The sequence below is a fragment of the Methylophilus sp. Leaf416 genome, from assembly GCF_001424665.1.
In the GTDB taxonomy this organism is placed as follows: Bacteria; Pseudomonadota; Gammaproteobacteria; order Burkholderiales; family Methylophilaceae; genus Methylophilus.
Genome location: NZ_LMQS01000005.1, coordinates 1 through 57,671, shown reverse-complemented (window position 1 = coordinate 57,671; position 57,671 = coordinate 1). Strand labels below are relative to the sequence as shown.

47 protein-coding genes and 4 tRNA genes (1 of these 51 running past the window's edge) are annotated in these 57,671 nt (G+C 49.4%); 15 read left to right on the top strand and 36 right to left on the bottom strand.

Going from position 1 to position 57,671, the window contains the following annotated elements; all coding sequences use genetic code 11:
- On the bottom strand, positions 1-258 hold the 5' portion of the coding sequence (fliF, locus tag ASG34_RS12410; RefSeq protein WP_055831010.1) for a flagellar basal-body MS-ring/collar protein FliF. Its footprint begins 1,449 nt before the window's first position; only the first 258 of its 1,707 coding nucleotides appear in the window; its start codon is at positions 256-258; the stop codon falls past the left edge of the window.
- Positions 259-506: 248 nt separating this feature from the next.
- On the opposite strand from fliF, the gene fliE reads away from it, so the two are divergent.
- A complete protein-coding gene (fliE, locus tag ASG34_RS12405) occupies positions 507-878 on the top strand; it encodes a flagellar hook-basal body complex protein FliE (RefSeq protein WP_055831008.1) in 372 nt (123 codons plus the stop codon).
- Between the two features lie 63 nt (positions 879-941).
- On the opposite strand, the gene ASG34_RS12400 is transcribed toward fliE, so the two are convergent.
- The 7 genes from ASG34_RS12400 to ASG34_RS12370 form a co-directional block, all read right to left on the bottom strand.
- The gene (locus ASG34_RS12400) at positions 942-1,232 is read right to left on the bottom strand and encodes an EscU/YscU/HrcU family type III secretion system export apparatus switch protein (protein ID WP_055831444.1); all 291 of its coding nucleotides are present in this window, start codon (positions 1,230-1,232) and stop codon (positions 942-944) included.
- A 1-nt stretch (position 1,233) separates the two neighbouring features.
- A complete protein-coding gene (gene fliK / locus ASG34_RS12395) occupies positions 1,234-2,361 on the bottom strand; it encodes a flagellar hook-length control protein FliK (protein WP_055831006.1) in 1,128 nt (375 codons plus the stop codon).
- Entirely contained in the window at positions 2,362-2,694 is a 333-nt protein-coding gene (locus tag ASG34_RS12390) for a flagellar protein FliT (protein ID WP_055831004.1), read from the bottom strand.
- 4 nt (positions 2,695-2,698) lie between these two features.
- Positions 2,699-3,199, bottom strand: coding sequence for a flagellar export chaperone FliS (gene fliS / locus ASG34_RS12385; RefSeq protein ID WP_055831001.1), 501 nt, complete (start codon positions 3,197-3,199; stop codon positions 2,699-2,701).
- A 32-nt stretch (positions 3,200-3,231) separates the two neighbouring features.
- The gene (fliD, locus tag ASG34_RS12380) at positions 3,232-4,926 is read right to left on the bottom strand and encodes a flagellar filament capping protein FliD (RefSeq protein ID WP_055830999.1); all 1,695 of its coding nucleotides are present in this window, start codon (positions 4,924-4,926) and stop codon (positions 3,232-3,234) included.
- Between the two features lie 34 nt (positions 4,927-4,960).
- A complete protein-coding gene (locus ASG34_RS12375) occupies positions 4,961-5,302 on the bottom strand; it encodes a flagellar protein FlaG (protein WP_088178548.1) in 342 nt (113 codons plus the stop codon).
- Between the two features lie 70 nt (positions 5,303-5,372).
- Positions 5,373-6,170, bottom strand: coding sequence for a flagellin N-terminal helical domain-containing protein (locus ASG34_RS12370; RefSeq protein WP_055830996.1), 798 nt, complete (start codon positions 6,168-6,170; stop codon positions 5,373-5,375).
- 511 nt (positions 6,171-6,681) lie between these two features.
- On the opposite strand from ASG34_RS12370, the gene aepX reads away from it, so the two are divergent.
- Genes aepX through ASG34_RS12340 form a run of 6 tightly spaced genes read left to right on the top strand, consistent with a single transcriptional unit; the run spans position 6,682 to position 12,646 of the window.
- Complete coding sequence (aepX, locus tag ASG34_RS12365; RefSeq protein ID WP_055830994.1) at positions 6,682-7,980, top strand: phosphoenolpyruvate mutase; 1,299 nt, start codon at positions 6,682-6,684, stop codon at positions 7,978-7,980.
- Positions 7,981-7,997: 17 nt separating this feature from the next.
- On the top strand, positions 7,998-9,158 hold the full coding sequence (gene aepY / locus ASG34_RS12360; RefSeq protein WP_055830992.1) for a phosphonopyruvate decarboxylase: 1,161 nt from the start codon (positions 7,998-8,000) through the stop codon (positions 9,156-9,158).
- The gene (locus ASG34_RS12355) at positions 9,151-10,143 is read left to right on the top strand and encodes a hypothetical protein (RefSeq protein ID WP_055830990.1); all 993 of its coding nucleotides are present in this window, start codon (positions 9,151-9,153) and stop codon (positions 10,141-10,143) included. The genes aepY and ASG34_RS12355 overlap by 8 nt, the downstream gene beginning before the upstream one ends.
- Positions 10,140-10,550, top strand: coding sequence for an adenylyltransferase/cytidyltransferase family protein (locus ASG34_RS12350; protein WP_235559799.1), 411 nt, complete (start codon positions 10,140-10,142; stop codon positions 10,548-10,550). Before ASG34_RS12355 ends, ASG34_RS12350 begins: the two co-directional genes overlap by 4 nt.
- Positions 10,547-11,245 (top strand): class I SAM-dependent methyltransferase, encoded by a 699-nt coding sequence (locus ASG34_RS12345; RefSeq protein WP_055830988.1) that lies wholly within the window; start codon positions 10,547-10,549, stop codon positions 11,243-11,245. Before ASG34_RS12350 ends, ASG34_RS12345 begins: the two co-directional genes overlap by 4 nt.
- Positions 11,246-11,254: 9 nt before the next feature.
- On the top strand, positions 11,255-12,646 hold the full coding sequence (locus tag ASG34_RS12340) for a tetratricopeptide repeat protein (protein ID WP_055830986.1): 1,392 nt from the start codon (positions 11,255-11,257) through the stop codon (positions 12,644-12,646).
- Positions 12,647-13,550: 904 nt separating this feature from the next.
- Here ASG34_RS12340 and ASG34_RS12335 read toward each other — a convergent pair.
- From ASG34_RS12335 to ASG34_RS12275, 13 genes are all read right to left on the bottom strand, one after another.
- Positions 13,551-21,053 carry an O-linked N-acetylglucosamine transferase family protein gene (locus ASG34_RS12335; RefSeq protein ID WP_235559798.1) on the bottom strand — a complete coding sequence of 2,501 codons (7,503 nt, stop codon included), beginning with the start codon at positions 21,051-21,053 and terminating at the stop codon, positions 13,551-13,553.
- Positions 21,054-21,415: 362 nt separating this feature from the next.
- Positions 21,416-21,619, bottom strand: a complete 204-nt coding sequence (locus ASG34_RS14190; protein ID WP_255352322.1) for a helix-turn-helix domain-containing protein — start codon at positions 21,617-21,619, stop codon at positions 21,416-21,418.
- Positions 21,620-21,858: 239 nt separating this feature from the next.
- Positions 21,859-22,818 carry a YihY/virulence factor BrkB family protein gene (locus ASG34_RS12325; protein WP_235559796.1) on the bottom strand — a complete coding sequence of 320 codons (960 nt, stop codon included), beginning with the start codon at positions 22,816-22,818 and terminating at the stop codon, positions 21,859-21,861.
- Positions 22,819-23,121: 303 nt separating this feature from the next.
- On the bottom strand, positions 23,122-23,493 hold the full coding sequence (locus ASG34_RS12320) for a hypothetical protein (protein WP_055830981.1): 372 nt from the start codon (positions 23,491-23,493) through the stop codon (positions 23,122-23,124).
- Positions 23,494-23,676: 183 nt separating this feature from the next.
- Positions 23,677-24,063 carry a hypothetical protein gene (locus ASG34_RS12315; RefSeq protein ID WP_156376487.1) on the bottom strand — a complete coding sequence of 129 codons (387 nt, stop codon included), beginning with the start codon at positions 24,061-24,063 and terminating at the stop codon, positions 23,677-23,679.
- Between the two features lie 238 nt (positions 24,064-24,301).
- Positions 24,302-24,388 (bottom strand) — tRNA-Leu (locus ASG34_RS12310).
- A 79-nt stretch (positions 24,389-24,467) separates the two neighbouring features.
- Positions 24,468-24,543: transfer RNA gene (locus ASG34_RS12305), tRNA-Gly, on the bottom strand.
- Between the two features lie 5 nt (positions 24,544-24,548).
- Positions 24,549-24,622, bottom strand: a tRNA-Cys gene (locus tag ASG34_RS12300).
- 61 nt (positions 24,623-24,683) lie between these two features.
- Positions 24,684-24,759, bottom strand: a tRNA-Gly gene (locus tag ASG34_RS12295).
- 107 nt (positions 24,760-24,866) lie between these two features.
- Complete coding sequence (gene pgsA / locus ASG34_RS12290; protein WP_082488080.1) at positions 24,867-25,448, bottom strand: CDP-diacylglycerol--glycerol-3-phosphate 3-phosphatidyltransferase; 582 nt, start codon at positions 25,446-25,448, stop codon at positions 24,867-24,869.
- Positions 25,449-25,484: 36 nt separating this feature from the next.
- On the bottom strand, positions 25,485-27,284 hold the full coding sequence (gene uvrC, locus ASG34_RS12285) for an excinuclease ABC subunit UvrC (RefSeq protein WP_055830978.1): 1,800 nt from the start codon (positions 27,282-27,284) through the stop codon (positions 25,485-25,487).
- A gap of 52 nt (positions 27,285-27,336) precedes the next feature.
- Positions 27,337-27,516 (bottom strand): tautomerase family protein, encoded by a 180-nt coding sequence (locus tag ASG34_RS12280; RefSeq protein WP_055830975.1) that lies wholly within the window; start codon positions 27,514-27,516, stop codon positions 27,337-27,339.
- Between the two features lie 29 nt (positions 27,517-27,545).
- A complete protein-coding gene (locus ASG34_RS12275; RefSeq protein ID WP_082504906.1) occupies positions 27,546-28,262 on the bottom strand; it encodes a cation diffusion facilitator family transporter in 717 nt (238 codons plus the stop codon).
- Between the two features lie 102 nt (positions 28,263-28,364).
- Here ASG34_RS12275 and ASG34_RS12270 point away from each other — a divergent pair, with 102 nt between their 5' ends.
- On the top strand, positions 28,365-29,204 hold the full coding sequence (locus ASG34_RS12270) for a 23S rRNA (adenine(2030)-N(6))-methyltransferase RlmJ (RefSeq protein ID WP_055830974.1): 840 nt from the start codon (positions 28,365-28,367) through the stop codon (positions 29,202-29,204).
- Between the two features lie 4 nt (positions 29,205-29,208).
- Here ASG34_RS12270 and ASG34_RS12265 read toward each other — a convergent pair whose 3' ends face one another.
- The gene (locus tag ASG34_RS12265; RefSeq protein WP_055831435.1) at positions 29,209-30,324 is read right to left on the bottom strand and encodes a DUF2914 domain-containing protein; all 1,116 of its coding nucleotides are present in this window, start codon (positions 30,322-30,324) and stop codon (positions 29,209-29,211) included.
- A 197-nt stretch (positions 30,325-30,521) separates the two neighbouring features.
- On the opposite strand from ASG34_RS12265, the gene ASG34_RS12260 reads away from it, so the two are divergent.
- A complete protein-coding gene (locus ASG34_RS12260; protein WP_235559795.1) occupies positions 30,522-32,750 on the top strand; it encodes an ATP-binding protein in 2,229 nt (742 codons plus the stop codon).
- A 42-nt stretch (positions 32,751-32,792) separates the two neighbouring features.
- On the opposite strand, the gene ASG34_RS12255 is transcribed toward ASG34_RS12260, so the two are convergent.
- From ASG34_RS12255 to ASG34_RS12195, 13 genes are all read right to left on the bottom strand, one after another.
- Positions 32,793-33,767 carry a crotonase/enoyl-CoA hydratase family protein gene (locus ASG34_RS12255; protein ID WP_082504904.1) on the bottom strand — a complete coding sequence of 325 codons (975 nt, stop codon included), beginning with the start codon at positions 33,765-33,767 and terminating at the stop codon, positions 32,793-32,795.
- 196 nt (positions 33,768-33,963) lie between these two features.
- On the bottom strand, positions 33,964-36,543 hold the full coding sequence (acnB, locus tag ASG34_RS12250; RefSeq protein WP_055830970.1) for a bifunctional aconitate hydratase 2/2-methylisocitrate dehydratase: 2,580 nt from the start codon (positions 36,541-36,543) through the stop codon (positions 33,964-33,966).
- 174 nt (positions 36,544-36,717) lie between these two features.
- On the bottom strand, positions 36,718-36,996 hold the full coding sequence (locus tag ASG34_RS12245) for a hypothetical protein (protein ID WP_229007125.1): 279 nt from the start codon (positions 36,994-36,996) through the stop codon (positions 36,718-36,720).
- A gap of 146 nt (positions 36,997-37,142) precedes the next feature.
- Positions 37,143-38,648 carry a fumarate hydratase gene (locus ASG34_RS12240; RefSeq protein ID WP_055830965.1) on the bottom strand — a complete coding sequence of 502 codons (1,506 nt, stop codon included), beginning with the start codon at positions 38,646-38,648 and terminating at the stop codon, positions 37,143-37,145.
- 39 nt (positions 38,649-38,687) lie between these two features.
- Positions 38,688-40,337, bottom strand: coding sequence for an acyl-CoA synthetase (locus ASG34_RS12235; protein ID WP_055830963.1), 1,650 nt, complete (start codon positions 40,335-40,337; stop codon positions 38,688-38,690).
- Positions 40,338-40,550: 213 nt separating this feature from the next.
- A complete protein-coding gene (locus ASG34_RS12230) occupies positions 40,551-41,681 on the bottom strand; it encodes an HpcH/HpaI aldolase/citrate lyase family protein (RefSeq protein WP_055830961.1) in 1,131 nt (376 codons plus the stop codon).
- Entirely contained in the window at positions 41,678-41,980 is a 303-nt protein-coding gene (locus tag ASG34_RS12225; protein ID WP_055830959.1) for an FAD assembly factor SdhE, read from the bottom strand. Before ASG34_RS12225 ends, ASG34_RS12230 begins: the two co-directional genes overlap by 4 nt.
- Before the next feature lie 9 nt (positions 41,981-41,989).
- Entirely contained in the window at positions 41,990-42,736 is a 747-nt protein-coding gene (locus tag ASG34_RS12220; protein WP_055830957.1) for a succinate dehydrogenase iron-sulfur subunit, read from the bottom strand.
- A gap of 1 nt (position 42,737) precedes the next feature.
- On the bottom strand, positions 42,738-44,507 hold the full coding sequence (gene sdhA / locus ASG34_RS12215; protein ID WP_055830955.1) for a succinate dehydrogenase flavoprotein subunit: 1,770 nt from the start codon (positions 44,505-44,507) through the stop codon (positions 42,738-42,740).
- 26 nt (positions 44,508-44,533) lie between these two features.
- Positions 44,534-44,887, bottom strand: coding sequence for a succinate dehydrogenase, hydrophobic membrane anchor protein (gene sdhD / locus ASG34_RS12210; protein WP_055830953.1), 354 nt, complete (start codon positions 44,885-44,887; stop codon positions 44,534-44,536).
- Positions 44,888-44,923: 36 nt separating this feature from the next.
- Complete coding sequence (gene sdhC / locus ASG34_RS12205; protein ID WP_055830952.1) at positions 44,924-45,316, bottom strand: succinate dehydrogenase, cytochrome b556 subunit; 393 nt, start codon at positions 45,314-45,316, stop codon at positions 44,924-44,926.
- A 7-nt stretch (positions 45,317-45,323) separates the two neighbouring features.
- Positions 45,324-46,526 (bottom strand): malic enzyme-like NAD(P)-binding protein, encoded by a 1,203-nt coding sequence (locus ASG34_RS12200; RefSeq protein WP_055830950.1) that lies wholly within the window; start codon positions 46,524-46,526, stop codon positions 45,324-45,326.
- 132 nt (positions 46,527-46,658) lie between these two features.
- Complete coding sequence (locus ASG34_RS12195; protein WP_055831433.1) at positions 46,659-47,393, bottom strand: GntR family transcriptional regulator; 735 nt, start codon at positions 47,391-47,393, stop codon at positions 46,659-46,661.
- A 201-nt stretch (positions 47,394-47,594) separates the two neighbouring features.
- Here ASG34_RS12195 and ASG34_RS12190 point away from each other — a divergent pair, with 201 nt between their 5' ends.
- From ASG34_RS12190 to ASG34_RS12165, 6 genes are all read left to right on the top strand, one after another.
- The gene (locus ASG34_RS12190) at positions 47,595-48,476 is read left to right on the top strand and encodes an HpcH/HpaI aldolase/citrate lyase family protein (protein ID WP_200934482.1); all 882 of its coding nucleotides are present in this window, start codon (positions 47,595-47,597) and stop codon (positions 48,474-48,476) included.
- A gap of 37 nt (positions 48,477-48,513) precedes the next feature.
- Positions 48,514-49,572: a MaoC family dehydratase gene (locus tag ASG34_RS12185; protein WP_055830948.1), complete on the top strand. Its 1,059-nt coding sequence runs from the start codon at positions 48,514-48,516 to the stop codon at positions 49,570-49,572.
- Between the two features lie 2 nt (positions 49,573-49,574).
- On the top strand, positions 49,575-50,573 hold the full coding sequence (locus ASG34_RS12180) for an HpcH/HpaI aldolase/citrate lyase family protein (RefSeq protein ID WP_055830946.1): 999 nt from the start codon (positions 49,575-49,577) through the stop codon (positions 50,571-50,573).
- A 25-nt stretch (positions 50,574-50,598) separates the two neighbouring features.
- Positions 50,599-51,477 (top strand): methylisocitrate lyase, encoded by an 879-nt coding sequence (prpB, locus tag ASG34_RS12175; protein ID WP_055830944.1) that lies wholly within the window; start codon positions 50,599-50,601, stop codon positions 51,475-51,477.
- Between the two features lie 18 nt (positions 51,478-51,495).
- On the top strand, positions 51,496-52,662 hold the full coding sequence (prpC, locus tag ASG34_RS12170; protein WP_055830941.1) for a bifunctional 2-methylcitrate synthase/citrate synthase: 1,167 nt from the start codon (positions 51,496-51,498) through the stop codon (positions 52,660-52,662).
- 144 nt (positions 52,663-52,806) lie between these two features.
- Positions 52,807-54,267, top strand: coding sequence for a bifunctional 2-methylcitrate dehydratase/aconitate hydratase (locus ASG34_RS12165; protein WP_055830939.1), 1,461 nt, complete (start codon positions 52,807-52,809; stop codon positions 54,265-54,267).
- Positions 54,268-54,407: 140 nt separating this feature from the next.
- Here the strand turns inward: ASG34_RS12165 and ASG34_RS12160 are convergent.
- Positions 54,408-57,671, bottom strand: a 3,264-nt coding sequence (locus ASG34_RS12160) for a beta strand repeat-containing protein (RefSeq protein WP_156376486.1), incomplete at its 5' end; no start/stop codon positions are given.

The following is a 57,671-nucleotide window of genomic DNA, read 5'->3' as shown; positions in this document are numbered from 1 at the left end:
GCCACCTTCAGAAAATTTGTATGGGATATTGAGCTTGTCGAGTTCAGCAACGATGGCACCGCCATCTTTATCGGCAAAATTGGAGAACAGGACACGGTAATCCGGTTTCTGGCTCCATAGCCAAAACACTACCATCACCGCAACCACGGCGGCAATTCCAGCTACTAGCAGCAATTTCTGGCCCATCTTACCGAATATATCCGGTGTCGCAGTGGTGGACTCTATTGTTGAAGCAAGCGTGGCATCAGCAGCAGCCATTTAAATCTCCATGTTGATCACCTGCACCAGACATAAGGTACTGCAGCAGGCATGTCTTAAATCTAAACAGAACACCATTACATTGGTATTCATACATGGGACACATTATGCGCCTCACCTGCAAATTCAAATTGGCAAATAAGACGGCTTAATATCGCCTATTTTTGAGAGCGACTCCAATAGCGCAATGCTAAAGTGACACCATCGACACAAGTGGGTTAACAACCCGATAATGAAAGGAGTCCAACATGAGCGTAGGCGGTATTGATGCTCAACGCATCTCGTCCATGCTGGCGCAATTGCGAGCAGCTGCGCAGAAACCCGAAGGGTTGGGTGCCAGCGCAACCCAGGCACTTAATACAGTACAGAAACCCACTGCGGCCAGCCCGACCAGCCAGGTCAGCTTTAGCGACGCCCTGAAATCCTCTTTGGATTCAGTTAACAATATGCAACTTCAGTCCGAAAAACTGGGACAGGATTTTGCCATGGGAAATGACAACGTCAGCCTGTCTGATGTCATGATTTCTGGGCAAAAAGCCAACATTGCATTCCAGGCTACCGTGCAGGTGCGTAACAAGCTGGTAAGTGCTTATCAAGACATGATGAATATGCAGGTGTAACTGGAATCGTCGTTATAACTGCCCAATAGCGACAGTTCCACCAGCATATTCAGCACCAACCCTTTACACCAGCGGCGCTTCCCGCACTTCACCCTGCTCTAACTGATATAACCATGCCAGAATCTCGGCAATCGCTTGGTATAACTGCGGTGGAATATGCGCATCCAGCTCCACCTGCATCAATAATCCCAACAATGCCTGCGATTCATGCACATAGACATCGTGCTCTTTTGCAATTGCGATAATCCGTTCAGCCAATAATCCCTTACCTTTTGCCACTACGCGGGGCGCGAGGTCGCCTGCTTCATAAGCCAGCGCCACTGCAGATTGGGTGTAGTGTTTATCCGGCTGCATATTATTGGCTGACTGCTTCATGTGTCTCGCTGGTAATCTGTAATGATTCCAGCGTTAGCCCGGCGGACTGAAGATTCATGGCTAGCTGACTACGCGTCGATTGCATAGTCGCCAGTATGTTGGCCTCCTGCGGTTGTACACGAATTGAAAAACGGCCATTCACCATGGTGATACGCACTGAGACTTCGCCCAGGCGCGGCAGTTGTAATTTCAGGTTACTTTGAATGGCGTTCAAGGTCGGGTCATCCGACGAATGGGCAGAAGACTCACGCTCGCTGATTTCCCATTGCATGCTTTGCCCTGGCCAGACTTCACCATGCCAGGCCAGTCGTTGCTGTTCCAGCACCTGGAGCTGTTGCGCCACCATTTCCGGCGGCACAAAATTTGGTTTGTTTTGTGGTTCCTGCAATAACTGATGCCATGGGCGGCTGCCTAGCGCGGCATCTTTCAAGTGGGATTCGTAAAACAGGCCTGAGCTATCCAGTGCATGCTTCAAGTCTTGTGCCAGCACTTGTGGCTTTTGCGGGCTATGGCTGACAATGGCTTGCGCCTGCAATGCACTCGCCTGTTGTTGAAACATGGGTGAGCTTAGCCAGCGTTGTAATTGCTGGGCAGGGTTACTTAAATCTACCTGGCTGGCAGTCTGGCCGGCCATGGCCCCTAATAACTGAGGCAAATTGTCCGTTGCATCTGACTGCGACGCGGTCAGCGACCCGGCCGTCACCAAGCTGGTGGCAGGCTGATCAGCACTTTTATTCTGTGTCTGTATTCCCCACCGCACCTGCGGATATACGCTTTGTGCATCTTTCCCAGTAGCTGCCTGACCCAAGTATTGCATTTGCAGGGCTTGCTGCTGGGCAAGATGTGCTGGTAGTTGCATCTGTACCACAGCCGGTTGCTGGTTAGGGAGTTGAACCTGGACTTTGAAATTGGCTAATTCGGAGCCATTGGCGGCATTGGATTCTTTTTGCAGGATCATCCCGGAGAACTGCATTCCCGGGCGCAAGCGGCTCCATAAAGGTGCTTCGGATTGTGCCCCTTCGACCGGCATGATAGAGGAGACGGCACGCAAGCTCTCTGTTTCCTGTGCAACGAAACGATTAGCGAGAACTTGCGGGATAGGAATCATCTATATGGCGTCCGGCGGTATGCGCGCATGCAGCTGCGCATCAAAAATCATATCGGTAATCCTGTGCATGACCGGGTACAGCAAATTACGTATCTCACCATCGTCAGCCAGGATCTTCTGCACCAGTTTCTGTTTGCGGCCATGCTCTTCCGGGCTTAATGTCTCGGACTGCAACCTCAGGTTTTGTTCCAGGGTTTTAATCACCTCAATTTTGAGCATATAAGATTGCTCGAGCTCGGTGACTTTCTCCCAGGCACTTTGCCTGGCGGCAATCAGCATCTGCTCCATGATTTTCGCAGAAGATTCATAGGTATCAATTAGTGCTTTTGACATACGCTTATACTCCGGCAACAACCAAACGATTTGAGTTTACGGCAGGAATGGACTGTGCCTTTTGGGAAACCAGTGCATTGAAAGGAGCGCCAGCCTGGGCTGTCTTTTGTACACCGGATTTTTCCAGGGATTCCCACGCAGTTTTCAACTCCATCAACAGTTGCTGTATTTCATTTACTTTTTTCGCATCGAGGTGCAGGCTGGCCTGCATCAGGCTACGGGTCATGTATTGGTACAACTGGTCCAGGTTGCTAGCAATCTGGCCACCGGCACGTTTGTCCAGGCTGGAGCGCAAGCCATTATCGATAATGGTCACGGCCTTGGTCAGGCATTCGCCTTTTTTCTCGATATTGCCTTGCTGGATTGCTTGCTGGGCATGAATGCACGCAGTAATAGCGCCTTCATAAAGCATCACAGTCAGCTTTAATGGGCTGGCATCCACCACGCCTGTTTCCAAGCCAACTTTTGCATAAGCATTGATACCTGATTGTTTTGTCCCAAACATAAAATTCTCCTGATTCCTAATTCTTGATGCTGTTAGCTTTTATTCAATGCAGCAATTTGCTGGCTAAGATATGAGCTTGTGCTTTGCATGCCAGACAGCAATGCATCCAGTTTTGCATATTGCGCCCTGTAACGAGCTTCAATGGCTGGCAGCTTGGCGCTCAAATCCGATGAACGTTTGTTCAATGCTTTAATCGATGTCTGGATACCTTCGGTTTTGGTGGTTACTGAACCAGTGCTGTCCAGCCAGCTACCTATCATGCTGCTTAATTCTCCGGCCAGGCCCTTGTTAAATGTGACTGTTCCACGTGCACCGGTGGTAGAACCATTAATAGCGACTTTCAAACCTTGTGCAGCGTTGTCAGCCGCGCCAATCAAACTGGCACCACTACCATAGGCAGTCACACCATTAATCATGCCGCTGGCATCCTGTGTACTGCTACCCAGGCTGGTCACATTGATGGCATAAGTACCAGTCTGTGTTTTGGCGGAGCTGCTGACATAAGTCACCTGAGGATCTGAAGTTTTTGCAGAGGGTGCGAATAACTTGGCTACATCACCCAGATTCGTGCTTAATGCGCTTGTCAGTTTCGCGGTATCCAGGGTTAACGTGCCATCTTTATAATCCGATTTCACACCGATATCGCCCAATGTACGGAAGGTAGTTGCCGTGGTTGAAGGGCGAGCCAGCATAGACTTCAGCTTCACCATGATGTCACGGGTGGTGGAGTCACCCAATAACGGACCATTGGAAGTAGAACCGCCTTCCACAAACTTGGTCAGGTCACGCAAAGTGGTATTTAATTTATTGTAGGCATCGACAAAATTCTGTACTGATGCCTGGATGGTGTCTGTATCTGTCGCTACTTCCAGGGTTGCACTGGTTGCAGTGATAGATTTCAGGTTTAAAGTCACCCCCTGGATAACGTCATTCAGGGTATTGCTTGATTTGCTGATGCTTAATCCATCCACGGTTAACAATGCATTTTGTGCAGCTACAAGCTGGGTCATGTTTTTACCGGTCCCGACTGCACCCATAGGATCATAGGCCAGCGCAGATAACCCTGTGCCATCCGTGCTGTTGTCATCGCTGTCGGTCACATCGATTTTCAGGCTGTTCACTGCGCCGGTATCTTTTGAAGTGATGACCAGACGGTTGCCACTGCCGTCATTTACAATCGAGGCTGATACAGACGCATTTTTCGCATTGATTGCATCCCGAATACCAGCCAGCGTATTGTTGGTGCTATCTATCGTAATACTGATCGCCTGTTTATCCGCATTGGCACTAAAACTTGCCGGAGTACCGTTTCCGCTATCCGCAGCGGTAAAAGTGCCGAACGAAATATTCAGGGTACCGGTGCCGATGATGTCTGTGGCATTGGCATAGGCAGAGGTAGCAATTTTTTGCGAAGCCGCCAGTTGCGTAACTGAAATATTGTAGTTTCCATTTGCCGCTGTACCGTCAGCCGTGGCTACGATACTGCTGCCATCAGAAACTTTGACTGATTGTGCCGTGAATTTGGCTGCAGTAGCCAGTTTATCCACTGCTGCCTGAAAAGCACTTAAACCACTATTCAGTTTACCGTAGGCAGAAAGCTTGCTGTTATAGGATGTAATCTGGGTCTGGATTTGAGTTAATGGCTGTTTCTCAATCGTCATCAATCCTGTCACAATCGAATCGATTGCTAAGCCGGATGCCCCGGTTGTGGATGTAATTGAAGCCATCTTTTATTCTCCAGACACTTTAAACAAAGTTACCCTAGACCGTTTGCCTGATCACCAGGCCACGCAGCTTATCCAGGGTTTTACTAATCGCAAGCACTTCTTCATTCGGGATCTGGCGTAATACCTTTTGCGTTTCGGTATCCACTACTTTCACCACAATGCGATCAGACTCATCATCAATTGAAAACTCAATGGTCTGCAATGCAGGGGCAACATACTCATTCAGTTTGTTGACTGCACCTGTCAAGGTTGCCTTGTCTAACACCTCAGCAGGTTTTTGCTCACCACTTCCATACTTCACCAACTTAAGACTGTTTACAGCAGCCAGTCCGCTTACCGGACGTCCGCCTACTCCATCTATAGATTGACTCATGATAATGCTCCTTCTGCTTAACCTAAATCCACAGAGACGGGTCTCTGTGGATGGGATTCAACTGGTTAGGGAATTAACCTCTTAACAGTGTCATCACTTGGTTAGGCAACTGGTTCGCCTGAGCCAACATTGCTGTACCAGCTTGTTGCAGGATCTGTGCACGTGTCATCTTCGCTGTTTCTGAAGCAAAGTCGGCATCCATGATACGAGACTTGGCAGCAGACATGTTCTCAGACGAAATTTGCAGGTTGCTGATCACAGATTCAAAACGGTTTTGGTAAGCACCCAATGTCGCACGGTTGGTGTTCACTGTATCCAGTGCCGCATCGATCGCTGTCAGTGCAGCAGAAGCAGAAGCTGCTGTAGACAGGGAACCAGACATACTTACCGCAGCTACAGAGCTAACGCTGATAGTGTCAGATGCATCTGCACCTACCTGGAACTGATAGCCCTGGCCTAAAGCTGGCTCACCGTTGAACTTGGTGGCAGTGCTCAAGCGGGTCAATTCTGAAGACAGTTGTGAGAATTCAGCATTCAGGTTTGCACGGTCACCAGAGCTATAAGAACCGTTAGCAGCCTGTACAGCCAGTTCACGCATACGTTGCAGAGCGTCTGTACCTTTAGACAAACCACCTTCAGCAGTTTGCAGGAAAGAAATCGCGTCGTTAGAGTTACGAACCGCTACATCCATACCGCGGATTTGTGCGTCCATACGTGTAGCAATTGCCAAGCCAGCAGCGTCATCTTTAGAACTGTTAATGCGCAGACCTGAAGACAAACGTTGAATCGATTGATTCATGCTTGATTGTGAAGCACTCAGGTTACGTTGTGCGTTTAAAGATGCAATGTTTGTGTTAATTACAGCAGCCATGTTATTTCTCCTTGAGAGTCGTATATCCAGTTAAGTGTCAAATCGTCGTATTACTATTACTTCAACGTTGATTCGCTTACTACTTACTAAATCTTGCTAATTCATCGTTGTTGTTTATGTTATCGACCGCTTACGAAATTTCTTTAATGTTGCATTTAAAATTTCTTTTTTACATCTTTACATCGGTCGAGCACTTGTTTCTGTTAACGACGGCTCTTCGAAGTTCTTTAGTCCTTATTTAAATTTAATGGTTATAAATTCAATTTGACCTATTTTAAATAAGGCCCGCCCAAACTCATTTGCGGAGTTAGCCGTGAATCACCTCTTAATTTATTTAACTAGCGGATGCGATATCTGCCTGAAAAGCAACCTTATATATAGATAAGGATTTAAAGGTGCTTTAAGGCGTTTTTCACACAATTAATTTCATACCCTGCACTTCATAATTCCTACAGATGTTCAGCTCGCCTTTCTGGCGGATGTGAACAAGGCATATATATAGGAGTGTTGCATGGCATCAGTTTATGTAGGTATGACGGTAGATATTCTGCATCACGGGCATATCAATATCATCGAGCAGGCAAGAAAGTACGGCGATGTCACGATTGGTTTATTGTCGGATGCGGCTGTGGCAGATCACAAACGCTTGCCCTACCTGACTTATGATCAACGTAAATCTATCGTTGAGAATATCCGTGGTGTGGTCAATGTCGTGCCACAGGACGAATGGGACTACGCACCCAACCTGCTGAAACACAAACCTGACATCATGGTGCATGGCGATGACTGGCTGGATGGCCCATTACTGCCTTATCGTGAACGCGCCCGCGCAGCACTGGCTGAATATGGCGGCCATCTCATTGAGATTCCTTACACCCGCGGCATCTCATCCAACGAGATGCTGGGCCAGATACAAACACTGGGAACCACGCCCGATATCCGCCGCCGTACCTTAAAAAGATTACTGGCCGCCAAACCGATTTCCCGCTTTATCGAAGCACATAACCCGATCTCGGCCCTCATTGCAGAGCATGCGATTGCCCAACGCAATGGCAAAAACTGCCAGTTCGATGGTTTCTGGTCCAGCTCACTGACTGACTCCACTGCGCGCGGCAAACCGGATATTGAAGCACTGGAGATCAACAGCCGTTTATCCAATATCAACGATATTTTCGATGTCACCACCAAACCATTGGTGATGGACGCTGATACCGGCGGCAAGCTGGAGCACTTTGAACTCAATGTGCGCAGCATGGAACGCCTTGGTATTTCCGCCACCATCATTGAAGACAAAATAGGCTTAAAAAAGAATTCTCTGTTTGGCAATGAGGTTGCGCAATTGCAGGATGACATTCAACCCTTCTGCGACAAGATCGCCGCCGGCCGTGCCGCCCGTGTCAGTGATGACTTTATGGTGATTGCGCGTATCGAAAGCCTGATCCTGGAAAAAGGTATGGAAGACGCCGTCAAACGTGCACAAGCTTATGTCGGTGCAGGCGTGGACGGCATCATGATACACAGCCGCCAGAAATCGCCGGACGAAGTATTCGAGTTTGCCAAAATCTTTAAATCCGAATTCCCGACGACACCATTGGTGTGTGTACCTACCAGTTACTGCACGGTGACCGAAGAAGAACTGGCCGCCCGTGGATTCAACCTGGTGATTTATGCCAACCACATGATGCGCGCAGCTTATCCGGCTATGCAGCGTACGGCCATGGAAATTCTCAAAAATGGGCGGACCGCAGAAGTCGAATCCGAACTGATGTCGATCAACGACGTGTTGTCACTGATCCCTGGTACCAAATAATAAAAGGAGCATCCACCATGATAGAAGCTGGTGCATTTCTTGAGGCGCTGCAACTGGCAGGCGTGCAGTTTTTTACCGGTGTGCCTGATTCCTTATTAAAGGAGTTATGCGCCTGTTTTTCTGATCGTCTTCCGGAACACAAACATGTGATTGCCGCCAATGAAGGGGGTGCTACTGGTCTGGCCATGGGGCATTATCTTGCCACTGGCAGTCCTGCACTGGTCTATATGCAAAATTCCGGTCTAGGCAATGTGGTGAACCCTGTCGCTTCCCTGGCTGACCCGCAGATTTATGGTATCCCCATGCTGATGGTGATTGGCTGGCGTGGTGAAATGCAGCAGGATGGTACGCAGATCCATGATGAACCGCAGCACGTCAAGCAAGGCCAGATCACGCTTGAGCAATTGGAAATCATGGGTATTCCGTTTGAAATTTTCCAGACTGATCTTAGTTGCGCATTGACACAAACCCGCCGGCTGCTATCCCTGGCAAAACGCCGGTCAGGCCCGGTGGCTTTGGTGGTGCGCAAACAATGCTTTGCGCCTTACAAACCAAAATCGGCCAACAAACCAGCGGGCAAAGATGCTTTACTGCCTAGCCGTGAGGATATGCTGACGCGTATCGTCAGCCTGCTTTCCAATGATGTCGCCGTGGTTTCCACGACTGGCATGGCATCGCGCGAGCTATTTGAATTCAGGCATGCAAACAATAGCGGTCATGCACGAGATTTTTTAACCGTAGGCGGCATGGGGCATGCTTCACAAATTGCCTGCGGCATCGCGTTGGCACAGCCGGACCGGCAAGTGGTTTGCCTGGATGGAGATGGTGCCCTGCTGATGCATATGGGCAGCCTGACATTGAGCGCACAACAACACAACCTGGTACATATCGTCTTTAACAATGGTGCGCATGATTCTGTTGGCGGCCAGCCTACCGTGGCCGCACAATTGAATCTTTCCAGCATTGCCAAAGCAGCCGGTTACCAGTGGGTCATCCGGGTCAGCTCGAACAGCCAGCTCAGTGAGGCATTACAGTATGCCTTGAGCCTGGGCCAAAGCTGCTTTATCGAAGTGCTGTGCCGACGTGGAGCACGCGCTGATTTAGGTCGCCCTACCCGTACACCGGCACAGAACAAACAAGACTTTATGCAATTTTTGGAAGAGGTCGCGTATGCCTGACCAGTCGCCAACTCTATTGGCGCATATCACGCAGAAAAATAGCGCCAAAGCCTTGTTTACTGCTGGGCCAGCCAGTTTGCTGGAAGAAAACCTGCTCGGCTTGCGGCCGTGTTTTGGCCGTGGCGATACAGATTACCAGCAGGTAGAACAGGCTGTCCTCGATGCATTAAAAAGCATGACAGGTCATGCCCAGATCGCCCGCCTGCAAGGCTCTGCCAGCCTGGCGCTGGAAATCGCCTCACTGAATTTCCTGTTCGGCAAAGTGCTGGTGATAGACAGCGGCTACTATGCCCAACGCCTGGCAAGTTTTGCCGAAGCAGCCCAGCGTCTGGGCCATGTGCGTACGGTTACCGTGGTCAACTGGCTGGATATTGCAGATATTGCTGGACAATATGACTGGGTCGTCGCCTGCTACACCGAAACCAGCATAGGCCTGAAACTACCCATGAATGAATTACGTGTGCTGGCAAACCGCGTAGATGCACAACTTTTCCTGGATGCGACCGCCTCTATCGGCCTGGAAGCCGACCACGACCAGGCGGATGTGATTGCCTATAGTTCCTGCAAAGGACTGTTTGGCCTGACCGGTGCTGCATTCATTGCATTTAACCAGTTGCCGACCAATAGCGTGGACGGGTTTTACCTGAACCTGCATACGCATCTGGAGCGGCGCATGACCGGCCCTTACCATGCAATTGCTTCATTATATGAAGTGTTGCCCAAGCATAATGATTTACGCGAGGCCGTATTTATTAATAAAACGGCCATGCTGCAAAAATTTTCAGGCTATGCCACCCATCCGGCGAGTCACCAGCCTGCATTGTGCACCTGGGTAGATGCCAGGATAGGCTCGCGTGACCCACGTGCCGTGTTGTATGCACCACGCGGCATCAGTCGTGGTAGCGTAGTTTGCCACCTTGGTGAAGCGCACCTCGGCTCAGCGGCAACGGGTGAGATCTTAAATATGCTGGAGGTACTGGCGTGAACGCACCAAAACGCATCATGGTTGATATGTCCGCCACCCTGATCCATCACGGGCATGTCCGCCTGCTAAAACAGGCGAAACAGCTAGGTCACGTAGTAGTGGCCTTGACCACCGACGAAGAAATCCGCAGCAAGAAAGGCTATGAGCCTGAGCTGGATTATACCGCTCGTGCAGAAGTGTTACTGGCGATGCGAGATGTCGATGAAGTTGTGCCCAGCCCCTGGCTGCTGGATGAAGCGTTTTTAGCGCAGCACAATATTGATTTACTGGTACACGGCCACGATAACAGTAATCCGATCGCGGCTGAAAAACTACATATCCTGCCACGCACAGAAGGCATCAGCAGCACACAGTTGCGTGCTCGTGTGCTCAAAGCCGTCAGTCAAAAAATGGAAGCTAACTCATGAGCAATTTATGGCAACAAATCTGGGAAAAACGTACCCTGCAACCGCAACATGCAATCACGCTCGAGACCTTGATCTCGCTGGATGGCTTTGATAGCGGTGCCGGCAAGATCAACCTGGCCGACTGGCAGGAATATACCCGCCGCATCAGTGAAAAATTGGGCCTGAAACCGGGCAACTCCGTATTTGAAGTTGGTTGCGGTGCCGGCGCTTTCCTTTTCTCATTGCGTGAACAAATGGCACTGGAAGTCGGCGGCCTGGATTATGCCGCAGGTTTGATAGCAGCCGCTCAAAAAGCCATGCCAGACGGTGAATTCCTGGTACAAGGTGCGCAGTCTCTCGATACCGAAACAGGCTACGATTTTGTCATTGCCAATAGCGTGTTTCACTATTTCGATGAAGCGACCGCCGCACAGGTATTACAAGCCATGTGGAAAAAAGCCAGGCATGGTATTGCCATACTGGATGTCCCGAATGCAGCCACTAGGGCAGCCTGTGAGCTGGCTCGCCGTGAAGCGCTAACTGAGGCTGAATACGAAGAGAAATACCGTGGTTTGCACCACACTTATTACACTCCGGAATGGTTTATCAATCAGTTGCCGCAATGGCCGCACCAGGCCTTCGAAAGCTGCGTGCCCAACTATACGCAAAGCGAATTTCGCTTCAGTGTGATTTTCTCCAAACATTTACATGGATAACGACTGATCATGACGACATCCACACTTAGCACCCTGCCTGCGATTACTTTCTTTTATACCGATAATTGCGAGCGCCAGGCATTAGCACCTATCGCGGATGAAGCGGCAGGCAGAGGTTTTCCGATTCAATGGAGCATGGATTCCAGGCAATATGCTGAAATCGGTGTCTATTGCGAGCATGCTTGCAAGCCCAATGCCGGCTTTTCCATCATATTGCTGCACGATCTGGCACAGCGCCATGATATCTGGCCGCATTTCTGGCATCACGAACCGTGGGATGCCTTTGATATGGGCATCGTACCCGGCGCCAACTGGGTAGAACGCTGGCAAACACAGGCAGTATTTGCCAAGGCCAGGCCTAAATTAGGCGTATTTGACCTGGGCTGGCCCAAGGCCGACCTGGTCTACCGCAACCAGGATGAATTCAAGCAGCAGGCAAAAGCCTTGCGCGAGCAACTGGGCCTGAAATACGAGCGCTCTGTGTTATATGCTCCTTCATGGGAAAACCACGGCAAGCAGGATGACTTTGTACAGGCGTTAAAAGATTTGCCGGTCAACCTCCTGCTGAAACAGGCGCCCTGGTCAGAAAAATACCGCTGGGTGCTGAATAATATTGACGAGATGGATGCCCTGCACAGAGGCTGCGCCGACAATGTCTATGTGATTGATCGCGAGATCAGCATTATGTACTGCCTGGGGCTGGCCGATGTCATGGTATCTGACGAATCCAGTGTGCTGACCGAAGCTTTGCTGCTGGACGTGCCCGGCGTGGCAGTGATTGACTGGGTGATTCCTGACACCAACCCGCCAAGACCGGCTTGCGTGCCATATGATTATGTCACCAAAACCACACGCGCCAACCTGCGCGACACCGTATTGAATGTGCTGGAGAATCCGCAGCAATACCAGACCGAGATTGATACGAATAAAAAACAGCAATTTGCCCATCTTGGTGAAAGCGCCAGATTGATTGTGGACAATATGGTCGCAGCCTTGCAATGCCAGCCATTACCGACACCACCACTGACAGCCCAGGTGGAAATCGACCGTACGACTTACCAGCATGCAGAACAGCTGGCTGCAGAAGGCGATATGCAACTGTCTACCCAGATCATGCTGGAGCTGATCAAAAAAGGCAGTACCTGCTGGGAACCCTACAACGACCTGGGTACCTTGCTGGTCAGCCAGGGGCAATTTGAAGATGCCGAGATGCTGCTGGAAAAAGCGGTGCATTTCGCGCAGGAAAACCCTGCGATTCCGCTGAGCAATCTGACGGAAGTATATTGTTTGCAGCAAAAGGCGGATAAGGCATTGCAGACGCTGGTGAAACTGAGCAAGCATGCGCCTAATTCAGCGGCTTCTATTCCGCATATCCGTAAATGCATGGAAACGATGTTCTAGATTTTCAGTGCTGGCAGGGATTTAGCGCAACATGATTGTACTCACCTGCTGGCTGATATGTGAAGTTCCTAATCGGTATTTCTTAGGGTGTATTAAGCGTTCTTTTTCGCCTCTAGGCGAGTTACTTTTCTTTGTTTGCCCAAAGAAAACGTAACCAAAAGAAATGCACCCTAGCTTCCGCTTTTTCCCTGCGTTGCTCGTCAACGTGGGCGTCCAACAAAACTCGCCCTAGCGGCTTGCAAAGAACGCAAGCCACCGCGGAACTCAAACAGACGCTGGCCGAAGACTCCCACGCTGACTGCGCTACTCGGCGCGTCAGATAGGGGCCCGTTTAAAACCATCACGATGGAACGTTAGTTAAACGGGTTGGGATTGAGGGCGCTAAGCACCTGTGTAATTTAAGACGAACCCGCCAACTATCTTTCTGCTTTGCTTTTGATTTGTTTTCTTACGCTAGTCGAGCGGGATGCAATGTTAGGAAACTTACCCAAATAACTGCGTAGTGTCTTTCAGGGTTCCCTATCTGACGCGCCGAGTAGCGGAGTCAAAATAAGGAGGAAGGGTGCGACTGTCTGAGCTCCGCAACAAGCCACGAAGTGTGTGGCTTGTCAGGGCGAGTTTCGCGACCGCTTATTTTGACGAGCAACGCAGGAAACAAGCGGAGCTAGGGTGCCCTTTCTTTTGGTTACTTATTCTTTGGGCAAGCAAAGAAAAGTAACTCGCATAAAGGCGAAATACATAGGTGAATAACCAAAGAAATACCGATTAAACCCTCAAAGCTACTGCTCTTTGTTGCAAGCAAACTAAGCGTACAGTTTGCTAGTCTGCTGAGCTTCATATCCAGCAACCATAAAAAAGCCTGCCACTTCGCAATGGCAGGCTTTCTTTCATCAAACCCCGTTCATTAAGTAAACAGCTGACGCACCGGCAATACAGCGCGGGAGAATTCCGCCGTCAAGCCATTCACATGTTGTTCCGGCAAGCCCTGGATCAGGTTCTGCAAACGGTTGAATACACTGATAAACGCCTGCAACTCATGATCCTGGTAGGTATACCCCAGTATCTCCAGGATAGCCAGTGACAAGCCTCCAATATTAGATGGCGTATTCGCATGCGGCTTGGCGCAGCCACGGATGCGATGCAATGTCAGGAACAGGCCACGCAATGCCACAAATGACACTGGCAGCGGAATAGCAAAGTCCCATTCTAGGTCAAAGAAGTGGCCTTGCCCTTGTGTATCCATCACGAAATTAGTCGGTGTGGCATCAAAGTATTTTGATGGCAGCAAATCTGTTGCTCCGGCAAACTCCGGAAGGGTATGTCCACTCTGTGTTGCATTGGCAGCAAGTGCTTTTACCCATACTTCAGCCCAGGCAGCCAGATGCTCTACATGCCATCCGGGACGATTCACCAACTGGGTCAGTTTATCCATCCATAAAGTACCGCCGTGGTATGGAGATTGTTCCCAGTCTGCTGTCAGCAGTTTGACAGTCTCACCGGTATTACGCGTGCGTGTTACCAATCCCTTGTCAGCCTGCACGAATTGGGTTTCCTTGCTGAACACTGCCTGGCGCTGGCAACCATAATGGGCTGCCAGTACCTCAGGATGCTGTTTGCCGGTTTGCTGCGTAGGGTAAGCCACGAACATAAACGAGTTGGCCATGTCTTCTACCAGGTTATTGCGGGCAAGGACTTTCCATGCATTTTCCAGCGAGAAGGTAGGATGACGTGGCGATTGTCTGTCATGCACGACTGAACCGGCAGCCAAAGCACCGATATCCCAGCCTGCTGCTTTATGCGCAATGTTAAACCCTTCAGGATAAATCACAGTGACCGGTGTTTTGTAATCAGGCAGTGGCACATACAGTTCTGTCGTTTCAAAACCGGCGCTGCGGATCAATGCATCGAGCTCGACGCGGCCGAAGGTGATCGGGCTGGTAGTGCTGTAGGAATCATTAATACCATACATCGCCTGACCCATATGGTCTTCAGGCGCGCCGTTGAAATACTTCAGGCCCAGCTGGTTCTCAATCGCCACAATCAGCATGCCGTCTTCTTTCAGGAAAGACTTGGCTTTTTGCAGTAAAGTCAGCAGCGGATTAGGTTCCTTGACATACACTTGTGCGTATTCCAGCACGCCAATCAAAGTGACGACATCAAATTTTTCATCCGTCTCATAAGACTGGATCAAATCGCAGAATACATTGACGTTCTTTAACTCAGCGCAGCGTTGGCCGATGATACGGGCGCGGTTAGGACTGCCCTCCACCACGACCACTTCCCCGCCCAGCTCACCCAGGAAACGTGTGATCGCACCACAACCGGCACCCAGCTCAAGTACCTTGCCGTTAGCTATTTTCTCTGCAAAAGGACGCAACAGGTTTGCGCGTTGTGAAGTCAGGTGGTAATAGCTGGGCCAGTCAGTCGCTTTGGAAGCCAATTCATCCGAAAATACACTTTTGTCGCGGGCCTGGCGGATGATGTCATACAAACGTTGCTCGGCATTACCGGCATCCTCATAGCCAAAGGCTTCCGCCTGCGCACGCTGGTAAAAGTTGTCTTGCGCGCGGTAAATATAACCACCAACAGTTGCTGGCTTCTGGTTGCCTGTGGCAACAAGTGCAACATTCACCGGCGCAGCCTGCGCGTAAAATTCCTGGCAAGCCTGGTTCAGTTGCTGAATCGCTGCTTCGGACAAACCATGCTGTCTGGCGAAAGCGATGACCTCAGTCACTTCTTTCTGGTTCGTGGTTTGCATTAAGGCGTGCACATAGGCAGTCCAGTAATCCTGCGTTTGTGGTGCCAGGATCACAGCCTGCTCTAGTAATGGCAACGCTGCTTTAGCGGATTCCTGCAAAGCAATAAGCCCCAGCCCGTAATAAGCCACATCATGTTTCGGGGCAATCCCCAGAATCTCCTGGTACAGCGCTGCTGCCTCAGCCAACTCTCCTTTTTCCTGGTGCTGTATCGCCAGTTGCAAGACTTCTTCAACGGTTTGTTCCAGTGTCTGTTGGTGAGCGTTTTGTGAGTCTAAAGCTGTTTCCGCAGGGGCAGATTGCATCGCTAAAGTTTCCATGGTGGGTCCTTTTAAGGTCATTTGTTTGGTTGCGGTCAGTTGGGTTGCAGGTGACGCCAGGGCGTCGCTCTCTTCTGCAAGCAAGTGCATGTTAAAAGATTGTGCAGGCTGGTGTTGGCACCAGCGTTGCCACATCACGCGTAATGCATCAGCCAGGGTGGCTGACAATTTGGCAGGCTGTGACAACAATGACTGTTGCAAGCGCTCACGCATGCCGTTACGTACTTCTGCCAGCGCTGCAAGATCAGCACATAAAGTGGCCCCTTGAGCTATCCAGGCCTGTGCATCTGCAGCAATCCAGTTGTTTAAACCCGCATGCTGCATCAATGCCATTGCACCGCGGCTGTTGAGGCGATCACCTACCTGGCAAAGCGTAGGTACACCCATCCATAAGGCATGGGCGGTAGTGGTGAGCCCATTCGACGGAAAGGTATCCAGGCAAATATCTACACGATGGTATTGCTGTAAATAGTCAGCCATGTGACTGCGCGCAACCAGTTGCAGGCGGTCACCCGCGATGCCTGCCTCCTGAAACCAGCTCACCAGATGACTGCCATTCTCTGAAGAGGATATACCCCCCAGGATCATACGGCTATCTGGTACAACTTGCATTAGCTGCGCCCATAACTGTACGGTGGCCTGCGTGATTTTGTTCGGGCGGTTAAAGCAGCCAATGGTGATATAACCATTGCTTAACGCAGGCAATGGCTTAACCTCAGACATGCTTGTATCTGGCATAAATGGCGCATTTACCGGCAACTGCACCAGTTTTTCAGTGAACTGGGCATCAAACTCACCAACCGGCGTCAATGCCTCATCCGTCAGGTAGTAATCCATAGCAGCCAGGCCTGTGGTGTTCATATAGCCCAGCCAGCTAAGCTGGATAGGCGCAGGTTTCCTGGCAAATGTCAGCAGGCGGTTACCTGAGGTATGGCCGGATAAATCAATCAGGATATCAATGCCATCCTGGCGGATTGTATTTGCCAGAGCCTCATCAGACTGCTCAGTGACGTCTTTCCAGCTGGCAAAATATTCACGCATTTTTGCGGTGACTTGATCGCTTATTGGATGGTTGTAATAAGCATGCAACTCCAGTTGCTGGTTACTTGCCAAGCCAAGCAACAATGGCTTGAGGAAATGGGGAATGGAATGCGCCCTAAAATCAGCAGACACAAAGCCTACTTTCAGTGGCCTATCCAGGTCTCGGTCATTGTCATGTGGCTGCCAGTGAGCTTTTAACGGTGCTTCATATAATTCTGCATAGGCCTGGTGGGCCTGCAATAATTCTGCTGCGGGAATGCCTTGCGCATGGCTCATGCAAAACAGCAGGTTGCTGAAACAACCGGCATCGCCAGGTTGTAATGTCAGTGCCTGTTTAAAGTGGGCGATCGCTTTATCCACGGCACCCAGGTCTTTCAGCACAATACCCAGGTTATTGTAGGCAGCTGCGTAATCCGGTTTCAGTGCGATGGCTTGTTCAAATGCCTGGACGGCAGCGGTCAAATCACCCTGTGCTTTCAGCACCAGGCCGTAATAGCAATGCTCTATCGGGTCATTAGCATTGAGTGCCAGGGCGCGCTTGGCCGGCTCGCGTGCATCTTCCTTCAGCAACATGCGTACGTCGCTCAGCATTTTCCAGCCGTTCAGCCAGTCCGGGTGCTGTTGCAACACACTGTCCAAACGCTGTTGCATCTCGGTGTATTTGGCAAGCTCAAACAGACCAAGTAAATCCGCCTCCTCAGCTTCCAGGGCTTGAACACTGGTCGCCTGCTCTGCCAATCCCCATGAGGCTAGCAAAGCGTTCAGTGCTTGCGTATGCTGGCCGCGTTGCAATGCCTGTCCCAGTACTTCCTGGAATTGAGGGTCATTTGAACCGTGTAACGCATTCAGGTAATTACTCAATAATTGCCATTGCTCGGGCTCCAATCTGTGAGCCTGCTCAAATAAAGCAATCGCTTGCGTGTGCTGTTGCTCATCCCAGGCAATCAGGCCCAGGTTATGTAATGACAATGCATGCCGGGGATGAATCTGCAGGATTTCCTGGTACAGCGCGCGTGCTGCAGCATACCGGCCCAGTTGCTGCTCCGCAGCTGCCTGGTCAAACACTTCAGCAATGGAGGCTTCCAGCGCTGCGGATGGTGTTTGCAATGCTGGTTCCCATTTTTGCGCATATTGCAGGTATTTATCCCGCCAGCGCTGGGTACCAAATGCACCGCCACTTTGATGGGTCATGCGCAAAGGCCACACACCCAGTTGCAATCCGGCACGGGTGGCGGTACGGCAAAAATCCAGGTCATAAAAGTGAAAGTCAAACTGCGGATCAAAGCTCACCTGTGATTCGACCAGTCGCTTTTTATAAGCGGCCAGGAAAACGCCATCCATTAATTGCGCAGCACCGGCAGGTTCTCCATAGGAGGATGCAGGACCGAATGCGTGCTGGCCATGACTGACTGCACCACGCAGATAAGCGGTGTCATCCCAAGTAAATTTGGTATCGACAAAACACCAGCCGGTTTGGCCGGGCTGAATACGGGCATTACCGGCCACCCCAATCACGTCGTATTGCTGCAAGCCGTCAGTGATTGTTTGTACAAAAGTATTTTCATCAATCCAGACATCGTCATGGATAAATACAAGCAAGGCATCATCAGGCGCAGCAGCAATGGCGTCATTAAAAATCTCGGACAGGCCGCGCGTGTTTTCACAAGCGATCCTGGCAACCAGTCGCGCATCCTGGCGCATATGACGTTTTAAAGATTTACCCAGCGCCGCATCGCGCCAGAAGGCTTCTTCGCTCATGCGTGTGGCACTGACTACCCATACAGGTTGCTCACCGCTAAACACGGCCTGAACTGGCGCGCGAGCAAGTAGCTGATTTTCCGTCAGGCCGGATGTGGCCTGCTGCCACAAGCTGAATAACAGCCTTTCAAAATCTTGCGCAAATAGTGCAGCATCCATCAATGGTGACTGCAACACTTTTGCCCGCAAACCTAATCGCGTGGTGGCCAAAGCCGGCAAATCATTGGCGAATGTCACCGCTTTTTCTACATATTCATCAGCAGTTTCCGCCACCCAGTCGCTCAAACCAGCGCAGGTCAGCATGCTGGCACCCTGGCGACCGATCAGCGTATCGCTCAACAATGTCAGGGTAGGTACACCCATCCACAAGGCTTCACAAGTCGTGGTACCGCCACTGAAAGGGAAAGTATCCAGGATCATATCAACTGCGTGATGGCTCTTCAGGTAAGCCTCCCGCGTCACCATCCCCAGCAATTCACAACGCTCGGCATTGATACCAACGTTAGCTAATCTTTCGACGGTTTCCGCCCTGGCGGCGGCATCGTTGAAGGTCTTGCACTGCCAGCGTAACCTGGCTGCTGGCTGCGCTGCAAAAATGCGTCCCCAAAGCGTTAATACCGCATCGGTGACCTTGGTGTAGTTTTGATAGCAACCGAAAGTGACAACTCCCGATTGTTCAGCAGGTAAGGCATTGACGGCAATGTCGAATGGCGGTGCCGTAAAACACAATCTGGTATGCGGCAGATAGGCAATTTGCTCGGTAAAGCGTTTTGCCACCTGTGCATTGACACTGACAGGGTCAGCAATCACATAATCCATCACCGGCAAGCCAGTGGTACCCCAGTAACCTAGCCAGGCAGCTTGTACCGGCGCCGGTTTCCAGGCAAATACAGGTAAGCGTGTGCCGCCGGTCAGGCCGGACAAATCCAGTAAAACATGAATGCCATCGTTATGAATCAGGCGTGCAGCCTGTTCATCGGTCAAACCAGCCAGCGAGCGCCATTCGTTGCAATAGCCTTTTAATTCGTGCGTGAGTACATCTTCACGACCATCGGTAGAGTAGCCATAGACTTCCAGCTGGCCAGGATTAAAATGCTTTACCCAGTTTTCAATGAAATAACCAACCGGGTGGCGTCTCAGATCTGCAGACACAATGCCTACGCGTAAGCGCTGGTCATTTTTGTGGATGTTCCATGCCTCGAACGGCGTTTTTTCCTGCATCATTAACTGCCCAAGTCTGGCAACATAGGCAGTATGTTTTTCTTCAGTCAGGTAATTCACATAGCTATCTGAAAATAACAGGTTTCTCAGCGCCATAACATGGTCAGGGTCCTGCACCAGTACTTTTTCCAGTATCTCAATCGCCAGTTCAGCTTTGCCCAGATCCAGGTAAATACTGCTCAGGTTGATATAAGCTGAAAGGTGGTCAGGCTTGAGCGCAATGGCTTTTTCCAGGCTGGCAATCGCTTCAGGATAGCGGCCCAACAGGCGCAGGCTGATACTGTAATTGCTCAGTATCACCTCAGAATCAGGCAACAACTCCAGGGCTTTTTCAAAGTTGAGGCATGCCTTGTCAAACGCTGAACGTGCATTCTCGATCAACCCCAGGTTGCCATAAATATAAGGGTTACCCGGGTCCTGCTCCAAAGCTTTATTGCAATAGCGCTCAGCCTCTGCGTACAGGCACTGATCCAGTAATTCAGCGGCTACATTATTCAATTGCTCCGCATTAAAGTCTTGCATGCGCATGACCTGGTCAACGTAATGCTGATACTCGCGTGTACGTTGCGTGACCCGGTACAACTTGGCCAGATTTTTTAATATGGATAATTCTTGCGAGTTGACAGCGTAGCCCGCAAGCAGCCATTGCTCCGCTTCATTAAAATTGGCTTTTTTAAGATATAGCGCGCCCAGATAGCTATAAGCTTCCACATAGTCTGGCTGATGTGCAATAGCTGTTTCATAGGCCTGAATGGCTTCACTTTCGTTACCCAATAGCTCCAGCGCGACCGCCATGTTAAAAAAGATGATGGCATTGCCTGGCTCGATAGCGGCCGCTTCTCGGTAATACTGGATCGCTTCCAATGGCTTGTCTGCTTCATGCAGCAAGGTTGCCAGTTCAAAGTTGACACGGCCATCCTGCTGGTGAATATTCAGGCCGCGGCGCAATAGTTTTTCGGCCTCTTTCAATTGACCGGTTTTTTTTAGTACGCTCGCCCAGTTTGCATAGGCACGGCTAAAGGCCGGGCTTAGTTTGAGCGTCTGGCGGTAATGTTTGATTGCTTGTGGATGCTCCTGCAACTGTGCATGTACATTCGCAAGGTTATAGAATACTTCGGCATCTTTCTTCAGCAATTTTCCTGCCTGTGAAAAGGCTTCTACGGCAGCGCTTAATTGATCTTGCTGCTGATACAGGCTGCCCAGTAACTTCCAGGCCAGGCCTTCCTCGGGGAAGTCAGTCGTGATTTTCTGCGCCAATGTCAGGCACACAGGCCAGTCGCCCTGTTTCCAGGCTTCAACAAGCTGTTGCATCCAATAGCTGCAATCCCTTTGCAGGGAGTGAGCAGACGACGAGACATCGGACGACAAACGCATAAAAGAAATTCCAAAAAATTTCTCTTATTATTGTGAGTTTGCGTAGATATGGATTGCAGAAAAAACGCTGGAAAAACCAGTCAACTTAACTGTTTCAAACGGGTAGCATTACCCGAAACACCCTACCAGCCTTTGCCTGGCCTCAAACTCACGTAAAACCATGGCTCTGCAGGTTTTTATAAATCAGCGCTTTTAATTAAAGCTTTGGGAGAAAAAGCCGTAAACAATGCAGTTTTTGACAAGGCTTTTGCGAAGGAACTGTATTCGAGAGGCTGCTTGGAAACAGAAACGAGTGTAGCTCAGGCGACATATTCCTGCAAATTAGGGCTATCCGGCTCCCAGCGAACCACGTCATATAATGTACATTCCAGGTAAGCACACAGCTTATTGAGGTGATCAGTGCTGGCATTGTAGGTCTGGTCTTTGAGCATACGATGCAGGGTCATGCGACTGATCCCGCTTGCATCGGCTATTTCGGTGATGGTGATGGTTCTACCCCACACCAATTGTTTTTTTAGAATGACAGATTTTAATTCAACGTAAATCACACTACTTCCCACATTTAAACTCTTGTTCGGTTTGAAGACCTGGAGTCTTCTCAGCCTATCGTTGCTGTTAGACAATTGTATTGATCGGGATCAATACTGAGGCTGGAACCGGAGTCATTATACAATTTTATATAATATTAGAATTGATAATGTAGAAATTAAATTTGTATGCAGGTTAAATGATATAGCGAAGCCTATTTAAGCCGGGGCTTACGTTTTTGGGTACGCACGGTTTGCGCAATTTTGCTGTCAGACTCCAGCGTTTTAGCGCCATTCTCCACCAAAGCAATCGCCAGGTCTTCTGGTGTATCCCTGCCTTTTCGTGAACCGAAAATATGCGAATAAGCCCAGGTAAACTCGGCGCCAATCAGGAATATCTGTGCAGAGTAATAAATCCAGATCAGTAAGGCCAGAATAGAACCGGCGGCACCGTAACCGCTTGAAATCGCACTTCTGCCGATATAAATGCCAATTAACCATTTACCTATGGTAAACAAAACCGCGGTTAGTAGTGCCCCTATCCACACTTCGTTCCAGCGGATCCTGGCGCGCGGCATGATTTTGTAGATCATGGCAAACATGCCTGTGGTCAGTAAAAAACTGAATATGAAATTGAAGATGCTAGCCACCATCACCCAACTGGAAAATACCGGTGACCACCATTTACTCATGGCTGATAAGCCTGCACTGAATACCAGCGAAACCATCAGTAAAAACCCAATACCCATGATCATGCCAAAAGACAATAATCGGGCGCGAATCAGTTTCCACACACCACTCTTGGCTCTTGCCGGTGCTTTCCAAATACGGTCCAGGGAATCTTGCAGCTCACCAAAGACACTGGTGGCACCGACCAGCAATAATATGATGCCAATAGTGGTTGCGGTGACGCCTTCAAGTGGCTGACTGGTGCTTTGCAGCAGCGTCTGCACCGCTTCTGCACCCTGCTCGCCCATCAGATTATTCAATTGGCCAATGATTTCGCCACGTGCCGCTTCTTGCCCGAAAATCAAGCCCGAAATAGAAATCACGATCAGCAATAGAGGTGCAATCGAAAACATGGTGTAATACGCCAGAGCAGCACCCATACTTTGTGCGTAGTCATCGCTCCACGAAGTAAAAGCGCTTTTAATCAATACCCAGGTTTCTTTCATTGTCATCTCAGTCTATTCACTCTTCATTTTTAGTTTTTTTAAGGTGTGACAAGCAATTAGCCTAATGCAGCGATCTTATGGAAGCATAAGAAATTGCTCTCATCAAAAAGAAAACGGTACCTAAAGGCACCGTTCGATGCCGCGTTCTAAATGAGACAAGCTCATTGAAATCAGCAAACTCAGGATAACTATTTCATTGTGGCGAAGGCATAAGATAAAACGTATTCTGCTGTCAGAAAGGGCTTACGTATTGTTTTTACGTTAGGAAAGCGAACAAACTTTGTGCGCAGGATTAGTCGCAGATTAGGCTAAGGATAACGATGTTTTCTCTGGTGACTCAATTGCGTTTTTCATCTGAGCTTTCAGTTCTTCCTGCATTTTTTCAACCAGCTTCTGTTTATCTTCACCGCTCATGGCATCAAACTCCTCTTGTGAAATGCCGTGTTTCTTGAGCCAGAGATATTGCATCTTTTGCGCATCCGTCATTTTCATAAAGTCGCTCAATTCCTGGTACGGATCTTTCACACCCATTTTTTGAGAGGTAGATTCACTTAGGAAAGTTTTGCTAGCAGTAGTGTTTTGTTCTACAGAGTCTTCAATATCTTTCTTATTAAATTTAAGCGCTGTATTCGTATGCCCGATTTTGCTGACAGCATCAATAGTATTGAAATTCATGATTGCCTCCTTATATGTTTTTATAAGGTAACCATATTTGATTGAAATTAATTCTTTGATTAAAAAGGGAAAAACTATTTACATGCTATTAAATGCAAAGTGGACATTGAATTAACAACGCCCACTTTAGGTTGATAAAGGATATTACAGCGGCACTAGAGTAAGTGGAACCACTACAACCCACTAGAATGTCAGCGTCACTGTCTGCTCATTGCCGACGAAGACAGTACAATGCACATCCGTCCATCTATCCGTCACCGCATAACCTATGCATGAAGCGCTTACCTTTTTGTCACGATAAGTATTGCCGCCAACTTCGCCTGAAAAATTATATCTATCGACAGGCTTTCTCACGATCACTTCCTCGTTACCAATTTTAACCGTCAGAAACGCACCGTGATAGGCCCAGTCATTGCCGTACTTTTCCAGCAAACCGGTAATTTTGGTGGATTCATTATCGCCTGCGAACTGGTAATTTTGCGCCGGTGCCACTTCGCTACTCTTCACTTGAGGCGTGGTTATGCATGCCGACAAATGAATGGCCATGAGCAGGATGAGTATGTTTTTCATAAACACTCCAAGTTGATTTACTGCAAAAAAAACCTGCGTCACCATGGCAAAGATTATTATTTATATGAATAGATACAAGATAGACCTGGCAGTTCCTTTGAGTCTATATGGCTGACAAGAAATGTAGTCTCTACAACATATCTCAGTATACGCCTGGACAGTGAAAAAGGGCTGCGGGATGTTTAGGCTGGGCCTGTTTATTGACTTAGTCGAATAAACAGGTATTGATTTTGTGTAATGGTGCCCGGAGCCGGAATCGAACCGGCACAGCCGTTAAGCCGAGGGATTTTAAGTCCCTTGTGTCTACCAGTTTCACCATCCGGGCGGTAGGTCTGTCAAGCTGCGTATTCTAACACTTTGAAGGGTTTTGCATACCCTCTTAGGTGACGTGCTTGAGAGAAATTTGGAGCGGGAAACGAGTCTCGAACTCGCGACCTCAACCTTGGCAAGGTTGCGCTCTACCAACTGAGCTATTCCCGCATATCTGGAGGCGCGAGCCGGAGTCGAACCGGCCTAAACGGCTTTGCAGGCCGCGGCATAACCGCTTTGCTATCGCGCCAGAACCAACAACATAAAAACCACTTATGTTAAAAAGGGAAAGCAGTGCTTTCCCCTGAATTTGGAGCGGGAAACGAGTCTCGAACTCGCGACCTCAACCTTGGCAAGGTTGCGCTCTACCAACTGAGCTATTCCCGCGTATTTCCTTGCGCCATGCGTCGTAAGGAAGCTGGCATTTTAATGATTTTTGACCCTGTGTCAAGGAAGATTTATGAAAAAACCAGACTTTATGCAGGAATGCTTTTTCAGATGGTTTCGCGGATGGCAGGCCATGCTGCTTTAAGGTAATAACCCATCGAAATCAGGGTCAATAATGCAGCGATGACGATTAACCACTCGCCCAACCACTGGATATTCACCCCGAACAGCGGGTCGTACCAAAGCAACAGGATAATGGCGAGCATTTGTGCTGCAGTTTTCACTTTGCCCACCACGGCCACTGCAACATTTGCACCTTTACCGATACTGGCCATCCACTCGCGTAAAGCACTGATCGCAATTTCACGACCTATGATGATGAGGGCAACCACGGCCCCTACCCGATTTAACTCTACCAACACGATGAGTGCTGCAGCAACCATTAATTTATCTGCTACCGGGTCCAGGAATGCGCCGAACTTTGACATCTGCTGGTATTTGCGTGCCCAGTAGCCATCCAGCCAGTCGGTAAATGCGGCCAGCATAAATACGGAAGAAGCCGCCAGGTTGACCCAATGGGCGGGTAAACCTTGTGCTGTCACTGCATTGGCTGGAAAGTAGAACATGCCGACGAACACCGGAATCATGGCGATACGCAGCAAGGTTAGCAGGTTGGGGATAGTCCACATAGATATCTGTTTCTTATTGATGTCGCTTGAAAGTAATCAATGCAGGCGTTCATAAATGCTTTGCGCCAATGCCTGACTAATGCCTTCGACTTGGGCAATTTCATCTATGCTAGCACTTTTTATCCCATCCAGGCCACCAAAACGCATCAGCAAGGCTTTGCGCCGCTTGGCGCCGATGCCTTCGATTTCTTCCAGGCTGGATGTAATTCGCGCTTTAGCTCGTTTGGCGCGGTGACCGGTAATGGCAAATCTATGCGCTTCGTCGCGGATTTGCTGAAGCAAATGCAAACCAAGGTTATCGGTCGGCAAATTCAGCATTTCACCCGTATCCGAAAAGATCATGGTTTCCAGCCCGGGCTTACGTTCCTCGCCCTTGGCAATGCCGACCAGCAAGATATCGTCCAGACCGACTTCCTGCATGACTTCGATAGCAACGCCTAGCTGACCCTTACCGCCATCAATAAACACCAGATCAGGCCGCTTGCCCTCACCCGCCGCCACTTTGCGATAGCGCCGGGTTAATACATCTCGCATGGCCGCATAGTCATCGCCTGGCGTAATGCCGGTAATGTTGTAGCGCCGGTATTCGCTATTTTGCATATCGCCGCGGTCAAACACTACGCAGCTGCCAACAGTCGCTTCACCCATGGTGTGACTGATATCGAAACACTCGATCCGCTCTGTGCCTTCCGATAAATGCAGTGCTTCACGCAATGCAATCAGTCTCGCTTGCTGATTGGCTGAAGTTGCCAATCGTTGCTGTAGCGCCAGCTCAGCATTCGTTTGCGCCATTTTCAGCCAGACTTTCTTATCGCCAATGGCATTGGTTAAGACTCTAATTTTACGGCCAGACTGTTCACTTAATATTTCTTCAAACTCATCCTTGGCTACCTCAGCCCCGCAGACCAGTAATGGCGGCGTGTTTTGCGAAATGTAATATTGCGTGAGAAACGCTTCTACCGTTTCTGCCAGTTCTGCATCCTGGCTGTTTTTTGGGAAAAAACTTTTATCCCCCAAATGCCTTCCGCCACGGATCATCACCAGGTTAATGCAGTGCTGACCTTGTGTCTCGGCGCAGGCAATCACATCGGCATCACTGACACTGAAATCACTGACGAACTGCTTGGCCTGTACCTGGCGCAAGGCTTGCATACGGTCACGCAGAATCGCAGCATGCTCATACTCAAACGCTTCGGCGGCCTCATTCATTTCGCTACCCAGCGCATCGATCACTTCGTTGGTTTTGCCTAGCAAAAACATGGCAGCGTGCCGGACATCGCTCGCGTAATTCTCTTCCGAGATCAGGTTCACACATGGCGCAGTACAACGTGCAATCTGGTATTGCAGGCATGGGCGGGAACGATTGGCAAATACGGTGTTTTCACATGTGCGTAATTTAAATACCTTCTGCAGCAACTGAATACTTTCGCGCACGGCCAAAGCACTCGGGAAAGGCCCGAAGTATTGATGCCCTTTACGCTGTGCGCCCCGATGAAACGCCAGCCTGGGAAACGCGTCGCCGGTAAGGCTAATGTAGGGATAGGACTTATCATCGCGGAACAACACGTTGTAACGCGGCATCAAGCCTTTAATCAGGTTATTTTCCAGCAGCAGGGCTTCCGCCTCTGAGCGGGTCACTGTGGTTTCAATAGCCGCAATCTGCGACACCATCATTTTGGTCCGCGGGCTGTTGATATTTTTATTGAAGTAACTGGAAACCCGTTTTTTCAGGTCTTTGGCTTTGCCGACATAAATAGGCGTGTTTTCCGCATTGAGCATGCGGTAGACACCCGGCAAATTCGGTAAATTCTTGAGTATGGGTTTGGGATCAAACATGCGTGTATTTTACACGCATGTGCATGGGTTCAAGACGTTAACTTTGAAGGCGTCAACCCAGCAACTCCCCACCAATCGCCCAATCCTCGTATTCGACTTCCTCAAATACTATATAGGTATAGCTGGCAGGTTTTTGTGCATGCCTGGTCAGGGTTTCTGTGATTTCCTTGGCGATTTGCTTTTTCTGCTCTTTAGTCACAGAACCAGCCAGTTTGACATTCACGTATGGCATGAGTGCTCTCCTATCAATTAAAGTACAAGCTAATGTGGATGATTAACAGTGCCGCGTCGTATGTCCCTGATTAAATTAACGGTGACGGCAAACAGTAAAACTGAAATCACAATCGATAATATGGGATCTATAGTCACCCAGCCAGTGAAATAAATCACTACGCCAGCGACGATTGCTGTGACAGAGCCTAACAGGTCACCCAGAACGTGTAAAAAAGCGGCACGGTGATTGAGGCTGGCATCACCCCCATGATGTTGATGCTGATGATGCATATGCTTGGCAACAAAGATATTCACCAGCAAACCCAATACAGCAATGATACTGACATAGCCGCCGGCTACAGGCACTGGATTTTTAAGCCGCTCAATTGCTTCGATAATGATCCAGACCGCGACCACAAGCATGGAGACAGCATTCACCATGGAAACGCGTAACTCCAGGCGGCTGGTTTCCGGGCTTTTACGCGTCTGGTGCGCGGCCCACATGGCTAACCCGAGCGCCAGCACATCAAATAACATATGCCAGGCATCACTGAGTAATGCCAGGGATTGCGTCCAGAGCCCACCCGCAAACTCGACTACTGCAAAAACAGTGATTGCCAGAAAAGGAATTAAAAACGGGTTAGTGTGCTCGTGATCACCATGAACATGGTCATCGTGATGGTGATCATCTTTTGCATGGTGTTTTTGCTGACCTGAACCACAGCAGTCATGCGTTGCAGCGTGTTTTGTATGAGATTTGTCCATGTCTGCATGCTAAAACAATTTAGCGTGATTCCACAATAGGCCGCAACAAAAATGGACTTATAATATTGGATTGTTTTATAGCGGCTCCTCAAGAGCTATGCCATGTTAAGTTACCGACACGCCTTTCATGCCGGCAATCATGCCGATGTTCTCAAACATTGGATTTACAGCCTGGTGCTGGAATATTTCAATCAAAAAGACAAACCTTACTGGGTAGTAGATACTCATGCCGGGGCGGGTATTTATCGCCTGGATACGGCAATCGCTAATAAAACCGCTGAGTATCTTGGCGGTATTACCAGGTTGCACAAAACCAGCCCGCCAGCAGCTTTTGCCAGTTATCTGCAAGCACTTTCAAATACACACAACATCGCAGGCAAGGATACATACCCTGGTTCACCTTGTATCGCCAATCATTTTTTAAGAGCAGACGATAAGTTACGTTTGTTTGAACTGCATCCTGCAGATGCTGCCCTGCTTGAACAGCGATTTGATCATTGCAAAAGACAGGTTTCGATTCAAGCCAAGGATGGATTTGAAGGAATCAAAGCCTGCTTACCACCGCCTACCAAGCGCGGCCTGGTGCTTATCGACCCGCCGTATGAAGTCAAAGATGACTATGCGCGCGTAGTCAGCTGTATCAAAGAAGCCCTAAAGCGTTTTTCTACCGGGACTTACCTGATCTGGTATCCGCGACTGCAACGACCTGAACCGCAGCAAATGCTGGATAAACTGCGTGAACTGAATACGGATTATTTGCATATCTGCCTCGATGTGCAGCAGCCTGGCGCTAATGGGTTTGGCATGCATGGCAGCGGCATGTGGGTAATTAACCCACCCTGGACACTGCGCCAATCTGTAGAGCCACAATTAGAGTGGTTAGCACAGACATTAGCACAAGATGACCATGCGCGAGCCTGGTGTGAAGGCCAGCAGAAATAAGCGCTTAGTAGCGGATACGCACGCGGTGGTCTGAATCAGACTGCGTGCCGACACTCACTTCAAAAGTGCTCACGGCAATCGTTTGCCGGGTAGCCGTTTGTATCTTTACCCGCCATTCGCCGGCTGTGACATTGCTTTTATAGGTATAACCGCGGTAACCATTATCCCGCCCTCCCACCAGCGAAAATCCAGCGGTCGATACACTCACCCAGCGCCCTGCTACCTTTTTCTGCCAGTCATGCACTAATTTGGTATGCAACCCCTGTGGTGCAAATACCGAAGAAAAACAAACCAGCCTCTGGCCTGGCGCCAGGCGTAAATGATCAGTATCCACCCGCCAGAAATTCCACCACGGCGATTTCTCTACTGTCATCCAGTAGCCTTCAGGTGATTTTTCTAAATCATAGGCGACCACGACTGCCTGCTTCACCAGTGGGACCGGCGGAATCATGTCCGCACGATAAGCGACCATCAATAAAGCAGCAATCACCCATACCGGCCAGATGCGTCCGGCATGGCTGGGGGCACGTTTATAAAGCACATATGTAATAGCTGCACCTAACAGGGTGCTTAAATAAAACCATACGGCATGCACACTACCAAACAGGAAAGGAAACGCAAAGTTACACCACAGAATTGAGCATAAACCGAACATACTCCAGCACAGACTTAGGCGCCGGTATTCGCTTTCCATAAACTCATTAGCGACCAGCAGCGCACCCAGCACCAAAGTAAGCACCCAGGCCAGGCCATAACTTGAGCTTTTGAAATAGAGAATGAATAGCGCGCTTAATACACTGCCGAACAAAAACTGCAATATCCAGTAAGGCCAGTCGTGCACGGGCCAGCTCGACACTCTGTTCTGGACCCACTGCCAGCCCATCAACCTTTCACGGACGCGGCGTGCGCTGGCGCTCGGTTCGGCCAATTGATACATCAGAATGGCAGCCATTAGTAAATAAATGGCAAAAATCACCATATCGAGAATGGCGACTTTCTTTCCTATAGTGATCGCATCCCAGGCAAATCCACCGATAAAAAATGTAATCGGCAGCACGGCTCGCGTGCGCCCGAGACAGCGGGCTATGAAAGAGGGTTGATCTGGAACAGGCGTAGACATGAGTGGATCAGTCATAATGGAGGGTAAAGCTTAAAAACCATCGGCATTTTTATCATATATGGCAGCAACTGTCACTGCTTGGCAGCTACAAAGGTAAACTTTCTTTGATTATCAAATCGGGCCTGTTAAACTTTAAGTTATCTTAAGAGTTGTCCGTTATATATCTTAGAAGATGTTCTCCATGTAAGGGCATCTGTATGCAACAATTCTGGCCGTCATCAGGTATGCGCGATCTAATTAGAAAAATTAAACATAAGTTAATCGAAATCAAGTCCGTCAGTAACGAAACTGAGCAGGCCTTGATTCGCGTTACTTTTGTTAGTTTCATCACGCTGTACCTGTTATTCAATGGCAGTAGCTATCAACCGGTTGGTGTTTGCCTGGTGTATTTGTGCTGCGGCTTCCTGATGCTTTTAAATACGCTGCGCAACCCGCAGAAAAACGAAAGACGCCAGTGGATTGCAATGGTGATGGATATCACGGCCACCTCGGTCGAACAGATGATTTCCGGACCGATGGCAGGCGTGTTTATCGGCATCTATTTATGGCTGATTATCGGCTATGGCCTGCGCTACGGCACCAAGTTCTTTAAGGGCTGTTATGTATTAAGCCTGATTGGTTTTAGCATCACCTTATACCTGAATCCTTACTGGAACCAGCACCAGCACTTGGCTTATGGTTTCCTGCTCACATTATTGCTGATTCCGCCACATACCTTGCGCTTGCAGATCAGCCTGGAAAAAGCAACCAAACAGGCCGGTGAAGCCAATGAGGCCAAAACTAATTTCCTGTCGAATATCAGCCACGAAATGCGCACGCCGCTCAATGGCATTATTGGTGCAAGTGAGTTATTGGCTCAATCCAAACTCGATATCAAACAATCCGAGTTGTTACAAATGGTAGGCGCTTCCGCCACCAGCCTGAAAAAGCTGATTAATGATGTGCTTGATATCAGCAAAATTGAAAAAGGCAAAATTGACCTTGAAGAAATCGCGTTCTATCTTCCTGACATGTTTCAGCGGCTTCAGTTGATGTTCCAGATTGAAGTTGATCGCAAACAATTATGGTTGCACTTTGATCTGGACCCTGGCGTAGAACGTCATTATGTCGGCAGCATGCATCATATCGAGCAGGTATTAATGAACCTGGTCGCCAATGGGATAAAATTTACCCAACATGGCGGCGTTGATGTGGTTGTGTCTGTGGCCGAGCGCTATGCCAATATGAGCATGCTCAAATTCCAGATCCGCGATACTGGTATCGGCATCAAGCCCGAGGCATTGCCACATATCTTCGATAGCTTCACCCAGGCGGATAGCAGCATCACCAGGCGTTATGGCGGCACAGGTTTGGGGACATCCATTGCCAAACAATTGGTTGAACTGATGTCCGGTAAAATTCATGTCACCAGCGACGAAACCAATGGCACCAGCTTTGAAGTAATGCTGCCTCTGGCACATGCTGAGCCATCAACGCAACAGGCGACAAACGAGATCAACCTAGAAGTGAACTCTAACGTGGTGCCATTGAGCAGCCACACCCGGTTCCGCAAGAAAATCCGCGTATTGATTGCAGATGACAATGTAGTTAATCGCATGATTTTGAATGAAACATTGCAGCGGATGCATTGCGTAGTCAAAGCCGCCGACAATGGCGATGATGCGCTGGATGCATTGGAACATCACCAGTTTGACCTGATGATTCTTGACTACAACATGCCGGAAATGAATGGCCTGGAAGTATTCAATATTTACCATGCCTTGCCTGGCAGCAAACCTTTGCGTACGGTGATTCTGACCGCAGATGCAACTAAAGCAACTCAAAACCGCTGTTTAAACGCTGGCGTCTATCAAGTACTGACCAAACCAGTGATTTCCAGGCAGATCCAAACTTTGATAGAAGCGGTTGCCCAAACCATTGAAACCGGTGAAACAGTCAAGCCAACCTCCAAAGCGGCGACACGCGTTGCACGTGCAGCACCTGCACAAGAGCCTGTGAAACCGGTTAGCGTGCCCATTGAGCAGGCCCCTGAACGCGTGGCGAACATGGCAGCTTATAATGAGCCATTGATTGATATTAATCGTATGGAACATTTGCTGAAACTGGGCGGCAGCGAAGCATTCTTGTATCGTTTAATTACCGAATTTATCGAAACTACCGACGACTTGATCCGTGACTTGCGCACAGAAACGCTAGACCTTAAACTTGAGCAAGTTCATAAGCTGGCGCACACACTGGCCGGGGAATCAGCCAATATGGGCCTGATTCCACTAAGCAAGCGCAGCCGTCGCCTGTTGGGCTTGAGTATGGAGGATGCCCAAACAATTTCCAGTCTGTATCAAGCAGTTTTTGATGCTTATGAAGAAACTCGCGTGCAGTTGCACTTATATCGCAGCAAGCTTTCTTCTAAGCGCTCAAACAAATAATTGGCATTGATAACTCAAGGCACCCTCAATAGTGCTTAACACCTATTGATTTACGACCTGCTGTTGCAGTAACTCCCCAGTCTGCTGCTGATCATTTAATATCACCTGCTCTTTGGCTGCCTCCTGCTCCGGGAACAATCGTGTCTGGGCACGACAAAAACGATCCATTACTTTTAAATCGCGCTCTGTCAGCCGCAATGCATTTTCTACCCATACGTTGACGATATCTTCCAGCTCGCTATAGGTTAACGGATTGATTCTGGCTTTAGCTTTTTGCGCAGATAGAAAGCCTTCTGCCTGGCGGCTGTTTTTCTGGATAAATGCCTGCACCGCCTGCTCGCCTTCCCCTTCATCCACCACTATATCGATCAGGCCCATTTCCAGGCATTGCTCAGCCGTAAAACGCTCACAACCCAGAATCATTTCATCGGCCACCGCCATGCCGGCTTTGCGCGCAATAAAACTATAAGCACCCATCCCAGGAATCATGTTAAAAAATAATTCCGGGAAGCAGAAGACGGATTGGCGTTCAGCAATCAGTACATCGCTGGTCATTGCGGCTTCTATCCCTGCCCCTAACACTTCACCTTGAAGTAACGATATTTTAGTCACGTGATCCAGGTTAAAGCGGAAGGCACGTTGCGCTACAACATCAATACTCAGCTTTGCATATGCCTGCAGTTGGGCCCTATCCTGATTGCGGATGGCCATGGCCATTTTTTGCAGATCGCCGCCCATATTGAAATAACCCGGTGTGGCCGAAGCAAATACTGAATAACGAATAGGCAGCACCTCTTCATCGTCGGTCTGTACATAACCCCCGCTACGCTGAATATCTTCATGATGTGCATACAGATTGAGTAGTAAGTCATGGTTGATGCAAGGGATACGCTGTGGCTGATGCAAATAGCTCCACAAAGTTTGTTGCACGGCATCAAAACGGCAAAATACCTGGCCATAATCATGTGCCAATAGACGATGTTGATAATTAACCAATCCTTTTTCAAACGGTTTCATGTGTTTCTCCTTGACAGTGAAAAGTGGTGAATAAACTCAACATAAGGTGACGCGTGCGCATCAGATAACTTACGCCGGTAAATACATCATAATCAAAACTGAAGTGGGCTATACAGGTTTTACAGTTGCAAGGATGCGTTCGATTTAAAACAAAAAAGGGAGCCTGGGCTCCCTTTTTGCATAACTATTGAAACGGCTAGGCTGTTTCTTGTATCGGTATGATTTTCTTCACATTTTGCAGTGAATCTGCGTATTGTGTCATCTGGTCAAAGTTAAGGTATTTGTAAATCTCGGCGGTATTGCTGAGTTTGGAACCCAATGTATCCAGGTACTCTTGTACCGTCGGCATCCTGCCTAATTTTGCGCACACCGCGGCCAACTCGGCAGAACCCAGGTAGACACGTGCATCTTTACCCATGCGGTTATCAAAGTTACGGGTAGAGGTAGAGAATACCGTGGCTTTATCGGCCACGCGCGCCTGGTTACCCATACATAGCGAGCAACCCGGGATTTCAGTACGCGCGCCGGCAACACCAAAGGTGGAATATACACCTTCTGCTCGTAATTGCGCTTCATCCATACGCGTCGGCGGGGCAATCCACAAGCGCGTTGGGATGCTGCCAGCGCCTTCCAGCACTTTACCGGCGGCGCGGTAGTGACCAATATTGGTCATGCAGCTACCGATAAAGACTTCATCAATTTTGTCGCCCACAACAGCGGATAATGGTTTGATGTCGTCAGGGTCATTCGGGCATGCCACCAATGGCTCTTTAATGTCTGCCAAGTCAATCTCAATCACATGTGCATATTCGGCGTCGCTATCCGGTTGCAACAGTTCCGGTTTCGCCAGCCACGCTTTCATGCTGGCGATACGGCGCTCCAGTGTGCGAGCATCGGCATAACCGTTTTCAATCATGTTCTGCATCAGCACAATGTTGGAATTCAGGAATTCGATCACCGGTTCTTTATTCAGCAGCACGGTACAACCATTGGCAGAACGCTCGGCTGAAGCATCCGCCAGTTCAAAAGCCTGTTCGACTTTCAGGTCTGGCAAGCCTTCAATTTCCAACACACGGCCATTAAATACGTTTTTCTTACCCTGTTTGCCTACGGTCAATGTGCCTTCTTTGATCGCGGCATAAGGAATTGCATTCACCAGGTCACGCAAGGTAATCCCAGGTTGCATTTCACCTTTAAAGCGCACCAGTACCGATTCTGGCATATCCAGGGGCATCGCGCCGGTAGCCGCGGCAAATGCCACCAGGCCTGAACCGGCAGGGAAACTGATGCCAATCGGGAAACGGGTATGTGAGTCACCACCGGTTCCGACCGTATCCGGCAAAATCAAGCGATTTAACCAGGAGTGAATGACGCCATCACCAGCACGTAAACTGACGCCACCACGGCTGGACATAAACTCGGGCAACTCGTGTTGCAGTTTAATATCTACCGGCTTTGGATAAGCTGCGGTATGACAGAAACTCTGCATAACCAGGTCGGCACTAAAGCCCAGGCAAGCCAGTTCTTTCAACTCATCACGCGTCATACCTCCAGTGGTATCCTGAGAACCCACCGTGGTCGCTTTTGGTTCGCAATATGTGCCCGGGCGTACGCCGAAACCTTCTGGCAAACCGCACGCACGGCCGACCATTTTCTGTGCCAGGGTATAACCTTTACCAGTATCTTTGGCCGGAATCGATTTGATGAAAACATCAGTGTCCGGCAGGCTTAAGGCCTTGCGTGCATTAGAAGTCAGGCCGCGACCAATAATTAGCGGAATACGGCCACCAGCACGCACTTCGTCAGGTAAGGTAATCGGGTTCATTTCAAAAGTAGAAAGTAATGCCCCCGCCTCAGACAGTACTTTGCCTTCATAGGGTTTAATCACGATCACATCACCCGTGTTCAGCCCGGAAACATCGCATTGAATCGGTAAGGCACCGGAATCTTCAGCGGTGTTAAAAAAGATAGGCGCTATCTTGCTGCCGATGACCACGCCACCGGTACGTTTGTTAGGGATAAACGGGATGTCGTCACCCATCCACCATTGCACTGAGTTAATGGCAGATTTACGTGAAGAGCCAGTACCGACTACGTCACCTACATAAGCCAATGGCAAACCTTTTTGCTTGAGGTTTTCGATTACAGTGAGACCGTCAGTCATGCGATTCACCAGCATGGCTTTGGCATGCAAAGGAATATCCGGACGGCTCCAGGCATCTTGTGCCGGGCTTAAGTCATCAGTATTGGTCTCGCCATCCAGCTTGAACACCACCAGCTTGATTTCTTCTGCCAGCGCTGGTCGGCTGGTGAACCACTCAGCATTGGCCCATGAAGTGATCAATGCTTTGGCGTGCAGGTTACCCGCCTTCATTTTCTCTTCTACATCATGAAAGGCATCAAACATCAGGATAGTGGTTGATAACGCTTTCATGGCATGGGCTGCCAAGGGGGTATCCAGCAGCGCAACCAGGGCCTGCACGTTGTAGCCACCCAGCATAGTGCCCAGTAGCTCTACCGCTTTTTCAGGGCTAACCAAACGAGAATGCGCTTTGCCATTGGCTATATCGGCCAGAAATGCCGCTTTCACATACGCTGCCTGGTCTACCCCTGCAGGAATACGGTTTTCAAGCAGATCGACCAATAATGCTTCTTGACCTGCTGGCGGACTTTTTAATAACTCCACCAGTCCGGCGACCTGCTCGGGATTGAGGGGTAAGGGAGGCAAGTTTTGCGCAGCGCGTTCTTTTACGTGGGTGTCGTATGCTTCTAACATGATGTGAGCTCTATCAATAAACTTAAGTTGTAATGCTTGAAATTGGTTATGCTGGGCCAGCGTTATTGGCTAACCGCGAAGTATCTTGTCATTATAATTCAGCCCACTCGGCATAATGTTAATTGTGTGTAACATTCTTTCAGCCGTTAATAAATCTGCACTTAAGCGAACTGACTATTGAGTGCGGTCTCCATATAACTCTTTGGCAAACGGGGTACTGCAACTTTTTCCATAGGCAGATGACTCCCATTTATCCAGCAATTCTTTCTGGTAGCCTTTGCCATGCTGCTTTTCCAGATAGGCACGTACTTCAAACACATCGGCAAAGCCGTTGCGATCGGTATCCATTAAAGCTACCTGTTGTTCAAGTGATGGTCCGCTGTAGCGTCCATCTTTATCTGTAAAATAATCCAGCGCCGATTCGGCATGCCCGGGCAGGCTAAATATGAACATCAGCCCTGCCCATGCAAGTGAATATTGTAAAACCCCAGTGTTCATTTTTATCATACCACCCTCATTTATGCGCTTAGTTGTATGACGTATCTTTTACCAGATCGTGCTTATGTTCAGTGATATCACTCACAATGTTTTTGCATGTCTTACACGGCAAGCAGGGCAATTTTTTTCTTCCAGTGTGCCGGGCCGGTATTATGCACAGACTCGCCATTCGCACTCACAGCAACAGTCACCGGCATATCCACCACATCAAACTCATAAATCGCTTCCATGCCCAAGTCTGCAAAGGCCAGCACCCGGGATTTCTTAATGGCTTTGCTCACTAAATACGCGGCACCGCCTACAGCCATCAGATAAACGGACTTATGTTTGGCGATTTCTTTAAGCGCCTGTTCACCACGCTCCGCTTTGCCGATCGAACCTAACAGGCCGGTATTCAGCATCATATCCGTATAACTATCCATACGCGTGGCAGTGGTTGGTCCAGCCGGGCCGACCGCTTCATCACGGACCGCATCTACCGGGCCGACGTAATAAATAAAACGGTTGTTGAAATCTACTGGTAATCGCTCGCCTTTTTCCAGCATGGTTTTAATGCGTTTGTGTGCGGCATCGCGCCCGGTCAGTATTTTACCGGTCAGCAGCAATGTATCGCCGTTTTTCCAGGTTTGGGTTTCTTCTTGCGTCACCGTCTCCAGATTAACACGGTTAGCTTGCGGGCTTGGTGCCCAATGCACATCCGGATATACATCAGGGTTTGGCGGCACCAATTCTGCCACACCGGAACCATCCAGCGTAAAGTGCACGTGGCGTGTGGCTGCACAATTCGGAATAATCGCCACCGGCAAACTGGCGGCATGGGTCGGATAATCCAGGATTTTCACATCCAGCACCGTGGTCAAGCCACCCAGGCCTTGCGCGCCTATGCCTAATTGGTTGACCTTTTCATACAATTCCAGCCGCAGTTCTTCGATTTTATTTTGGGCGCCGCGGGCTTGTAACTCCTGGATATCAATCGGCTCCATCAATGACTCTTTAGCCAGCAGCATGGCTTTTTCCGCACTACCACCTATGCCTATACCCAGCATACCAGGCGGGCACCAGCCAGCACCCATCTTTGGGACTACTTCCATCACCCAATCGACAATACTGTCGTTAGGGTTAAGCATTGCCAATTTGGATTTATTTTCCGAGCCGCCGCCTTTGGCCGCAATCTGGATATCGACAGTGTCGCCTGCAACCATTTCAATATGGGTAATGGCAGGTGTATTGTCTTTAGTGTTTTTACGCGCGCCGGCCGGATCATTGACAATAGAAGCCCGCAAGGTGTTTTCCGGATGCAGGTAAGCACGGCGCACACCTTCGTTCACCATTTCTGCAACTGTCATATCGCCTTCAAACTGCGTTTGCATGCCGACTTTCACAAAGGCAACCACAATGCCGGTATCCTGGCACAAGGGGCGCTTGCCTTCTGCGCACATCCGAGAATTCGTCAAAATCTGTGCAATCGCATCTTTCGCGGCAGGCGACTGCTCTTTTTCGTAAGCCACGGCCAAGGCCCGGATGTAATCTTCCGGGTGGTAGTAAGAGATATATTGCAAGGCGTCTGCAATACTCTCGATAAAATCCTGGGTCTTGATCAGGGCCATGGTTTTTCGATATAGGTGTTCTTGAAATGATTGTTATTGTTAGCGGGCGTTGCTTTTCATGTAGGCAATCGCCGGTCCAACATCTTTACGTAGAATTTTACCATTTTTAGTGCGTGGAAATTCCTTAGCCAGGTAAACCGTTTTCGGTGTTTTGTAAGCGGCCAGGTGTTGCTTGCCAAAGGCGATCAGTTCATCTGCCTGCACTTCACACTCCGGCTTAGGTATCACATAGATCACCACCAGCAATTTGTCTTTCTCAATCTCTTCACCAATCGCGGCACAATCCGCCACGGCAGGATGGCCTTTGTAAACCCGCTCAATCTCGTAAGGCGAGACGCGGTAGCCAAAGCTCTTGATGATGTCATCCTTGCGCCCCAGGAACCAGATGTAGCCATCAGCGTCGTATTTAGCATAGTCACCGGTGAAGAAATAACCATCATGTTTGTATTTGACGGTTTCTTCCGGCAGATTCCAATAACTCAGGAATAGCCCTGGATCAGACTCAGGCACACAAATCATGCCCTCTTCACCTGCAGCGACCGGTTCCCGTGTTTCCGGATTCAACAAGACCAGATCATGCCCAGGCTGCGGAAAACCAGCCGATCCCGCGCGTATGGGCCGGTAAATACTTTGCGACAAGTAATAGGAAAACTCGCTCATACCCACCGCCTCATAGATATCCAGCCCAAAACGTTCACGCCATTGCACCAACACTTCATCGGACAAATGCTCACCAGCGCTCATATAGTGGCGAACGCTTGGAATATCCGCTTGTGTAGCGGTGGTTTTCTGCAATAACTGGCGATAAATCGTTGGTACACCGATAAAAATGGTCGCTTTATGCTTGGCAATCAAGTCCAGCCATTTTTGTGCGTCGTTTTTACCTTCATGCACAATCACGGTTTTACCCAGATACAAAGGATCCATCAGGCCGGTGCCTAACACATAAGTCCAGTTGAATTTGCCGGAATGCATAATGCGGTCTTGCAACTGGTCACTGTAATTAAACCAGTAATCTGCTGCTGGCTGGCGCCCAAGCAAGGCACGGTGCGCGTGTAACACGCCTTTAGGATAACCAGTCGTGCCTGAGGTATAGACCAGGTAAGCAGGGTCTTCAGCGCGCGTAGCATAAGCAGCCTGTGCTTCTGTGGCTTCAGCCAAAGCGGTTTGTAATGACAATACATTGACAACAGTTGAAGCAACTGCCTCATCAGTCAATTGTGTCAGCAGAATATGCTTGAGGTTAGGCGTCTGTGCGATATTTTCCTGCATTTTGGCAGACATGGTTGCCCAGGCAGCAGCATCCGTGACCAAGACGACAGCTCCTGAATCCTTAGCTAAATAAGCGACTTCTTCAGCAGTTAACAACGTCGATGTCGGCACCGAAATCGCTCCGGTTTTCATTGCCCCCAAAAAGGCTATCGGATAATCCAGGCTATTTGGCAAACGAATCAGGATGCGATCCCCTGCGGTAACACCAAGGTCACGCAACACTTGCGCAAACCTGTCAGTCTGCTCCGCCAGTTCAGCAAACGTAATCGTGCTGGTACCGAAGGTATCATCCTCCACAATCATGGCAATCTCGCCAGCCTTGGCAGTTCCCAAATGGCGGTCGCTACAAGCGACGCCAATATTGAACAGCTCGGGGATATCCCATTGCCATTGTGGATAAGGTGCTAACTGTGTCATCTCAAAACCTTTCCTGAATCTCTAAGCGTGCAGGGTTGGTATCACGCGTCATACGCATTTCTTTTGGAAATGCCTTTTAAATAATCATCACTCCTATCAATGAGCGAGCGGGATGAAGCACAAGACGCACGGCACGCAGAAACCGGAATGTACTCGAGTACATGAGGATTTCGAGTACCGCGCAACGCCGTGATTCGCCAGCGCAGCCATTGATTAAAGCAGAATGCCGTAGGGCCAGTTCTGGCGTACTACTTGCGCCGGCATCAATTGCAGTACATGCAAAGCAAACTCCATATCACTGGTCTTCAACGCCCTTAATGCATGCGCCCGCAACAATGTCTGCAAGGCCTTACCAAACATAGGTGGATCCAGCATTTCACCATCAAACTTGATTGCGCCACCCAGTAAAGCATCCGCTTCAATCGCTGCCTTTAAAATCGCCACTTTCTGGTTAATTTCAGTAGGTGATGGCGTGTAGGCGGTTTTGCATAAATGAATATGGCCAGGATGTATCACCTGCTTACCGGTCAGGCCCATCGCGGCTTCCTGGCAAGCATGCTTGTACACCACTCGCGACTCGTTATCACCATGCAGGTCCAGCCAGCGGCGCACATCATGTGGCTCAACAAACTTGTCCGGCATGATATTGCTGCCTATTAATGTTTCCACGCCGCCAATCACCCCTTTACCGGCAATCCTGGCTTCAAAAATCATCTGGTTGATAAAGTAAAACAGCTCCTCTATCCAGTGTTCCGGCGTGATGTGTATGCCCAGTGCTTTGGAGAAGTCATGGATACCGAATACCACATGTTTTACCGTGTCGTACTGCATCAAGTCAGGCGCGATTTTGAGCGATTTCGGATGCTCGATAATCGGCTGGATGGTGATGTGTGGGTTAATGCTGATCAGGAAACTGGATAAGTCGCGTACTTCTGCTGCGCCATAGGACTCCCCTGCTTTAGCCAGCATCACGACATCGATATACTCGCCCATGTCGCGCACCAGTTTCATGTCCTCTTCATACTCATCAGTACGGAAAGAATTGGCACGAATCGCAATTGTCACGCGCTCGTTAACTTTACGCAGCTTTGGCAGTTCCTGACGTAATAAAGTCCGGCTCATTTCCTTCTGTCTACAGCCATCTTCCAGGTCAAAAATCAGGGTGTGCGCATTGGTGAAATGGGCATGCTTGACCATACGGTTAGCTGCCTGTTCCATATCTTCATAAATACCCAGGCTGGGCGCATATTTCACCGGCGGATAATATAACTGGATCCCTGGCCAGTAGTCACCCAAAGCGCTGGCGTCCAGCGCGATTGGCTCTTCCCCCATATGCTGAATCATGCAGTTTCCTGTTCTGCCGATGGCCGGCTTTCCCTTAATTTCTGCAACACGGCTGTGTACTCTTTAGCCAGTGATTTTGTGGCTGATGCTTGAGTTTTTACCTCTTGTATCAACTCCCAGAACACGTTGTCCGGCAATTCCAGGAGCGTATCCAGCTGTGCCATTTCTGCGAGGGTCAGTCCATTAAAATGTTCGCTGACAAAGCGCTGCAATACGATGTCCAGTTCCAGCATGCCACGGCGGCAGCGCCAGGCCAGTCGTCGTTGTTCTGCCTCTCGTAAGATTTCCGCATTCAACATGTCCACTCCTTAAAGCACTTTGATACCAAAGATTTTCTTGCCCGGCGCATCCTGCTTGTGCGCTTTAACATTCTCGATTTTCAAATCCTTGATGGCTGCAATCGCGGCATTCGGATTGAGTTTTTTCGGGCAGACATCGGTACAGTTCATGATGTTATGGCAGCGGTATAAACGGTAAGGGTCTTCCAGGTTTTCCAAACGCGCTTCCTGCTCCTGATCGCGGCTATCAGCAATAAAACGATAGGCTTGCAATAATCCGGCCGGGCCCACAAATTTATCCGGATTCCACCAGAAACTGGGACATGAGGTGGTACAGGCTCCACATAAAATACATTCATACAGGCCATCCAACTTGGCGCGGTCTTCAGGGCTTTGCAGGCGCTCGGTTTCCGGCGGTGACTCGTGATTTTGCAGATAGGGCATCACCGAGTTGTAGTGCTCAAAAAACTGCGTCATATCGACCACCAGATCGCGGATCACCGGCAAGCCCGGCATAGGGCGCAACACTACCGGCTCCTGCAAATCTTCCAGCTTGGTAATACAGGCCAGTCCGTTTTTGCCATTGATATTCATGGCATCACTTCCGCATACGCCTTCGCGGCACGATTTACGCATACTCAACGTATCATCCAGCGCTTTCACACGCATGAGTGCGTCCAGCAGCATCTGGTCGCTGTCTTCCAGTGCAATATCGTAATCCTGCATGTAAGGCTTTTTGTCTACGTCCGGATTAAACCGGTAGATGGAGAAGCGCATATCAATACACCCTTTTCTTCAACGCAAATGTTTCAACGCTCAGCGGCTGCAAGCGCACCGGTTTATAAATCAGCTTTTGTTCACTGGCAAAATATAGTGAATGCGTTAACCATTTAGTATCATCGCGTTCCGGGAAATCTGCGCGCGCATGTGCGCCACGGCTTTCCTGTCGCGCATGTGCGGCACTCATGGTCGCCATTGCCACTTGCATCAGGTTATCAAGTTCGAGCGCTTCCACGCGGGCGGTATTGAATACTTTGCTCTTGTCTGTGATACGCAGATGCGCTGCCTGCCTGGCGACTTGTTCAATCGCACTGACACCAGTTTCCAGTAATTCCGGAAAGCGGAATACGCCACAATGTTTTTGCATCACCTGGCGCATGGCGTGCCCGGTGTCGGCTACATTCTCTCCGGCTAAATGACTTTCCAGGCGGTGCACGCGTGCCAGGGTGGCTTCTTCTGCATTGGCTGGCAAAGGTTTGTGTGTTTGGCTGCTAGCAATATCTGCCGCCATTTTGTCGCCAGCGGCCTTGCCGAAGACCACCAGGTCCAGCAATGAATTAGAACCCAGGCGGTTGGCACCATGCACCGATACACAGGCACATTCCCCCACCGCATACAGGCCATTGACCACGCGTTCAGATTCGCCATCGTGGATCACTACCTGGCCATCCAGGTTAGTTGGAATCCCGCCCATCATATAGTGTGCGGTCGGCACGACCGGAATAGGAGCGACAGTCGGGTCTACCCCGGCAAAGGTTTTGGCGATTTCGCGGATACCCGGCAGACGTTTATTGATAATGTCTTCGCCCAGATGGTCCAGTTTAAGGTAGACAGCGTCTTTATATTTGCCTACACCGCGACCGTCTTTGATTTCAGTCGCCATTGCACGTGCAACCACATCCCGGCTGGCGAGGTCTTTGGCGGTTGGCGCGTAACGCTCCATAAAGCGCTCACCTTCACTGTTAACCAGGTAACCGCCCTCGCCACGTACGCCCTCAGTGATCAGCACACCGGCATTGAGTACACCAGTCGGGTGAAACTGCCAGAACTCCATATCCTGCAACGGCAAGCCTGCCCGCGCCGCCATCCCCAGGCCATCGCCGGTATTGATAAACGCATTGGTGCTGGCCTGGAAAATACGGCCCCCACCGCCGGTAGCCAGCATGGTTGCCTTGGCATGAATGACATGGATATCACCGGTTTCTATTTCCAGGGCGATGACGCCCAGTACATCGCCATCAATGTCACGGATAAGATCCAGTGCGAACCATTCGATTAAAAACTGGGTATTGGCTTTGACATTTCGTTGGTACAAGGTATGCAGCATGGCGTGCCCGGTACGGTCAGCCACGGCACAGGTACGGGAAATCGGCTGTTCGCCGAAGTTACGCGTCATGCCGCCAAACGGGCGCTGGAAGATACGGCCATTCTCCAGCCGGTCAAACGGCATGCCAAAATGTTCGAGCTCAATAATCGCCTTGGCGGCATTGCGGCACATAAACTCGATGGCATCCTGGTCGCCTAGGTAATCAGAACCTTTGATCGTGTCATACATATGCCACAGCCAATTGTCATCAGAGACATTACCCAAAGCTGCCGCAATGCCGCCTTGTGCTGCCACCGTATGCGACCGGGTAGGAAACACTTTGGATAGCACAGCGACATCTGCACCAGACTCAGCCAGCTGTAACGCGGCGCGCAAGCCGGCACCACCACCACCGATGATGACGGCATCTACCTTGTGATGCTGAATATTACTTGCAGTCATATTGTTAACCCAGTCATGCCATCACCTTAAAACTTCATTGCAAACAAAATCCATACCACTGCTAATGCGTTCCCGCACACAGCGAGATTGACTACCCATTGCAACACCACCCGAATACCTAAATGCGGTACGTAGTCACGCAATACATCTCGTACGCCCAGCCAGGCATGCAGCAACATACAGATAAAAAACCAAACACTGAGCAAACGCCACCACCAAGGTGCAAATACAGCCACCCAGCCGGCGTAATCATGCGGTGCCAGCCATAACACACGCATACAAAACAGCAGTAAACCCGCCACCATGGACAATGCACACAAGCGCTGTGTCAACCACAGCCGCATACCAGGGTACTTTGCGGTCAGCAGTTCAAAAAGCATGGCTGAGACTCAATCTGCAAAAAGAATATTCCAAACTTATTTCCAGATAGCGAATATCACAAACAACATGGTCGCCACCACCAAACCCAATACCACGCGGCTGGAGAATCTTGCTTTTTGCAAAGTAGTCATCCAGTGCACGTCCATTGCCAAATGCCGGAGACCAGCGTAAAAATGATGAAAGAAAGCCCAGGCCAAACCAGTCAACAGCAGCTTTACCGGCCATTGCTGCAACTGCATGGATACAGTGGAGTAACCTTGCTCATTGCGCAACGAGAGATACAGTGCCCATAACATCAACGGCTGTATCAGAAACAGCACTACGCCACTGGCCCTATGCATAATCGACACCACCGCATTGACTGGCAAACGAATGGTGAACAGATTGAGGTTTTTGGGCCGTTGTTTTTTTGGTTTTTTAACAATCATACTGTCTTCATTTACCTGATTTGGCCGCCTGCGCCACAGCGCCAGCGACAAACTCCATTAGCCGCGGATCAAATGGTTTAGGGATAATGTAATCCTTACCGAATGAGAGTGATTTCAACTGGTAAGCATCCAGCACCTGTTGCGGCACCGGCTCACGTGCCAGCGCGCTTAATGCTTTAGCGGCCGCGACTTTCATTTCTTCTGTAATCTGTTTCGCTTGTGCATTAAGCGCGCCGCGGAAGAGATAAGGGAAACACAAGGCATTGTTTACCTGGTTGGGAAAATCACTGCGGCCGGTCGCCATGATAACGTCATCGCGTAGTGCAAATACCTGGTCAGGCAAGATTTCAGGATCCGGATTCGCCAGTGCAAAGATCACAGGCTTTGCCGCCATCTCGGTAACCAGTGCTGGCGGCAGGCCATTTTTAGCGGATACGCCAATAAATACATCGGCACCGGATATGACATCTGCCAGGGTTTTGGCATCTGTTGGCGCAACGGCCAACTCATGATTATTATCATGCAAATCATCACGTGAAGTATCCAGCACCCCTTTGCGATCAACCATGATGATATTTGTCGCGCCCATTAACTTAAGCAATTTCGCACAAGAACAACCAGCCGCGCCTGCGCCTAAAAACACTATTTTGACGTTAGGCAAAGCTTTGCTCTGTAATTCAAGGGCATTCAGCAATGCTGCCGCAACAATGACTGCAGTGCCATGCTGGTCGTCATGAAATACCGGAATATCCAGGCGTTTTTTCAACTCATTTTCAATATAGAAACAGTGCGGTGCTGCAATATCCTCAAGGTTAATGCCCCCAAACGTAGGGGCAATATTTACTACTGTCTGGATAAAATCATCCGGCGTTGCTGCATTCACTTCTATATCAAACACATCAATCCCGGCAAAACGCTTGAACAATACGGCTTTTCCTTCCATCACCGGCTTGCCTGCGAGTGCGCCCACATTGCCGAGTCCCAGCACCGCCGTGCCATCGGTAATCACGGCAATCAAGTTACCCTTATTGGTATATTTGTAAGCATTGGCTGGGTCCGCCTCGATTTCACGCACCGGCTCGGCTACACCAGGCGTATAAGCCAGTGACAAATCCTGCTGGGTGGCGCATGGTTTGGACGATTCAACGCTCAGTTTTCCCGGCTTGGGGAACTGATGGTAATCCAGTGCGCGTTTTTTTAAATCGTCCATTGATTTTTCCTTAATATGGCCCTGGCTTTATTAATAAAATGATTTAAAAATTTCAGCAGCAAGGCGAATGAGCGCAGACAGTGCGAATAGCACGGCCAGCGAAATTCAACACAGCTAATGAATAATTTTTAATCATTCCAACTCACTCATATAGTGGTGATCATCAGTAAGACACAACCCGAACCGCCACTCCATAGGTTTGTCGCCATAAGTAAACGACACCCGCTCAATACTCAGTAGTGGATACCCCTCTTTCAAACCCAGCGCTTTCGCAACTTCAGCATCTGCTGCCACTGCTTTAATGCGTTCTTCCGCCCGTATCATGCGAATGCCAAATTGTGACTCGTACATGCTATACATAGAGCCATTGCTTTCTTCAACCTTGGCTCGGTTCAGGCCTTTGAATGGGGCAGCTGGCACCACAATATGGTCATAAATCAGGGGGCGACCGGAAAACGTCAACAGACGCTTTACTTCAATAGTGGTTGCACCAGCCTTGATTTCTAATACTTTGCCGATATGCGCGTTGGCTTTACTCTTGATACAGGAGAGAAACTCGTTTTGCAGCAACTCTTTCTGGCCATTTTCTGCCGTCAACCGCAAAAAACGCAATTTCACGTCATCCTGGTTATGAGTAGCGACAAACGTGCCTTTGCCCTGGCGGCGAATCAGGATATTTTCCGTCGCCAGACTATCAATGGCTTTACGCACCGTGCCCTGGCTTACTTTATAGCGCTGTGCCAGGTCGATCTCGCTGGGGATCATATCACCCGGGCGCCATTCACCGCCTATCAGACTTTGCGTAATCAACACCTTAATCTGATCATATAAGGGTCTGTAACTCGCCGATGCAAACTGCTTATCCATCATTGGTAAACGCTCCAGGTAAACGCTATATTCATTTTCTGATATGCGAAAAACTTCATTCCGCCATGCTTAATTAATTTATACCACAGACAAAACTCAGATGTCCACTGTTTTATATCTTATATAAGACATAAGATATTCATTGACAGACAAAATTTTATCATCAATAATTCAGTGAAATCTCCTTAACAAGGAAAAATAATGCCCTATCCACTCAGACCCAGACGCTCCATGTTGTATGTGCCAGGATGCAATACGCACTACCTGGAACGTGCACGCACACTGGCGGCGGATTCAGTCATCCTGGACCTGGGCGACCCGATCCTGATCGATGCCAAACTGCAATCGCGTGAAAATGTGGTTCAGGCTGTCAAACAGGGTGGTTACGGCAAACGAGAAGTTGTCATCCGAGTCAACGACCTGGATTCAATCTGGGGTCACGATGACATCCAGGCCGTGGCTAATGTTGGCGCCGATGCCATCCTGTTTCCTAATATAGAATCCCGTGAAGATGTATTGCGGGCGCAACAATTACTGGACGCCGCCGGTGGCAAAGACGTGCCCATGATGGTGATGATAGAAAGCCCGCTGGCGGTATTGAATGCCAAGGAAATCGCCGCTGCTTCCGAACGTGTGATCTGTATGGTGATGGCCACCTCAGACCTGATTTCGCAGTTACATGCACGTGTCACGCACGAGCGTTCTGCTATCCTGACTTCATTATCCCTGGTAATCCTTGCCGCACGTGCTTATGGTAAAGGCGTCATTGATGGCATTACCAGCGATTTCAAGAATATGCATTCATTTGAATACGCCTGTCGCATAGGCCGGGATATCGGCATGGATGGCAAGTCCCTGGTACACCCGGCGCAGATAGCTTATTGCAATGACGCTTACACTCCACAACGCAGCGAAGTTGAACATGCGCGCCTGATTATTAAAGCCTTGAAAGAAGCCAATGAAGCGGGCCGAGGTACTGTGGTAGTTAACGATAAACTGGTTGAGCATCACCATATCAAAGCAGCCCAACGATTAATTCAGCTTGCAGAAGCCATCAGCGAACTGGAAGAAGAGTTTATTTAATGCTTAACCCTACTGAAAAATTTTAAAGGAGGACACCATGCAAAGCAAAATTTCTGCAGGCCGTTTCTTCGAAGACTTCAAACTGCACGAAGTCATCCAGCACGCGACCCCTCGCACTATTACTGCAGGAGATAGCGCGCTTTATATCGCGCTGACCGGTGCGCGCAACCCGCTGCATTGCTGTGAGCCACTGGCGCAGGCATTAGGCTATCCGACAACGCCGATTGATGACTTACTGGCTTTTCATATCGCTTTTGGTAAAACAGTGCCGGATGTGTCAGTCAATGCGGTTGCCAATCTGGGCTATGCTGATGTGCGCTTTCTGCAGCCAGTCTATGTAGGCGACACACTCGCAACTTCCAGCGAGGTGATAGGCCTGAAACAAAATTCCAGCGGTAAAAATGGCGTGGTCTGGGTACGTTCCACCACTGTCAACCAGCATCAACAACCTGTGCTTAGCTGGGTACGCTGGGTCATGGTACAAAAAAAGAATCATGAGGCCCCTGCCCCGGAAACCACTATTCCAGAATTGCCGGAATTTGTCGCCGCTGAATCATTGGCTTTGCCCACTAACTTCAAGTTGCAAAATGACCTGGGCGTCGCCACCGGTGGCAAATACTGGTGGGATGACTACGAGGTGGGAGAATGTATGCGCCATCCTTCCGGCCTGACTATCAATGAGACCGACCATACCCTGGCCACGCACTTATACCAGAATAATGCCCGCCTGCATTTTGACGCGCACCTGATGAAAAGCACACCGCAAGGCAAGCGCCTGGTCTATGGCGGCGTGGTGATTTCGGCATGTCGGGCACTGAGTTACGAAGGACTGGAAAATGCCATTTCCATTCTGGCGATCAATGGCGGTACTCATGCCAATCCGAGTTATGCCGGTGACACCATTTACTGCCTGACCAAGGTATTGGACAAATGGCCCCTGCCCTATCCGGAACTGGGTGCATTACGCTTGCGTATGGTGGGTGTCAAGAATATGCCGCCGACCACACTGGAGAATATCAAAACCACACAGGGCTACCATCCGCATGTGGTGCTCGATCTCGATTACACAGTACTTATTCCACGGAAAGGAAATTGATGATGGCGGTCCATCCAAATCAGGCTTTGTTTGGCGGTGAAAAACCCTTTCCCGTGATCCCGGCCTGTGAACATTTTGCCGGCAGTGAAAAACTGATTTTAAAAGCATTGTCCTTGCAGGACCCGGCGAACCCAAATGGCGCAGGCCCGGTATTCGATATCACTTGCGATTGCGAAGATGGCGCTGCCAGTGGCCAGGAACAAGCACATGCAGAAATGATAGTGCGTATCCTGAATTCTGAAGCCAACCAGCACAAGATGGCGGGCGCGCGTATCCATGACTACACGCATCCGCACTGGAAAAAAGATATTGATATCCTGGTTGGTGGTGCCGGCCAGGTATTGAGCTACCTGACGATCCCCAAATGCACGGATATTAGCCAGGCACAGGAAATGATTGCCTATATTCAGCAGGTTGCCAAACAGCACGGCATAGCGCGTGAAATTCCCGTACATTTGCTGATTGAAACACATGGCGCCCTGCGCCAGGTGCATGAGATCGCGCAACTGCCGTGGTTACAGGTACTGGATTTCGGTTTAATGGATTTTGTCAGTGCCCATAACGGTGCGATTCCGGCCACCGCCATGCGTAGTCCGGGGCAGTTTGACCATCAATTGCTTGCACGCGCCAAAAGCGAAGTCGTTTCCGCCGCGCTGGCAAATGGGGTAGTGCCTGCGCATAACGTCACCCTTGATTTAAAAAATGCGGAAGTGACTTACAGCGATGCCTATCGCGCCCGCAATGAATTCGGGTTCATGCGTATGTGGAGTATTTACCCGACGCAGATCCAGGCCATTGTCGACGCCATGAAACCTAACTTTGACGAAGTCAGTGATGCGGCCAATATCCTGCTTACGGCACAAGCCGCTGATTGGGGCCCGATTCAGTACGCCGGGGAATTACACGACCGCGCCACCTACCGATACTTCTGGGAGGTGTTGCAGAAAGCCAAGCAAACCGGCGTAGCTATGCCAGCTGAAGCTGAAACAGCTTTTTTCTAACCCCGGCAAACAGGAAAACTTGATCATGATTCAATCTCTTACGCCAGGTGCACGCTTCCGTGCTGCGCTGGCGACAGAACAGCCGTTACAAATCATAGGTGCCATTAATGCCTATCACGCCATGCTGGCGACACAGAGCGGCTTTAAAGCCATTTACCTGTCTGGTGGCGGTGTAGCGGCCGGTTCGCTTGGTTTGCCGGATTTAGGTATTTCCACGCTGGAAGATGTGCTGATTGATGTCCGTCGTATCACTGACGCGGTGGAGACGCCATTATTGGTAGATATTGATACCGGGTTTGGCGGTGCTTTCAATATTGCCCGTACCATTAAAAGCGTGGCTAAAGCCGGTGCGGCTGCAGTGCATATTGAAGACCAGGTCAGCGCCAAACGTTGCGGACACAGGCCCAACAAGGCCATCGTCAGCCTGGATGAAATGGTAGACCGCGTAAAAGCAGCAGTGGATGCCAAACCTTATGATGATTTTGTGGTGATGGCACGTACCGATGCTTTAGCGGTGGAAGGGCTGCAATCAGCCATAGATCGCGCGAGTGCTTGTGTAGAAGCCGGTGCCGATATGATTTTTCCGGAAGCCATGACCGACTTGAAGATGTACCAGCAATTTGTTGAAGCGGTCAAAGTGCCGGTACTGGCGAATATCACCGAATTTGGCGCGACGCCATTGTTTACGGTAGATGAATTGGCAACGGCAGGCGTGGGCATGGTGCTATATCCACTCTCTGCTTTCCGCGCCATGAACCAGGCAGCCCTCACCGTCTATCAGGGTGTGCGCAAGGATGGCACACAGAAAAACGTACTGGACCTGATGCAAACGCGTGCTGACCTGTATACCCATCTCGGTTATCACGCCTTTGAAGAAAAACTCGACGCCCTTTTCAAGCAATAAGGGCTCTTGGAGATCATGATGAATACACCTACTGATTTAAACACGTCTACGGAAGCACCCAAACGCAAGAAAGGTGTTGCCCTGGCAGGTGTCGCGGCTGGCACAACAGCTATTTGCACCGTTGGCCATAGTGGCAATGATTTACACTACCGCGGTTACGATATTATCGAGCTGGCAACACATGCTACCTTTGAAGAAGTCGCCTACTTGCTGATTTACGGCGAGCTGCCCACCCAGGCACAACTCACGCAATATCATCAAAAGCTCAAAAAGCTGCGCGGCCTGCCCAGTGCACTGAAAGCCGTACTGGAACAGATTCCTGCCGATGCGCACCCTATGGATGTCATGCGCACTGGCTGCTCCATGCTAGGCACGCTGGAACCGGAAGCTACAGACCGAAATACCGAAGGCGCACAAGCACTTGGTGACAGGCTGATTGCCTGTTTCGGTTCTATTCTGGTGTACTGGTATCACTTCAGCCAGAGCGGTACGCGCATTGAGGTAGAAACCGATGATGACTCGATTGCCGCACATTTCCTGCATATCCTGCACGGAAAAAAACCTTCTGAACTGCATATTAAAGCCATGAATACATCCCTGGTACTGTATGCGGAACATGAGTTCAATGCTTCCACATTTACCGCGCGGGTGATTGCCGGCACCTTGTCTGACCTGTATTCCTGTGTCACGGGTGCGATTGGCGCCTTGCGTGGACCCAAACATGGCGGTGCCAATGAAGCGGCAATGGAAATCATAGAGCGCTACAACAATCCGGATGAAGCCGAGGCTGACATCATGGCGCGCATGGCGCGTAAGGAAATCATTATTGGTTTTGGGCATCCGGTTTATACCATCGCCGACCCAAGGAATGAATCCATCAAGGAAGTCAGCCGCTCACTGGGAGAAGACGCTGGCAATCTGAAACTTTTCGATATTTCTGCCCGCATTGAAGAAACCATGTGGCGTGAAAAGAAAATGTTCCCCAACCTGGACTGGTACAGCGCTTCCAGCTATCACATGATGGGCATTCCTACCGGCATGTTTACGCCTATCTTTGTGATCTCCCGCACCACCGGTTGGGTTGCACACTCCATTGAACAGCGTATTGATAACAAAATTATTCGCCCTAATGCGGAATATAACGGGCCGGATAACAGGCCTTTTGTTCCTATTAAACAGCGTTAATCACGCACTTTTGACCTGCATCTTTAGTTCTTCCCGTTGCTTTAACACATAAAGCATCAAGACCAAGGTGCGTCAAAATTTAAATATTAACGAATCACAAGCAGCAATTGATTCACTTTTAACCTATTGATAAAGGTAATAACTATGTCAGCCCATATTTCTAATGTACGCCCGGATCCGGATCAGGTGATTGTCGATATCGCCAATTACGTGGCAGATTTTGAGATTGACTCTGCCGAAGCTTACGATACAGCGCGTAACTGCCTGATGGATACACTGGGTTGCGGGTTTGAAGCATTAGATTATCCAGCGTGTACCAAATTGCTGGGGCCAGTGATTACCGGCACAATAGTACCTAACGGTGCAAAAGTACCAGGCACGTCCTACCAGTTGGACCCGATTCTGGCGGCATTCAATATTGGCGCCATGATCCGCTGGCTGGATTTCAATGATACCTGGCTGGCCGCCGAGTGGGGACATCCTTCCGATAATCTAGGCGGCATACTGGCCTCAGCAGATTATATTTCACGCAAAAATGTAGCTGAAGGCAAGGCTCCGCTAACCATGAAGGAGGTGCTGACAGCAATGATCAAGGCGCACGAAATCCAGGGTGTACTGGCGCTGGAAAACAGCTTTAACCGCGTAGGGCTGGACCACGTTATCCTGGTCAAGATTGCTTCTACCGCTGTGGTCACCAAACTGCTTGGTGGTAACAAGCAAGATATCATCAATGCTGTTTCCAACGCGTTTGTCGATGGCCAGAGCCTGCGCACTTACAGACATAGCCCGAATACAGGCTCTCGTAAATCCTGGGCTGCCGGTGATGCCACCTCTCGTGCGGTGCGCCTGGCCTGGATGACGCTGCAAGGTGAAATGGGCTATCCAAGTGCGCTCACCGCCAAAACCTGGGGTTTCTATGATGTGTTGTTTAAAGGTAATGCTTTTAAATTCCAGCGTCCATACGGGAGCTATGTCATGGAGCAAGTGCTGTTCAAGATTTCTTTTCCAGCAGAATTTCATGCACAAACCGCTGTGGAAAGTGCTTTCCAGTTAAATAAAGAAGTTGGAAACCGTCTGCAATCCCTGGACGATATCAGTAATATTGAAAAAATCGTCATCACCACACATGAATCAGCCATACGTATTATTGATAAATCGGGCCCGATGAATAACCCTGCTGACCGCGACCACTGCATCCAATACATGGCTGCAGTTGGCTTGTTGAAAGGTAAGCTGACAGCTTTGGACTACGAAGATGAAGCAGCTGCTGATCCTCGTATCGATGCCTTGCGCGATAAAATGACTTGTGTGGAAAAAGCTGAATACACGCGCGATTACCTGGACCCGGAAAAACGCTCAATCGCCAATGCCATCCAGATCTTTTTTAAAGACGGTACTCAATCCAGCAATATTGCCGTTGAGTACCCGATTGGTCATCGTCGCCGTCGGGAAGAAGGTATCCCCGAATTAGTGAAGAAATTCAAGGTGAATCTGGCTCGTCGGTTTGATGAAAAAAAACAATCGGAAATATTAACGCTTTGCCAAGACCAGAAAGCACTGGAAAAAACCTCCGTTCACCAATTTGTAGATATGCTGGCACTTTAGACTCAACTGCATTTAATTTAACCAGGGCACATTTGTGCCCTTTTCTTATTCGATCAACGCTTCTTTTGGAATATTGTTATTCCAATTCAGAAATAAAAAAAGCGACCCGAAGGTCGCTTTTTTTATTTCAACTACATTAATTACTGATCAACAATCAACTTTTGTTGTGCTAACAGGCTATTGATAATCGCTGCATCACTGCTTTGACCGGTAGTAATATCGACACCATTCAACACGATCTGCTGAGTAGTATTGCCGCTGCTAAAGCTTCCTGACACATTGTGTGCATCATTGGCAAAACCACCATTCGAACTGATATGAACAATGGTATCGCTACCTGATTTTTCAAAGTGCAGGTAGTTCTGCAGATTGCCCGGATTCTCGCCTTGTAACAAATCACGGATATCCAGCACATCACCACCTTGTGATGGGGCTGCCTTGTTGAAATCAGTGATAGTGTCACGTGCAGGGTTGCCCGCTACACCATCATCACCACGATCCCATTTGAAGACATCCACGCCTGCACCGCCAGTCAGAGTATCGTTACCTTTACCACCAATCAGGATGTCGTTACCGTCACCGCCATTCAAGGTATCGTTACCGGCACCACCGCGCAGGATATCGTTACCAGCACCGCCGTTCAGTGTATCGTTACCACCTAAACCGTAAATGATATCGTTTCCTGAAGTACCGTTAAGCTGGGTATCATTTCCGCTGGTGCCACTAATGATTCCGCTATTACCGCTAGTCAACAGATCAATATTGATCAGGTTGGCTGAAGATGCACTGTCACTTAGATTGGTGCTGTCTGTCGCACTAATCTTGAAGCTATCCAGCACATTCACACCAATAGTGTTATCTGTTCTGATGGTAGACAAGAATTCATTCAGCTTCAGGTTATCGATGGTACCGCCATCTAGAGCAGTCACTTCCAGCTTACCACTGCCTCCTAGTACATTAAGGAAGCCATTATCTTGTGCATAAGTCACTTTCAAGCCTAGCTCACTTGCAACAGCAGAAGAGTAGTTCAGGAAAGCGCCACTCAGTGCAATCAATGCGCTGTAAGTAATAGTGACATTATTGATGTTGTTATTCACATCGCTGGCACTGAATCCTTGTCTGCTGGAGAAGTTCAGCAGATCAACATTCAACAAGCCTGGGATGGTCAACAAACCAGCAGAATTGATACCGGTGCTTACATCAGGCGCAACTTGTGGAACGGCATTGATCTTAGTCACATTGATGCTCAATGTAGCAGAGCTGGTATCACCATCTCTGTCACTCAATGTGTATTTGAAGTCAGCCACACCGGAAACACTGGTGTTTTTAGGTGTGAAGACAAACGTGCCATCATCCATGTCTAAAACCAATGACCCTTTGCTGGTGGTAATTGTCAGTTTGTGACTTGCAGAATCATAAGTACTGTTGTTAGTACCGTTTACAGTAATTGCACCTGTCGTTGCATTGAATGTGTAAGTACTACCATCCACTACCACTGATTTCACATAGCCACCATCTGCACCGAAACCACCGTTAGTCACCAAGCTGCCAGAAATAGAAGCTGCAACTGTTTGGCTCAACACACCATCGAGCTGGTCAAAATTAGTCACTTTGACACCACCGGTATTCACACCAGCCTGACCATCGTATGCAATTGGGTCCAGCTGTGATGTAGAGGTGTTTTGGCCTAAACCAAGCGCATATGACTTGATGTTATAAGTTTCCAGGAATTGAATCCATGCTCTTTCTTCAGCCGCTTGGATACCAGCGTCAGCAGAAGATGCATTCTCGTTACCGCTTAGGTCACTAGTACCACCCAACCCACGGTTAGGCTCACCATCTGTAAAAAAGTAAGACACAGTCTGTGCATTATCCAATTTACCAGGAGAACCATAAGCATTGATTGCTGTTTCAAGGGCTGAATCATAGTTTGTATTGCCATTGGCAGACAAAGTGTTCAAGAGAGTGTTAGCTTCAGCAACAGTCAACCAGGTTGTCCCTAATTGTCTCGTTTGCGCATCGCCAGCAAACACAACCAAGGCAACTTTCACATCACCCAGATCATCATAGCTTGCCAACAGCGTCTTGATTGACTGAATAGCACTTGCCAAACGAGTCTGGCCGCCCACACCATCTCTTCCACCCATACTGCCGGAAACGTCCAATGTAATCATGACATTGGTGTTTGCGGAGTTAGTTGCATAAACAGTCTGGTTGTTTGCAACAGGTGAATCATCCTCAATCGTTACCGGCAGGGTTGTGACTTGTGTCACACCATTGGCAACGACTTTGACACCAATCTCAGTTTTCAGAGTGTCTTCGGTCGTCGTAATAGGATGATCAATTGGTTTGCTTAATGTAACGTTATAGGCACCACTGTTGTTGATCGTTGCAGTCAGTACTTTCTCGCTACCTGCAAAACCGGTCAATGTTTTGCCATCTGCAGACAATGACCATGTCACAGTCACTCCACCGGAAGTTAGTGTGCCTGCCGTTGGCGCAGTCAGCGTCCATACAGCACCGCTACTGTTACTAGCATTCAAGCTGAACGAACCTGTGGCTACGGCTGAATCAGTAGTATCAGTGTTGCCAGCATTATCTTTGATACCGCCAGACAAACCTTCTTCAGAGACAGTGAACTTGCTGCCATTCACAACTGTGATACCACTATCGTTGTCAATGATGATACCGGTTGCTGATTTGCCACCAATGCTCAATGGCAGGGTTTCGTTTGGCTCAATCAATGTGTCATCAATAGTAGGCACAGTTACAGTGAAGCTGCTCACACCTGCCGGAACGGTGATAGTTCCGGTAACAGCATTGTAAGTAACGCCATTGCTGAACACGGCGGAGCCATAATCTGCGCTGGAAGCTGTACCGCCACCCAGGGTGTAGCTATAGGTTGTCGGTGCATTCGTGGCAGTGCTTAAAGTGACTGTGTAAACCAGATTATTACCTTCTTCAACAGACCCACCATTCGGACCAGCAGTGATAGTGTCTATCGTAGCCCTGTCATTATCAACAATCACACCAGTACCAGTCGCACCACCGATAGTCAGTGGCAGTGTCTCGTTCAGTTCAACRATRGTGTCATCAACTGTCGGCACTGTCACAGTGAAGCTGCTTACGCCTGCTGGTACAGTGATCGTTCCGGTAGCCGGATTGTAGGTAACGCCATTGCTAAATACGGCAGTACCATAATCGGCAGTTGACGCAGTTCCACCACCCAGGTTGTAAGTATATGTAGTAGGAACGTTGGTAGTTGCACTCAGGGTCACTGTATAAACCAGAGATGTGCCTTCAACAACGCTGTCGTCACCTGGGCCAGGCTGACCTGGTTCTACAGTCACAACAGTCGCTTTGTCATTATCAACAATCACACCAGTACCAGTCGCACCACCGAT

Coding starts and splice junctions, on each gene's coding strand:
- fliE (WP_055831008.1), top strand. CDS start 507: ATGAGCGTAGGCGGTATTGATGCTCAACGCATCTCGTCCATGCTGGCG.
- ASG34_RS12400 (WP_055831444.1), bottom strand. CDS start 1,232: ATGCAGCCGGATAAACACTACACCCAATCTGCAGTGGCGCTGGCTTAT.
- fliK (WP_055831006.1), bottom strand. CDS start 2,361: ATGATTCCTATCCCGCAAGTTCTCGCTAATCGTTTCGTTGCACAGGAA.
- ASG34_RS12390 (WP_055831004.1), bottom strand. CDS start 2,694: ATGTCAAAAGCACTAATTGATACCTATGAATCTTCTGCGAAAATCATG.
- fliS (WP_055831001.1), bottom strand. CDS start 3,199: ATGTTTGGGACAAAACAATCAGGTATCAATGCTTATGCAAAAGTTGGC.
- fliD (WP_055830999.1), bottom strand. CDS start 4,926: ATGGCTTCAATTACATCCACAACCGGGGCATCCGGCTTAGCAATCGAT.
- ASG34_RS12370 (WP_055830996.1), bottom strand. CDS start 6,170: ATGGCTGCTGTAATTAACACAAACATTGCATCTTTAAACGCACAACGT.
- aepX (WP_055830994.1), top strand. CDS start 6,682: ATGGCATCAGTTTATGTAGGTATGACGGTAGATATTCTGCATCACGGG.
- aepY (WP_055830992.1), top strand. CDS start 7,998: ATGATAGAAGCTGGTGCATTTCTTGAGGCGCTGCAACTGGCAGGCGTG.
- ASG34_RS12355 (WP_055830990.1), top strand. CDS start 9,151: ATGCCTGACCAGTCGCCAACTCTATTGGCGCATATCACGCAGAAAAAT.
- ASG34_RS12345 (WP_055830988.1), top strand. CDS start 10,547: ATGAGCAATTTATGGCAACAAATCTGGGAAAAACGTACCCTGCAACCG.
- ASG34_RS12340 (WP_055830986.1), top strand. CDS start 11,255: ATGACGACATCCACACTTAGCACCCTGCCTGCGATTACTTTCTTTTAT.
- ASG34_RS12335 (WP_235559798.1), bottom strand. CDS start 21,053: ATGCAACAGCTTGTTGAAGCCTGGAAACAGGGCGACTGGCCTGTGTGC.
- ASG34_RS12325 (WP_235559796.1), bottom strand. CDS start 22,818: ATGAAAGAAACCTGGGTATTGATTAAAAGCGCTTTTACTTCGTGGAGC.
- ASG34_RS12320 (WP_055830981.1), bottom strand. CDS start 23,493: ATGAATTTCAATACTATTGATGCTGTCAGCAAAATCGGGCATACGAAT.
- ASG34_RS12315 (WP_156376487.1), bottom strand. CDS start 24,063: ATGAAAAACATACTCATCCTGCTCATGGCCATTCATTTGTCGGCATGC.
- pgsA (WP_082488080.1), bottom strand. CDS start 25,448: ATGTGGACTATCCCCAACCTGCTAACCTTGCTGCGTATCGCCATGATT.
- uvrC (WP_055830978.1), bottom strand. CDS start 27,284: ATGTTTGATCCCAAACCCATACTCAAGAATTTACCGAATTTGCCGGGT.
- ASG34_RS12280 (WP_055830975.1), bottom strand. CDS start 27,516: ATGCCATACGTGAATGTCAAACTGGCTGGTTCTGTGACTAAAGAGCAG.
- ASG34_RS12275 (WP_082504906.1), bottom strand. CDS start 28,262: ATGGACAAATCTCATACAAAACACGCTGCAACGCATGACTGCTGTGGT.
- ASG34_RS12270 (WP_055830974.1), top strand. CDS start 28,365: ATGTTAAGTTACCGACACGCCTTTCATGCCGGCAATCATGCCGATGTT.
- ASG34_RS12265 (WP_055831435.1), bottom strand. CDS start 30,324: ATGTCTACGCCTGTTCCAGATCAACCCTCTTTCATAGCCCGCTGTCTC.
- ASG34_RS12260 (WP_235559795.1), top strand. CDS start 30,522: ATGCAACAATTCTGGCCGTCATCAGGTATGCGCGATCTAATTAGAAAA.
- ASG34_RS12255 (WP_082504904.1), bottom strand. CDS start 33,767: ATGAAACCGTTTGAAAAAGGATTGGTTAATTATCAACATCGTCTATTG.
- acnB (WP_055830970.1), bottom strand. CDS start 36,543: ATGTTAGAAGCATACGACACCCACGTAAAAGAACGCGCTGCGCAAAAC.
- ASG34_RS12245 (WP_229007125.1), bottom strand. CDS start 36,996: ATGTTCATATTTAGCCTGCCCGGGCATGCCGAATCGGCGCTGGATTAT.
- ASG34_RS12240 (WP_055830965.1), bottom strand. CDS start 38,648: ATGGCCCTGATCAAGACCCAGGATTTTATCGAGAGTATTGCAGACGCC.
- ASG34_RS12235 (WP_055830963.1), bottom strand. CDS start 40,337: ATGACACAGTTAGCACCTTATCCACAATGGCAATGGGATATCCCCGAG.
- ASG34_RS12230 (WP_055830961.1), bottom strand. CDS start 41,681: ATGATTCAGCATATGGGGGAAGAGCCAATCGCGCTGGACGCCAGCGCT.
- ASG34_RS12225 (WP_055830959.1), bottom strand. CDS start 41,980: ATGTTGAATGCGGAAATCTTACGAGAGGCAGAACAACGACGACTGGCC.
- ASG34_RS12220 (WP_055830957.1), bottom strand. CDS start 42,736: ATGCGCTTCTCCATCTACCGGTTTAATCCGGACGTAGACAAAAAGCCT.
- sdhA (WP_055830955.1), bottom strand. CDS start 44,507: ATGACTGCAAGTAATATTCAGCATCACAAGGTAGATGCCGTCATCATC.
- sdhD (WP_055830953.1), bottom strand. CDS start 44,887: ATGCTTTTTGAACTGCTGACCGCAAAGTACCCTGGTATGCGGCTGTGG.
- sdhC (WP_055830952.1), bottom strand. CDS start 45,316: ATGATTGTTAAAAAACCAAAAAAACAACGGCCCAAAAACCTCAATCTG.
- ASG34_RS12200 (WP_055830950.1), bottom strand. CDS start 46,526: ATGGACGATTTAAAAAAACGCGCACTGGATTACCATCAGTTCCCCAAG.
- ASG34_RS12195 (WP_055831433.1), bottom strand. CDS start 47,393: ATGGATAAGCAGTTTGCATCGGCGAGTTACAGACCCTTATATGATCAG.
- ASG34_RS12190 (WP_200934482.1), top strand. CDS start 47,595: ATGCCCTATCCACTCAGACCCAGACGCTCCATGTTGTATGTGCCAGGA.
- ASG34_RS12185 (WP_055830948.1), top strand. CDS start 48,514: ATGCAAAGCAAAATTTCTGCAGGCCGTTTCTTCGAAGACTTCAAACTG.
- ASG34_RS12180 (WP_055830946.1), top strand. CDS start 49,575: ATGGCGGTCCATCCAAATCAGGCTTTGTTTGGCGGTGAAAAACCCTTT.
- prpB (WP_055830944.1), top strand. CDS start 50,599: ATGATTCAATCTCTTACGCCAGGTGCACGCTTCCGTGCTGCGCTGGCG.
- prpC (WP_055830941.1), top strand. CDS start 51,496: ATGAATACACCTACTGATTTAAACACGTCTACGGAAGCACCCAAACGC.
- ASG34_RS12165 (WP_055830939.1), top strand. CDS start 52,807: ATGTCAGCCCATATTTCTAATGTACGCCCGGATCCGGATCAGGTGATT.